Genomic DNA, 51,284 nt, shown 5'->3' on the forward strand with positions numbered 1-51,284 from the left:
CATTGCCCACGGAATAGAATTCGTTATGAATGGTGCTAACCACGTGATGAAAGGAATATCTACTTATCCATTCAATATCATGGGTAACGGATGGGAGACAAATACGCCACAACTCACCGATTTACCTCTCAAAGGTGACACTGTAATTGGCAATGACGTCTGGTTCGGCCAAAATGTCACCGTTATGCCAGGTGTAACTATCGGTGATGGAGCAATAATTGGTACTAATAGCCTAGTTGCCAAAGATGTAGAGCCTTATGCAATTGTTGGTGGTAATCCTATACAAGTAATCAAAAAGCGATTCTCAGATGACGTTATCGATCAGTTAGAAAAGCTCCAGTGGTGGGATCAGGATATCGAATGGATCACTGAACATATCCACGATTTAACAGTTGCAGAATTAGATCTCAAGTCAGTTAATCATCTGATAAATTCACTCCACTAAAAAAGCAGCAGATATCTGCTGCTTTTTCATTCTCATTTTATAAACTGCAATCTAACAGCATTTAACACCGCTATAACGGTGACACCAACATCGGCGAATACCGCTTGCCACATACCAACAAAACCAAGAGCTCCTAGTAATAGGAACAATACCTTAATACCGATTGCAAAACTAATATTCTCCATAACTATCTTCCTAGTTACTTGAGCAATCTTAATTGTCTTGGATACCTTTGATGGTTCATCACCCATGATGACGATATCAGCTGCTTCAACCGCGGCATCACAACCGAGACCACCCATGGCAAATCCAATATCAGCACTGGTCAATACCGGCGTATCGTTAATCCCATCACCTACAAAGGCAACCTTCTTATTACGTTTCTTAGACTTTTGAAGTAATTCAGTTACGATATTAACTTTGTCCGCAGGTAACAATTGAGTATAAACTTGGTCTAATCCCAACTTATGACCAATTGCCTCTCCAACCGTCTTATTATCACCCGTCAGCATTGCACTTTTAATACCACGCTGATGTAATAATTTGATAGCTTCTTGCGCATCAGACTTAGGTTCGTCAGAAATCACAATACTGCCGACAAATTTGCTATCTGCACTCACATAAACAACTGTACCAATATTATCATTCTTAATATAGTCAATATTATCCATAGCCTTTTCATTACCAACTATGATCCACTTACCATTGACCGTTGCACTCAATCCTCTACCGGCACGTTCATTTGCACTAGTAACACGGAATGAGTTCAAGTCACCGTTATAAGCTTTCAAAATCGACAACGCAATTGGATGAGTTGAGTTTTGCTCTGCAGCAGCTGCGTATCCCAATAAGTCCTGTTTACTGACATCATTAACTGGGGCTATATCAACAACTTCAAATTTTCCTTTGGTCAAAGTACCAGTTTTATCAAATGCTACCGTATCAACGTCGTTTAGAGCTTCAAGATAACTACTACCCTTAACTAGAACACCTTGTTTAGATGCAGCACCAATACCTCCAAAGAAGCTTAGTGGAACTGAAATCACCAATGCACATGGACATGAAATAACTAAAAACACTAATGCACGAGAGATCCATGTACCCCATGTGCCAGTGAATAATGGTGGAACAATTGCCAAAACTAGAGCCATTCCTACTACTATAGGTGTGTATATTTTTGCAAAACGAGTAATAAACTTTTCAGCTGGAGCTTTTTTATTGCTAGCATTTTGAACCATATCCAAAATCTTAGCTACAGTCGAATCGTTATATATTTTAGTTACCTTTATTTCTAACGTACCATTCTGATTAATCGACCCACTTAGCGCCATATCATTTTCTTTGATACTCTGAGGCATTGACTCACCTGTTAAAGCTGAAGTATCCACATTAGATTGACCCGAAACAACCATGCCATCCAACGGTATCTTCTCACCAGGTCTAACGACAATGATTTGACCTACTTGAACAACATTAGGGTCAACACGCTTTGTCTTGTCAGATAACTTTAAAGTGGCAAAGGCTGGCTTAACTTCCAATAATGCTGAAATAGACTTCTTAGAATTGTTAGTAGCAATATCTTCAAATAAATTACCAACTTCATAGAAGAACATAACTGCAACAGCTTCAGGATATTCTCCAAGCACTAGCGCCCCAATAGTGGCAATCGTCATTAAGAAGTTCTCATCAAAAATTTCGCCGTGAAAAATATTCTTAACCGCTTTGAAGACAATACTTCCACCAATAACAAAATAACCGATGAAATAGAACAGAATACTGAGTGGCTCACCAAATATTCCACTAAATCCAGTTACCATGGAAATAGCTGAAATAATTAATTTCCAAATTCGTATAATAGATTCTTGATCTAATTTATTTTTAAGCTTTTTTCGCTTATTTTTAACTTGGTATTCGGATTGGACATTGTATAATTTCATTAGAAACATCCTCCCTACAACAATGTAAGTGTTTACATGAATATATGAGCATTCATTCATATATCATGTATAATATAATATATCTAATATAGAATTTCAATGATTTCGGAGAAAAAGGTGATTTAATGTCAGAAGTAGATTTTCCTGAGCAAGAGCATCAAAATGCTCTGAACCATTTAAAAGAATCCATACCTGCTAATGAAGAATTAGAATCTATGGTCAACGTATTCAAGGCATTTGGAGATATGACTCGTGTCAAAATCATTCTGGCATTATCTAAGACGCCACTAAGTGTTGGTGAAATTGCCGACACCTTGGATATGAGTCAATCGTCAATCTCACATCAACTGAGTCTGTTGCGCCAATTGAACCTAGTATCCAGTGTCAGACATGGTCGCAACATTCACTATCGATTAAGTGATCAACATATTATTACCATCTTTAATCAAACCAAAGAACATATTATTGAAGATGAAAACGATCAATAACAGTCTCGAGACAGTCAATCCGTTTCGGGATTTTTTATTTCTGATAATCTGTTGACTTTAAATATTTCAGAACTATAATGGGTTTTGTAATCAGATAGTGAGTACTCACTATCTGAGAAACGGAAAGTTTTTAGATAGGAGTGATATATAATGTTTACAACAATATTTTGGATTTTAGCAATTTGGTTTGTAGTCAGCATTATTTGGATGTGGGCCAAAAGAGATGATCAACAACTTCAAAAGACTCTTGGATGGGTCAACGTTGTCGCTATTATCGCTGGATTCTGGACATTCTACGCCGCTACACGTGTTGGCAATATCGAAACATGGTTCAATGTTCTCAACTATGTCAACATCGTTGTTGCTGCAACTCAACTATACCTTGGCTACCGTAATGGCCACAGTGTAAAACATGCTTAACTATTAATTTTCATTTTGATATACCCCTGATGAAGCTGGAGCAAAAGCAATTTTGTTCCAGCTTTTTCGATGCTACTATCTTATAATTGAATTAATACTTAATATGAGGCTTAAATTATGAAAAGTTTAATCGAGGTTTACCAAGATTCGCCTGAAACTGCTGATATGACCGATAAACAATTGATGATCTTTCGTTCAGCAATCAAATTGTTCGCCAAAAAAGGCTATAAAGATACTAGTACCAAAGAAATAGCCCATGAAGCTGGTGTTTCTGAAGGAAGTCTATTCAAGCGCTTTAATAACAAAGAAGAACTATTGCTGGCTATTTTAAAGCCGATATCGCGTGTCATCTTGCCAGAAGTACTGACTGAATTATCTGAGGCAGATTGGGAGTCCAACTACTCTACCCTTCACGACTTTATCAGTATATTAGTAAGAAACCGACTTGAGTTCTTCATGGCAAATATCGACGTCATTAGAATATTTGTTGATGAATTCATTTACGATGAAGAAATCAGAAAAGACATGATTGCTGAAATACCTGCTGAATACTTGAAAAATATCAATGCTTCTTTTGATCGATTGAAAGAAAACGGACTACTGATTAATTGGAATAATGTGGAAGTATTCCGATTCATCTTTTCAGTTATTTTCGGTTATGTTGCACAGCATTACTTCTTATTTAATTCACCCAAATGGGACAAAGTAAAAGAAGTCAATCATTTGATTGACTTCATTGTTAAGGGTTTGAGTCCTTTTGAGGAATAGGAGAATTTAGAATATTTTGTTATTGATCTCATTCAATTTTTGGATGAGATTTTTTGTTCCCTGCGGTACGTAAAAATGTTGAAATAATTTCTGAAAAATTGTAAATATTTATTAGCATATTTCTGAAACTTTACGTGATTTTTACATTAATTATACGAGAAATTTACATTGGTTAGATATGATTATCTAGTTCAAAAATATTAAACACTTAGGAGAGATATTATGAAAATGAGTAAGTCCCTTATCATTACAAGTTTACTATTTAGTTCTATGATTTTAAGCCCAAGTACAATCGCGGGTATTACAGCTCAAGCTGCAGAAATTGCTGGACAAACAGACAAACCATCTGGTTCAAACAATGAAACATCAAATAATGGCGCAACTATTAATCCAACAAATAAGCCATCTGGTTCAAATACCGGTGCAACCAATACTGATGCTTCAACTAAAACATATCATATTAATTATATTAAACTCACAGCAAAAAAAGTTTCCGTAAAGGAACAGGGAACTTTTGGTGGGGAAACTTATGATAAAACTGTTCAAAAACTAGCATACAGAAACGATGGAATTATAAAGCAAGATGGTTTAACTATCGATTCAAAAAGAACTCCTGTAATCACTGACTTTAATGCACCACTAGGATATAATATTTTGGATAATCAATCTCTCAAGCCTGACTCCAACAACGTAATTAATTTAAATGTAGTTGAGCGAAAAAAAATTCATCTAACATTTAGAGAAGGTATTAATTCAGTTGAGGTTCCTACTAAATATCAAGAAATAGTAGTAAACGATGGAACAGATACTGTTGATCACACAAAAATCAAATTACCTGATGGTTATCAATTAAATAGTAATACAGATCCAAAAATTTCAAATGATTCTGCTACAGTATATGTATCTTCAAAAAGAAATGTTTTAATTGACTACATGAACGGAATCAAAAAAATCAGTATTTCTGGTACATTTGTTCCGCTCAACGCAAAAAAAATAAATGAATCAAATTATTCCCTACCATATGGTTACAAATTGGCTGATAATAATGACTTTTCTATTGCCAATAACCATGTAACAATCCAAATTATTCCAGTTTCCGAAGAAAATAATAATAGCTCAGCAAATACTAACAAACCATCAACAACTCCTGGTTCATCACATACATCAAATGGATCAAGCACTACAAATATGCACACAACAACTGTTAATTTTGTAGACGAGAATGGCACAATCGTTAGTTCATCAAAAACCACTGGTGCAACCGGCGAACAAAAAACTGTTAGTCTACCTGATGGTTATAAGTTAGCAGCAAACGAAACAAACGATATCACTATCGGTACAACTGACAACACTGTTACAGTTAAAGTTGTTAAAGGCTCAGCTGAAGGTGAAATCACATCACACAAAACTGTTGTAACATCTACAGATGTAGCAACTCTATACTCAAAAGAAGGTAAACAACTTAAAGGTCGTGCACTTTCTGCAAATTCAAACTGGGCAGTAGACAAGCAACTTGTACTTAACGGCACAACTTACTATCGTGTTGCTACTGACGAATGGGTGAAAGCTAATGATGTATATGAATTTGCTTCAGTTAACAAGTCTATTACAACTGCTTCTGACTCAGCCAAGACTTTATATACTTCAAACGGTAATGTAATCAAAAATCGTGGTCTTGCTGCCGGATCATCATGGCACACAGATAAAGTTGCCACAATTAATGGCAAACAAATGTATCGCGTTGCTACTAACGAATGGGTTCTTGCAAGTGACTTAGCTTAATTATTATTCCTTCTTATTCTATTCGCACTCCCACAAAAATAAAATCAAACACTCAACCAAAAAAGACAGCCGTCATGGCTGTCTTTTTGCTTGTCCTACAATTTCAATTTTAATGTAACCATATTATACGGATCAATTGAATCAACATCAGAAATTGGATTCTCCAGTGCATCTACCGTACTTGACTTATCAATCAATTCTTTTGATAAATTAATTCGCTCAGAAGTAGGATTCTGAATTCTTACAATATAAGAGTTCGTATCACTATATGCACGATAAATTGCTGAAACATCAAGATTATCATCAAGATCCAAAAGTGAAATGGTATCGTCCAATTTAGGATTATTCTCGGTTTCCCAAATTTTATTGTCCAAACGATGAATAAACATATTCAGCTTTTGAGTTTGATAAGAAATTGATGGTGTTAACCAACTACGTGTTTCTTTAATAGCTTTACTTTCAGAAAATGCTTCATTCTCAAATTTAAAGGCGAACTTAAATACATTCTCACCCAATTCTTGAGCTAAAGGCGTTGGCATCATGATATGACCTTGATTTGTTGTATCTCCTGAAGCACGTCCTGGACGCCAAGCAAGATTTGGCTTGCCCAATTGTCCAGTAGTTGCCATCAAAGTTATATACAATCCTGTTTCATTATATTGATACTCTTTCATCCCTTTTCCAAAGAATGTGAAGTGTGAATCCTTATCTCCAACTGAAACATTCTTGTCAAAATCATAAATATTAACAGGCTTTTCAACAAATTCATCATTCCAGTTATCCGCAATAGGTTTGTTATTAGTCTTTACAAATCCGTCCTGAATATGAGCAATTGCTTCATCACTATCAATATTAGAATTAAATCTTAATCTCAATCTATGAGATTCGATAACATTATCGAATTTTAATGTGGCATTCACCATATCATGATCATTGAATTCTAATTCTAGTTTGTAAGCAACCAACTTATTGTCTGGATTCAAAGATAATCTATCATCTAATCTGAGAGGAAGACTAGCAGACCCAATTACAACAAGTTTTTTAGCAACTCCGTTAACCTTTTCAACATATGAATTATTCAATGGTAAACTAATTTCTTTATCACCAGATAATGGAGAATAATCATATGTATCTCCGTCATTACCAGAATCTACTAATTCTAGAATATTAACCTTGGTATTGTTACCAACACCATAATTAATTTGTCCATCAACGAATTCTATAAATTTGTCTCCAAAACTAATCTTATTATTACCAACAACTGGTGTTTTAACGGCTTCTGGACAAAATTCTTCACTATCTTCAAAATGAATAACTTTATATCCTAATGCTGGCAACTCGACGTTACCCTTGAATGTCAATTGATAATATTCTGGTTCATCAGTATACTCTTGGCCTTTAGGTGTCATCATCAGAATATGATGACGGGTTGGAAAATGCTTGCTATCAGTAATGTAAGCATCGCTAAGTCCATCAAATTTAATCTTCTTAGAACTAGCAACAATACTAATAGTCTTAGGGCCAACATACTCATGTGCATCTGTATTGAAAATAAGAACGTCGTGATCGCTAAGATTTAAATAATCTGCAATCTTCTTCTCAATCATATTTTCAATTCCATCAGCCATCTCATTAGCTTCTTTGAAACGATGTTCAATATCAACAGCTACATTATCAGAAACACTTCCACCCAAAGTATCATGTGCCTGACACTCTAGAAGCTTCTTCCAGAGTTTGATCATCAAACCATTTCCGATATCAATATCACATTTCTTTGCAATAACAGTTAATGGTTCGATTCTTCTTAAAATTTTCTGCTCTAAATTAAAGTTATCAGTTTTGATATTATGACGAACTGATCCGATAGTACGATGTACTCTAGAATACGTTGGCAAGCGCAGTTCACCTTGATATGATGGCAAATCCTTTTGCTTTCTCAGTTTTCCAATGAACTCAGGATATGAACTAATGACAGTATTGTAATTGCTCAAGTCATTTAACTTCTTAACTGTTTCACCCATATTCTTAACAATATTCATTTGATCAATACCAGAAGGCATTAATAATTCTTGATTGTCGCCATGTTCAGTTGAGAATTTAGAAGCTGGATCAAAACGTTCTTTAACAAATTGCGGTAATCTACGCTTCGATTCGACGTCAATTTGAGCTGTAAAATAGCCAAATGGAAAGTTTGCGGCATAAACTTCTTTACCTGATAGACCCTTCCACTTGAAATAAACAGATTTCATTTGTCTATCAAAATTAGTTCCACGCCAGAATATAAAGTTATCAATTCCAACTTGATGAAGTAATGTAGGCAACTGAGCGTTGAATCCAAATGTGTCTGGAAGATAACCAACCATCATTGGCTTACCATATTTTTGCTTAGTATCATTAATTCCGATAACCAAATTCCTAATAATCGATTCAGCATCAGGAACTAAGGCATCTGTTTGAGTATACCAAGGACCAACAAACAATCTTCCTTCAGCAACCAACTTCTTAATACGATCTTCCGCTTCTGGATGAATTTCTACGTATTCATCCACAATGGAGGTTTGACCATCTAAACAAAAATTAGCATCTTTATTTTTTTCCAGTTCATCTAAGGCTTCAGTAAACAACTGGTCACTCAGTACTAACGCATCAGTTGTTGTAAAATACCATTCTCTGTCCCAATGCGTGTGATTTACTAAATTGTTAGTCATTTATTAACCTTCCTTAACTGTTTTATTTTTTCTTGTAAATCTCTTTAAGAAATTAACAAGTAATGCTTCAACAATAACCCCAATAATGATAGCTACTGTATAAAGGAACCAATTTGATGAAAATGGTATTGCCATTACTGTCGATAATGCTGTCTTTTGAATGGTACCAAAAGCTGCATTAACGGCACATCCTACAGAAGTACCAACAATAATACTTGGAATAACTCTTACCGGATCAGCAACGGCAAACGGTATAGTACCTTCAGTAATACCAACAATACCCATAATAGCTGCTGAACGACCACTTTCAATTTCAGCGTCTGAATATAACTTCTTACCACCAATCAATGTTGCTAAGAACATACCTAGTGGTGGGATACCAATAGCCATTAACATAGCTGTACTTGCAGCATAACCACCGGAAGTAAATGCAGCCATACCGAAAGCATAAGCAATCTTGTTAATAGGGCCACCCATATCTACGGCCATCATTCCACCTAGTAATGCAGCAAGAAGAACAGCGTTGGCACCTGACATTCCCTTCAACCATGCAGTCAATCCAACTGTCATAGTCTTAATAGGACTACCAACAATGTAAACAAAGATCAATCCAACTATCAGTGTTGCTAAAAATGGAATAATAATCAAAGATTTAACAGACATCAAGTTTGTTGGCATAGGAATCTTCTTTAACCATTGAACTAGATATCCAACTAATAGACCAGCAAGCATACCACCTAAGAATCCTGTTCCCATTTGTGATGCTACTAGTCCAACAATAAATGCTGGTGCAAGTCCGGGACGGTCAGCAATTGAAAACGAAATATATGCTGCGATAATTACCGGAATAAAACCTAAACCTGTTTGTCCAAGTAATCTTAAATTGCCCCAAATATTACTTGTTTGGTTCCAAACATTTTGCCCACCAAAGATAACAGCTATAGATGTTAATAAACCAGCTGCAGTAACAAGTGGAATCATGTATGAAACACCAGTTTGAAAATGATTGGCTAATTGTTTACCAAATTTTTTCCATTCCATGATTTTCTCACCCTCTAATTTTATTTAACTAATTCCATTGCCTTATCGATAGCCGCTTGACCATCTTTAACAACTTCAGAAGTTCCTACTTTCAAAATTTGTTTACCATCAAAACGATCTGATTCTTGTACCGTTGTATCAACAGCAAAGATAACTACATCTGCACCATCAATATCATCTTGTGACAAACGATTCTCTAATCCCATTGCCCCTTGAGTTTCTACTTTAATGTCATATCCTTCCTTTTTTGCATACTTTTTCAAATTTTCTGCAGCCATATATGTATGTGCAATTCCCGCGATACATGCTGTTACAGCAACAATTTTTTTAGCCATGTTAATAAACCCTCTTATTCTTTTATTAAATTCAGAATTTCTTCTGTTGTTTTTGCCTTTTTGATTGCGGAAACAAAATCGTCATCCATCAATCTTCCAGACAAATTTGCTAGCATTTTAAGATGCTCATTTCCTTGTGTAGCTGGTGATACTGCCATTAGGAAAATAATATTGACCTTACTGCCATCTAATGAATTCCACTCTAACGGTGTTTTGTTTTTTGCAAACATCATTGTAGTGTCAGTCACAGACTCACTTTTGCCATGTGGAATAGCAATGTTCTTGCCTATTCCAGTAGTAGTCATCGATTCACGTTTCAAAACATCCTCATAAAAACCTTCGGTGCTTGAAATATTTCCATTCTTTTTTAGTATCTCTGATAATTGTTCAATGGCTTCATCTTGAGTATGTGCATCTAGATCCATGACAATATTTTTTTCAGAAATAAAACTACTTAACTTCTCACTCAATAAAGTCACCTCCTAATAACTTCAAAATTTCATCTACGCTTGTACTATTAATAACTCGCTTCAATAATGGTTTATTTTCTAGGACATCATTGAAATATTTATATATCTGTTCGACCTCATCTTGGACTTCATGATTAATAGTTATAAAGAAAACTAAATTAACCTCATGACCGTCCCAATCGATGCCATCTTGATTCACATAAATAGAAATGCACGGTTTAATAACATATTTCACAGGCGCATGCGGCATAGCAATGTTATCCATGGAGGTACTTGCTAAATTCTCTCGATTAATGGCGGCATCTCCAATGTCATCCTTGCAATACTTCAGCGTAATTAATTTTCTACTTATTTTCTTAATGACATCGTCTCTTTGTTCTCTCCCCTTACTTACAAATACCAATTTGGAATTAAGTAAGCGTCCAAAACTATTAGAATCATGTCGATTGGATAATATATTTTTTGTAACACTCCTAATTCGATTAACTGAATTAGGATCTAGAAAAGGTGGAACTATAACAACAGGAATATTTGGTACATCGAAATTAATAGTACTAATTACTAAATCTTCACTTATAGGATTATGTTTTAAAGCCTGAATAGAGGTAACTCTAGTAATATGTATACTTTCTGGAAAAAACTTTTTAACTCTTTGTTCCAACAATCTTGCTGTACCAAGGCCTGTGCTACAAACAATCGCAACATTGACCATGCTTTTCTTTCGTTCCAAAAATGCTTCAATATGAAGTGCTATATAAGCGACCTCATCTTCATTCAAAGTTATGTTGAACTTCTGTTCAATTGCTGAACTAATATCAATTGATTCATTGTAAGCTCTTGGAAAATATCTTTTAATATCATCCGTGTATGGATTGTGTAAACTAAGTCCCAAATATAATCTTTTTAACGCCGATGACAGATGAACCGTCAATCCGTTAATTAAAATATCGTCATAATGTTTTAATACTTTTCTCAAGTAATCACTAATGGTTACTTCTTTAAATGGTGTCTTAGATTCAGAGATATTTCCTTGATCAAAAGTTTTCCCTTCAGCAGCCAAAATATGAATATTGATATATTGCTGTTCATATTCTGGAATTTTAACTTTGAACTTCTTTTCAAGTATTTCTATCAAACTGATTGTATTTTCTTCTAACTTTTCAGATTCTTCTCCCTTTTCTAGGGTCTCATCTTTGGTGATCCGTTCCATCGAGATGATCAAATGAATTGCAAGAGATTGGAATTCATAATCAGAAAACTTCAAGTTTCCTAGCTCTTCAAATTCATCCAGAGACTCTAGTACCTTCTTAAAAACTTCTTTACTGAAAAACGATTGCATTTCGGTTGGGAGTTGAAGCTTGCTATGTATCTCTCCTTTCTCATTTCGGGTATACATGGTATTACCCCAATACATCGTCAATAACTCGGACATTAATTTTCTCTTAGCAGATTCGGAAGCAACTATTTTAATGCCTTCATGAGTTGTTTCAATAAACGCATCATATCTGGCTAGTAATTGCTTAACTTCCTTGAAGTCACTCTCAAGAGTACTTCGACTAACAAAGGCTCTATCCGCTAAATCTTGAATTGTCTGAGCGTCATTGGACAACAACAACTTCGACAATATACTAACTACTCGCTCTTCTTTGGTTTTAGGCAAATCAGAGTAATACTCATTTTGAAACACATTGCTCAATTCTGAAGTATTACCTTCAAGGTAAATTCCCACATTTCTCTTTCTAACTAAATCAATGAGGTATTCACTTAATACCTCTTCTATCTCATCCAGATACTTGGTAATTGTCTTTCGAGATCGACCAATGCTTTTCTCTATATCAGAATAATGAATGACATCTGAATCAAGAAGTAATTTAACTACCTTTAATTCTTGTTGGTTCAATACATCAATTGGTTGACTAATTTCATTCACCCCCCTGATTACAAATTCAATTATAAGTTGAAAACGGTTTCTTAAATATTCAAAAAAGTACACTTATAATAGTGTACTCAAATATCAATTGGAAACTTATTTAAAATATAATGATAATTCCGTAACTAAAAATAGTATAAAATGTATTTTCAATTACAAATAGATCCCGTAGCTCATTTCTAATAAGACGCAAAAAAAAACAGCCATTACGGCTGTCTTTTTTACATACAAATCACGTTAATCATCACCCATTATAATATCAATTATCAACCTAATTTCATCTGAACCTATTTTGATATTATAGTGTTTCTCTAATGGTTCGATAGCATGATGAACTAATGTAAATAAATCTTCATTTCTAGACATAAATTCACTTAGATCCGGTTGTCCATCAAGCTTTTCATTTCTGATAATTCTTTCAACCATCCCTGCTTCATGAATAATCAGCAGGATACGCTTATTCGTAGCAAATGTCTTTCCCATCAATTTTTCCATATTTAATACTGTCTTATCAGTAAGACTAATTAATTGATTAGGATTCAAAATTGAAACACTAGAAATCATACGTTTAATTGTAAAATTGATCAAAAGTGAATCTTTCAATTCTGAATAATCCATCTGTTTGGCTTTATTGAGAATATTTATCAATTCGTCAATATGCTCTCCTGATAATAATCCATCTAATGATAGATACGGAATACCATTGATTCCAGGATTGGCAGTTCCAACTATTGCCAGAACATCATATAGTTCAAATGGAAGTTCACTTCTTTTATTCTTCGATAGCTTATTATAATCGTATGGAATAACCTGAATATCGACATTAAATTTCTTAAGGCTATTATTTATTATCTCTTGAATTTGTACCGCACTTCCCATGCCAGAGTGACAACATGTGATAATGGCTTTCTGCAGTTTTTCCTTAGGTAACAACAATTTACTTTCAAGTTGGTTTTCTTGCTTTACTTTTTTACCAATATCTTCCATTGTTGAGTTTCTTAAAATCATGTTACCAACGTTCAACGCCACAGGCGTAGAAACATGATCAATTATCAATATAGGTACATTTAGTTTTTCATTTATTTGGTTTCCCAACTGATTTAACGAACCCATATCAATTAACAATACTAATCCTTTATTCAAATCAACGGTATTTATATAATCGACCAATTTTGCTTCGATATCTTTAGTAGTTGTATCAATTGGCATATCTATCGCTTGGAAAACATTATTTTTTAACATTCTATTGGCAACATTAGCCAAACTACTTGCCGTCGAATATCCATGTGCCAGAATCACAGAATGAACATATGAACTAGATATTCTTTCACTATTCTTGGCCACATACAATGTAACCATTAATAAATCTTCATCGAGAATTTCTCGTTCCATTTTATCTGATAGCAATGTCAATATTCTATTCGAAACCTGAAATGATTGTTCAAATGTTGTTTTTACAATACTTATAATACTATTTTTATTTTTTTGCCAAATATCATTTTTTTGTAAAACAGATTGAAAATTCTTAGATCTTAATAAAGTTGCAATTGAAATAATTTGATTACCGTCACGCTGATAACCGTAACTTTCTTCCATAAATTTAAAAACAGACTTAATTTGATAGACCAACAACTCATACTCTGAATCTTTAGAAGTATTATATTCAGTTTGAAATAATATACTATCGAACAGCATATCGACATTTCTGCTAATTCTTTCAATGAGTTGATCCTTCTTCATTTTTTGATTCATATAATTCCAAATAAGATCAATCGTACCTTCATATATCTTTTTTAAAACATTAGTTATCTTATTTTCATGTTGTGGCAAGTCCTGCTTGTTGTAATCATAATTTACATACTCACTAGATTCACTCTTCAAATCCATTCCCTTGACTAAACTATTGTAATAATTAACAGGAATGTTAGACATGTTAATATTTATAATTTCACTATTATTTTTCAATTTAGCATATGCATTACCACTAGAGTATTTAATCAGATTCTTTAACTTTCCAATATTTCCTTCCATGTCTGCGGAAGCTAATGTGGATATTAATTGATTGGATACCCTTAATTCATGTTTTAAAACCTTGCTTTCATTCATGAAAAAATAATCAATTAAATTTACTCTTTCATTTTGTGGCCGATCACTGAATCCAGGAATATTTACGATTACTGGAATTCTTCTGATAAATGTTGGCAAGAATGTGGAGTCCAATGTTTCCGTGGTAGCAAAAATCAATCTAACATTAGCTGTTCTCTTAATACTGTCATCACCAATAGGGGAATACTTTCCAGTATCCATGAATGAAAATAGTTTCTCTTGTCCACTTTGAGTAAGGCGATGAACTTCATCTAGAAATAATATTCCACCATCAGCATTAGCAATTAATCCTTTTGTATCTTTTTCAGCACCAGTAAAAGCTCCTTTGGTATATCCGAATAACAAACTTGATAGTAATTCAGGATTATTAAAATATTGCGCACAATTCAAGGATTGCATTTTTGCCTTGGACGAAATCAATTTTTTCTCCTGGCAGTAATCATATATCTTATGAGCCAAAAATGTTTTTCCTGAACCACTCGGACCCATCAACATAATGGGTAATCCTTTACCAGGATATAATGTGGCGGTTTTTATTTCTTCAATTTGATTTATAAGACTTCCATCTGATCCAATAACTTTATCAAACACATCTATATTCGAATTATTTGACTTGAAATTCATATCTTTAAATATTTCATCAAAATTCATATAGTCATCTTTAACACTATTTATGTTCTCTCGTAAAACCTTTTTGGAAACATATTGCACTGGATGAGTTTGTATCTTAGCAAATTCACCAGAATCGTAGCCCTCATTTAAATATCTACTGGTAGTACTACGAGATAGTTTAAGAACATTCGCAATATTACCTGTCTCCAATAAGGTACCATCTCTACTTTTTATGGCATCCTGAGTTACCTTGTCTAAATATCTTTCAACTTGATTTTTTGACATTTGAACCCTCCTCATCATGTGTCTTTTTACAATAGGGATATTTAACTTTCACTAACTACGACAAAATACTACATTGCAATCAATGTAGTATTTGCCATCAGACTATAAGTTTTGAATTAGTATTCTAGTTTCCACATGTAACGACGTTTTGTTAATGGGTGTTTTCTTGCTTCAGCTAATTTTTCAGCATATACACGCATTACACCTGTAATAATCATTGGATTTAAGTAATCAATAACATTTTCAGATGCAATATCTGCTAAACCATAATCCTTAGCATCAATTGTTGTAACTTTGGCATCAAAACGTTGTAAGAATGTTAATGCTCTGGCATCCAAATGACGTGTAGGTCCATCATTCATAAACAATAGATATGGTACATTCTTTTCTGTCATTTCAAATGGGCCATGGAAATACTCACCGGAATTCAATGTTGGGGCTGCGATCCATTGCATTTCCATAAATAGGAAGCTAGCTGTTGAATATGCAACATCATAAGTTGCACCACTTGATAATACGTAGATTAAATTATCGTCTTTATATGCATCAGCAAATTGTTGAGCTGATGGTCCAACACTTTTAACAGCGTTATTGATCAATCCATCAATCTTAGATAATGCATCTTGCATTTCATCGTAATATTCATATCCTTCACTTGTTTGAAGAATTTCAACAGCTAATGCCAATACATTCTTTGTCTTTGCTGTTTTAGCAGCATAACTTTCGTGGAATCCATGAACTACTACGAACTCAGCAGCTTTTGTTAAAGGTGATCCTTCAGAGTTAGTGATCGAAATTACATGTGCTCCAGCTTTACTTGCTACTTCTGTTGCTTTAACTGATTCAGGTGTTGTACCACCTAATGATGCAACGATAGCGATTGTTGACTTACCTAATGATGCTGGTGTGTCATAGTTGAATTCATTAGCAGTTGATAGACTTACACGTAGCTTTTTAGCAGTCTTTTCCAAAAAGTATTTTGCGGGATATAAGTCAGCCATTGATGCACCACATCCTACAAACATTACATTTTCAATATTTGGTTCCTCTTTAAAAATCTTAGCTACAATTTCCTTTGGTGTTGCCATAATAAAATCCTCCAATTAATTTAATTAATATATTTGTTTGATTTTTTCTGATAACAATTAGATCCTCTAGCTTGAATCAAACATAAACTCTCCCATAATCAATCACCCTCATTATTTTTAAGCTTTTAGAATCCCGAGTACGCTGGCCAAAATACCACCGACGATACAAATTGCTAGAATCCATCCAGTTTTAACTTTCTTTTCAATTAACCAATACATAAACATTGTCATTATCACCGGAATCAATTTTGGAAGAATGTCATCTAATGTTGACTGAAGTTTGAATGTTCCTCCCATATGAATCGGTGTCGTTAATGTAATCATGCTTGCTACCATTGAACCAATTACAATAAGACCAACTATTCCGGCAATATACATAACTCTGTCCATTGCACCTTCGGAGTTCAATTTTGAAAGGAATTGATTACCCGCTGTGTAGCCCCATTTAGCACCATACCAAGTTACTAAATATGCAGGAATGAACGAAATCAGTAGTGCCAAAACTGGTCCAAGAATATTACCCTGTCTAGCAAAATTAATACCTAGACCGAATGCCAAAACTTTAATGGTTCCTTGAAAGAAGGAATCACCAATACCTGATAGCGGACCCATCAAACTGGATTTAACAGCACTGATTGATTCTGGATCAAAATTATCTGGATCCTTTGCATACTGCTCTTCCATTGATGAAGACAGCCCTAATACAAACGCAGAGGTTTGTGGCGTACAGTTATAAAACGATAAATGCCTCTTATATGCTTCCTTTTTCTTATCTATGTCTTTTGGATCCTTATAAATACGATCCAATGTTGGTGCAATTCCATATAGAAATCCCAAATTCATTTGACGTTCATAATTCCATGAACCTTGAATTGCCCAAGAACGCCAGAAGAATTGCCAATATTTTTTATTTAGTTTTTTCTTATCTGATTTAATTTCAGTATCCATAAATCTATACCTTCCTTCTCTGACGTTATAGTGAATCTAATGAATCATCATCTTGTTTTTGTTCTTTACCATTGTTATTTATTTGATCCAATATGATGGCTGCCAATACTGCAAAGAAGGCAATTCCTGTAACACTTATTCCACCATATGCTGTGATTAAAAACCCTATAAAGAAGAACGGCGCCATCTTTTTTGTCATCATTGTTGAAAGCAATAATGCAAATCCATATGCTGGTAAAACAGCACTTGCTACTGTTAATCCATTTGTTAACCAAGTAGGAATTACATTAACTACTTGTTTTACTAAATTAGTTCCGAAATAAATTGCTACGAATATTGGAATGAAATAGCCTAAAGCATATAGAACCATTCCCCATATAATATGAAGATTCGTCGCCTTTTTGAATTTACCCTCATCAATGAATTTTTCTGCCATGACATTGAATGAAGACATCCCCATACGAATAACGATTCCTAATAATTGACCTAACACAGCAATAGGTATCGCAATTGTCAATGCTGTTTCAGGTGAGGCACCAGATAGAATCGAAAATGCCGACGCAATGATTGAACCCATTGCCATATCTGGTGGTGCAGCAGCACCAACGTTAACCAATCCTAATGAAATAAGTTCTAGGGTTGCACCCACCATGAGTCCTTTAGTTACATCCCCCAGGGCCAATCCAACTAGCGTACTTGCAATAAGAGGTTGCTCAACGTTCAAACGTCCGAAAAATCTTGAATCAAGGATAACGATGATACCGATAATTCCTAAAATAAGAGCTTGCCAGAACATTTGGATCACTTCCTTATAGTTTGTTGTTTAATTCTTCTCTATTGGTCGTTGGAATCTGTTGCATATATAATTTAATTCCTAATGCACTCAAGTCCTTTGAATCTTGAATTTCCTGTTGATCCATCGAAATGGTATTACTGAACCTTTCTGAATATTCCTTTGCCGGAATACCACCGTAATTGATTTCCTTTAAGTCTTTATATGCTTTAGCAAATGCCAAAGTGGATGAAGTATTTCCAAAAATCAGCATGACCTTTTCAGGCAATTTTTTGATTTTATCAATATTTTCAATTGCCGTATCAACTGAAAAAATGTTCAATTTAACTCCCGTTGGTTTAGATAAACTCAATGACATTTTCTTAAATTCATCATTTGCGGATGTATCATCAATGACAATAATCCGCTCAATTCCTTCTGACTTAGTCCATGAAAAAATTACTTGTCCATGTAATAATCTGTGGTCGATCCTACAAAATTTGATCATCTGTATTCATCCTTTCTTTTAAAACAAGTTTGTTTACATCGATTAATGCTTTCTGACTATCGTTAATAATATTTTCAAGTTGATCATCAGAAATACTTTCATTCGACTGCTGCCAAATTTGTAACTGCATTGCTAAAGGAAGATTCATTCCCGTAATTACATATAGATTTGAATGATTCTTTAGCAATTGCATCATTTCGTTATTTACACTCCCTCCCAAAAGATCAGTCAAAATAATAATCTGTTCTTTTGAATTTTCGCTTACAAACTTTTTAACTTTCTCAATTGACGAAGTGTCATTATTTATATAAGCCGCAAAGGCCATTACTTCCTTATTGTCGCCAACAATCATGCTTAAAGTTTGTTTCATGCCCACTGCCATATTGCTATGACTTATCAATATTATCTTCATACAACCACTTCCTATTTATCCGTTCACCATACTATAAGCAAGGACCGTGCCAACTTGTCTAAAAGCCCAGTAGCATAGGATTATGACACATAACGCACACATTGCACACCTCATATCAAAAAAGTGATGCACACTTCCAATGCACATATGTATTATTTTAATATACAAAAAAAAGACAGCCATGCGGCTGTCTCAAAACATTTCATAACTATTAAAATTTAACTTTAATAGTCATTACTCCCATTGGATCAATAGACAAGTTTCTATCAACAGATTCTTCGATTGCATTAACTCTGACATAATCACCATTGAATATAGCGGAATCCAACGTCATAACTGTCGAACTAACATTTTCAAATCTAATAATATACGAGTCTTTGTCAGTATAAGATGGATAAATTGCACTTACCAATAAATCATCTGGTAAATCAATTACAGATTTATCTTTAATAGAAACTTTATCAAAACTTGGTCTTTGTATCTTATTATCTAATCTACTATCAAACAAATTCAAATCCTGTATTTGATAATTAGGACAAGCAAGTCCATTTGAGTTACCCGCTTGAGCTAACTTGTTAAAATCTAAACTGTTATGGAATTCTACTTTGAATTCAGATGATACATCACCTAATAATTCAGCGTCTGGAGTTTGCATCATAATATGTCCACGCTTAGTAGTATCTCCTGATGCTCTACCGGGCCTATATACCAAATTAGGCTTCCCAAGTTCATTAGTTGAAGATAACAGCGTCAACCAAACAACATCGTCAGTATGTTGATATTCTGTAAAGCTATTGGAACTCACAGAAACATTATATGAGTTATTACTTAGAGTTACGTTGTTATCAAGCGGATAAATATCCACAGGTTTTTCAACCCAATTGGATTCATCTTCAAAACAACTTTGTCTTTCAATATAACCAAATGGTACTGATGCAATATGCTTATTAGTGTGAATCCCTGTCTTAAATCCAATACGCACTCTGTGATCCAATACAGTATTTTTAAAATCAAAATTGCATCTCATTTTGGCATCATCAGATAACAGTAATATCGTCAACTTATAAGAAGTTTTTTTAGTTTTGCCAGAATATCGTTTCTGAATATCTGAGACTGGTAATTCCTCATTACCAGTTAAAATCATTCTAGAAAACTCGGAATGACGTTCTACAACGCAACTATTAAACTCTAGCATTGTTGTACGTCCATCTTTCAAAGGAGAATAATCATAAGTATCTCCATCGTTGGGTGTATCTTCAATTAAAACTGTGTTGGTTAAATTCGTGTCACCAAATTGCACATTCAATTTACCATCATCAAATGATAGCTTCAGTTTAGAATTACTAATTGAATTATCAGAACTCTTAATATTTTCTTCCAGAGATTCATCGTCGTATTGAAATACTTTGAAACCTAGTGATGGCAACTGGATTTTTACCAAAATATCTGAAGTATAATATCCCGCTTCTTGTCCATAATGATCTCCAGTTTCATCTTGCATCAAGACATTTTCCCTAGGTTGTGTATATTTCTGTGATAATACATCAGAATTGAAACCTATTAATTTGGGATTATTATGTGCTGTTATCAAATTCAAAATCTTGTAGCCATTAAATTTGTGGGCCTCGGTGTTAAACACCAATACTTCTTTATTTGATAATCCAATTTTCTTAGAAATCATATTCTCGATGATGTTAATAATATCATCACTAATTTCAATTCCTTCTTTTAGACGTTGAATTATATCTCTTTCAACGGGATCAGTGACACTTCCTGCCATACTGTCATGAGCTTGACTCTTTAGTAACTTTTCCCATGCTCTGATTAGTAATTGCTGGCTAACATCTACATCAGTGGCCTTTGCAATAACCATCATTGGTTCAACTTGCTTAATCAAAAGGTTCTCTAGCTTCTTGGCAGTATATTTTATATTCATTCGGCTAGAACTACACGTTCTGTGGACTCTAGCTAACACTGGGTCAATGAACTCACCGACATAGTCAGTTAAATCATTATTCCTTTCGACTGTATTAATAAAATCCTGATAAGTTGAAATTTCATAGTCATACTTACCCATTTTATTAATATTATCTACCTTATGTTCAAAGTTCTTAATAACGTCCAACTGATCATTTCCAGATGGAATCAAAATATTATTACTCTTTTCGATTTTAGAAATGAAATCAACAGCAGAATCCAACCGTTTATCTACATAATCATGTGTATCATCTAGGAACATCCCTGTCCCATATCCTTGCGGCATATTAATGGCGGTAACAGAATTCTTCTTACCTAACGATTTCCAATTGAAATATAATGATCCAACTTTTTTTGGATTGATACCACGCCAAAATACAAAGTTTGATAATCCTAATTCATTCAATACTACCGGCATTTGAGAATTAAATCCGAAAGTATCAGGTAAATAGCCTACTTTCATATATTTACCATACTTTTGAGAATTGAATATTCCCAACATTCCATTACGAATCAATGATTCACCCTGAATATGAAGTGCATCTGGTTGTGTATACCATGGTCCAATCAACAATTGATCATTTTTGACTAGCTTTTTGACCCTATCTTCCATTTCTGGACGTATTGAAATATAGTCATCCAGAATAGATATCTGACCATCTAGAGTGAAACTCATTTTGGGATAATTCTCCAACTCAACAATTGCATCAGTAAATAATTTATCACTCAAGGCAATTGAATCTTCTGATGAAAAATACCATTCTCTGTCCCAATGTGTGTGATTAACAATTGTTACGTGTTTCATTAGCTCTCCCATTCTTCTTCAGAGAAATCATTATCTTGACTATCATCAATTGATGTCTCGTCAGAATCTTCATTTACTTCAACATTTTTTCTAACTAGCAAAGTTGCTCCTGTGATAAATGCTGAACCTACAGCAATACCAAGAATATATACTGGCCAGTTATTAACAGCAAACCAACCATAGAATCCACTAATAGGTGCTTTATTAACAGCGCCTAAACCAACAGCAATCGCACTACCTAAGGCAGAACCAATAACGTTAATAGGAATAATCTTTAATGGTGATTCTAGTGCAAATGGAATGGCACCTTCACTAACACCGATAAGTCCCATAACAAATGATGCTTTACCAGCTTCATTCAATTCTGGACTGAATTTTTGTTTTTGAATCATTGTAGCTAATCCCAAACCAATAGGTGGGATAATAATAGCAACTTGTGCAGCAGTATTTGGATCGTAAACACCACTTGTTAATAGAGCCATGGCTGTTGTAACAGCGGCTTTGTTAACTGGTCCACCTAAGTCAAATCCGACCATTCCACCAACGATAGCAGCTAACAATACTCTGTTAACACCAGTCATTGACTTCAACCAACTTGCTAAACCTGCATTCAATGCAGCGAATGGTGCACCTATGACATACTGTATCAATATTAATGTGACTAACGAACCTAAAACTGGAACTAAGAACACTGGAACAACAGATTTCATTGCTTCTGGCAAATGGATATGATCAAACATGAATTTTGCTGAATAACCAGCAATCAAACCTGAAGCTAATGCACCCAAGAATCCGGCATTCATGTTAGCAACAAGAACACCAGCTACCATACCTGGTGCAATACCACCTTTATCTGCAATAGAATAGGCGATAAATCCAGAAATAATTGGGAACATTAACCCTAGTGCAAGACCACCCCAACCATCATCTGTATGTAAGAATTGAATAATTACGTTAGAACTGCTTGCCCATTTTTCATCCCAAATATTTGAGATTCCAAATGCTGAAGCACCGATTCTAGAAATTGCCATTAGAACAGCACCAGCAATAACAACTGGAATCATGTACGAAATACCGGTCATAATATGCTTTTCAAGATTTTTCCACATAGACTTGTTCATAATATTTCCCTCCTAAAACAATTTAGTTAGAACTATCAGCTAATGCCAAAGCATCATTGATAACTTTTTTGGCATCTTTAATTGGATCACTAACATTGATATCTAGAATCTTCTTACCATCAAACCTTTCGGCATCTCTTACTTTTGTATCAGTAGCAAAAATAACAGCTTCCCCAATTTGAACATCTTTTTCATTTAATCTGTTACCAATGCCAGTAGCACCCTGTGTTTCAACTTTAATTAATACATCCATTGATTTTGCAGCTTTTCTAAGTGCCTTTTCAGCCATATATGTATGTGCAATTCCTGTTGCACAAGCTGTAACTGCGATTAATTTTCTTTTCATTGTTCAACTATCTCCTTATTCTTAAAAATATTAATAATGTCATCTTTAGTAGTAGCTTTGTCTAAAGCTTCAATTACATCATCGTCCATTAAACTTTGAGCTAATAACGACAGTAACTTCAAATGTTCGTTTGATGCGGATTCAGCTGGAATAGATAACATAAAGATAATGGAAACATCCTTACCATCGAGTGCATTCCATTTTACCGGTTTGCTTAACTTAGCAAATGCAACAGATGATTCTTTTACTGATTTGGACTTACCATGTGGAATGGCAATTCCTCCACCAATACCAGTAGTTCCTGTTTTTTCACGTTCAAGTACTGAATCTACATAATCATCAACATTGTCGATCACTCCTGTTTTTAAAAACATTCCTGCCATATCTTTAATAACAGCTAATTGATCATCTTCTTTAATGTCAAAACTCATTTGGTCTTTATTCAATAATTCTAAAATCTTCATAATCTTCATCCTCTCAATAATTCAAAAATTTCATCCACATTGTCACTTTGTACAATCTTCTTAATTAATTTTTTATCGCTTAGAATATCCCAAAACCTGTCATAAATTTGATCCAACTCACTTTGTTTTAAATTATCTTTTAACGCTATAAAGAAGATCAAATTAACTTTTTGAGTACCCCACACGATTGCTTCATTAGTCTTTAATACTGCAATGTGTGAAGTGTTAACAAATTTAGGATTTGCATGCGGTGTTGCCAAATTATCAAAAGATGTAAATGACAACTGCTCTCTTTTAATAGCACTTAGTTCAGCATTAGGTTTCAGTATTTTTTGAGATTCAAGATGATTACAAAGTATTTTGATAGATTCTTGCCAATCATTCGTATCTCTTAACAAAATATTGTCTCTCGAAATCAGTTTTAAAAACGGCTGTTTCTCAATCAAATTACTTTTCAAATTTCCTTCAACGATTCCAATCTTATTTTTCAAATCTTCGGTTGAAGTAACAGGACTAACATATATGATTGGTTTGTCATTCTGTGGTAATTCAATTGTGCTAATAATCAACTCAATATTCTTCAAACTTGCCTTTAAGTACTTCTCATATGAATAAATCGATACAATTTTTAATTCCGGAAAATCATTTTTGATTCTAGCGGCTAATAACTGGGACGTACCAAGTCCGGTACTACAAACAATGATGATTCTAAAAGAATCCCTATCTGATCTATTTCTTTCTAGAAATGCTTCAAAATGTAGTGCCAAATATGCAGTTTCATCATCATTTATTTTCAATCCATAATGATTCTCATAACTCTCTTTCAAATGAACAGCCATCTCATATGCATTAGAGTATTTCTGCATTATCTCTTTGGTGTAAGGATTATTTATCGATATACCCAGTCTCCATCTATTCATGGCTGAATTTATATGCAACAAAAGTCCTTGATACAATTGCTTATCAAACACTCCTGTCTTTAAATAATCGAGTAGCAAATTATCATCGTTTAGCTTTGAAGGAACTTTATTAAATTTCTTTTCGCCGGCAGCCACGAGATGCAACTGCAAATAATAAATCTCCTCTTTTGGAAACTTGATATTTAGTGTCGATTCAAGAAGATTGATAAGTTCTTGTGACTCACTGGAATATGCCTTTGCCGATCCCCACTTGCCACTAGTTACAAACTTTCCTTTTCTTACACGTTCAATAGCAATTAACAAGTGAACTAATAAAGATTGATATTCATAGTCATTCAGTATCATTTCCTTATCACTAATGAACCTCCTCAAAATCTCATCCACCGTGGTGATTAATTCCTGAGAAATTGAAAAACTACTGTCAGTTAAAATACTTAACTTTTGATTTGAAAATGTTGAAAATCCTTTTTTGAAGAATTGCTTCTCAATCAATCTGGTTAGCAACTTTCTTCTGTGATTCTCATCAATATCGAATCGAATACCTTTTCCCAATTTTCTCTGTAAGTGAACACCTAAAGGTTTGATTTTTAATTCAACGTTATCGATATCTTCTGAAATAGTTTGACGGTTCACATAATACTTATCTGCCAAATCTTGAAGCGTTAGATAACTATCAGAATTCAATAATTGACTGAACACCAACTCTCTTCTTGTTTCATCATCTAGATACTGATTGTTATTCTTAAGTTCAATATTAGTCAGAACTTTTAACAAATCAGAATCTTTACCCTCCAGATAAACCCCAATTCGAGGTTTCTTAATCAACTGAACATCAAATTTCTTAAAAAATGGCTTTAAATTAGATAAATCAGAATAAATTGTCTTAGTCGAAACTTTCAGTCGATTGGATAATTCATGTGCATTTAAAGGAGGAAGATCAGATTTTTTTTCGTTTCCAACTAGTATTAAAACTAATTGAATCTGTCTTTTGTTCAAATTCATATCCTAACCTCCAAATAGAATATAGCATCTAAGTAAGCGCTATCAAATATGTTTAACTTCCACATTAATGTGGAACTTCCTGTTTAGTAAATAATTTTGATTACTCAATCATATCAAAAGCAACAACCTTATCTATGTTAAACTAGTACTAACAGCAATAAACAAAAACAAACAGGGCGATAAACAATATGAAATATACATACAAAATGAAAGCATCACAAGAAGCTGTCTATCAAGCACTTATGCGTGAGCAACTTCATTATTTTCAACAATTCATCCCTGGTCTAAAGAAACTCAGACCCAGAGTTGAAATTAGTAAGACTTTGCAAACTAAGCAAAGTAAGAAACCTGTCCAAACTACGATCAAGGTATCTGAAATCAGACAACCTGATCTATATGTTCAAGAAGCTGACAGTGCCAACGGCTACATCGTTCAAACTTTCAACGTTGTAAAAACTGGTGACACTTCAGAACTTGTATATTCTGAAGACATGTACACGACTAAGGGTGGTGCCAAGCGGGGTTATGGTCTATTCACTCCTCTTTACAAACACTCATTCAATTCTGCATGTAAGAAACGTGGCGCATATTTAGATAAGGTTGCGCTTGACCGTTTCACCGCTGATGAAAAATCAAATACTGATAAAAATATTAAAACTAAGATATAGCATTTGAAATCAATATCACATACCACAGAGTACATTTTTGGTGTATGGTAAATCACTTACAAATCCTAGATATTACGAAGCATTACTTATAACCTGATAAAGTCTAATAAGTAATGCTTTTATAAACCTTTAAATAATAGATCTCATATGCCCAACTTTTAGAGGAGGATTTAATGACAGTCGTGCTTATTTGGCTACCGATTATAATATCTGCATTCGCATTAACAATTAGTTACTTAGCATATCGTTCAACAAAATCTAAAATAAAAGTGCGGATCCCAGACACAGCAACGATATTTCCAAGTGGAGCTGCCTACTTATATATTGATGAAAATTCTATTTTCCCTATTGGACCTGGAGTCCATACAACTATTGAATTCATTAATTATGGCGACAAAGATATAAGTTACTTTGATCTAGATATTTTAAATAAAGCCGGTGAATATTCTTGAATAGTTACTAGATCATCAATATCTCAACTAATTGACAAACCTACTAAAAATATAAACATGATTACTCAAGACGGAATCGAACCACAAAAAATCCCATCAGATTCTTTCGAAATAATTCCCGCCCACACATATAAGAAAATTGATATTTTAATACTTAATGTGCCTTCAAGTGCAACTGATATTCCTATAATCTTTCAATTATCTAAAACTCCCAATATTATATTTCGATTAAAGACCTTTATAAATTCACCTACTGGTAAGAAAATAAAAGTATCTGGAACTAATAACCTTGAAAGCTATCCTGAATTTGTTGAATTTCCTATATTCAAAGAGAATCTCGACAAAATTGATAAGAAAATGCGCTCAAAAATCGACAAAGTACACAATAATCTCAGAAACCACGGTACTCCCTTTGATAAAATCAAATACAACAAATACTAAAGATTAGGCTTACCATTTGTTTTTCTTTACACCAATTCAAATACTTGATAGAATTAATATAGAAATAAGAAATAGTCGGTATGGAGACGTTAAACCCATGTCCAGTTCAAAGGGGAGACTTTATATATAAAGCCTCCCACTTTTTTTATTTAGGAATGAAAAATACATGACAACCAATAATGTTAGTTTTGAGGATAAAGTTCCTAATATAATTATTCAATCTGCTAGAAAATATAATAATGTTTTCCAAGACTGGGAATATCTAATTTACTCTAGTAATACTGTTTTACGGCCGTACTATATTGTGTCTGGTAAAAATCGAAATTTCTTTCACTTAACAGGATTAAAATCCAATCTATTTCCAAATCAATTTTATAAAAAAGCCTTACAAGGTACATTGAATAAATCTGATTTCAATATTCCAAACAAAGGAAATGTTAGAAGAAAATTAAAATCATTGGAAATATTTCCAGACATGTTTCTACCCAAATGGAACAGTAAAAACTTGATAATAACTGAAGAATATGAAAAAAATAATATTCATTGTCAATTGGCCACAACGGACGGCAAAGCCATTCTGGGCTTTACTGATGATAATAATTTTCTTGTACCAAGAACAATTTTAAAAGGAAATATTACTAATCAACGATTGTGCACTGTTGATGCCATCTTTGCTAGGCATAAGAACTCCATGCTATTTACCGACTTTATTTGGGGAAATCTTCAAGATTGTAATACAAATGACGACTTAGATATTCTTGTTGGTATCAACAAGATGATTATAAGGGTATAAAAAAATGTTCAATCAACTTTAAAAGTTGATTGAACATTTTTATTTTCTAAAAATTAATTTGTACTTGTAGCAGTATCTGAATCAGAATCGTCATTCTTCTTCAAATTCTCCATAACAAAGTCCAAAGCCTTCTTAGAATCACGAGTCAAAGCAATGTATTGTTGACCCTTTGTAGCAACTAATTGAATGCCTAAACGATCTGTATCGGCCTTCAAATCATCATAATATGTTCTAACTTGTGGAGCCAAAACAACTAAGTCAAAGTTTGGAAGAATATCGTGATGTGAACCATAAGCTCCGGCACTAGCCATAATAGGAACATTATATTGTTTAGCACCGTCTGTTAAAGCGTTAGCTAATTGTTCACTTGTACCACCACCGGCACAAAGGACAAGAACTCTAACTTGATGATCTAATTTCATAAAGTCTGATGAATCTGAATCTGTTGAAGCTGGTGTATCTGTAGCTTTTGTATCATTTGACTTTGTATCTGTTGTAGCTGCTTCTGGAGCGGCAACGGCTGCACCTGCTGTAGCACCGGCAAGTTCAACACCGTCTGTAGCTGTAGCGTCATCTTCTGCATCAACTGCTGCTTCTTGTTTAACCAATGAAGCATCATAAGCTCTACAGAATGGTAGGTAAATCAATGTATCTAGTGTCAATAGAAGTACCATCAATAGTAATGAGATTGGTTGGAAGTTAGTATCGAAGAATGCACCGATAGGACCAGGCAATGCCCATGACAAGATATATAAGAATCCATGCATACCCAAAACATCAATAAAGAATTTACCAATTAAGACGTTCACAACTGGAGCTAGAACGAATGGGATGAAGAAGTATGGGTTCAAGATAATAGGAGCACCGAACAATAGAGGTTCGTTAACGGCAAACATTACAGGAATAAATGATGCTTTACCAATAGCCTTCAATTGTTTAGATTTCATTAAGAACATGAAGATAAATGGAACAACGAATGTAGCACCAGTACCACCAAGTTCACCAATATAATTACCGAAGTTTTCTGTTAGTGAGTGGAATGGGAAGTGGCCAGCTTTTAGTAATGCCAAGTTAGCTGTTGTGTTACCGTAAAGTGCAGCTGTGATAGCTGGCTTTACAACTGAAGGTCCGTGAATACCCATGAACCAGAACAAAGGAATAAGGAACCAGATAATTGCCATACCAACATAACTCTCAGCACCTTTGAACAATGGTGCGATCAATGTAGCAATGATCTCTGAGAATGGAACGTTCAACCATGCACGTGCGGCAACATCAATGAGACCCATGGCAATGATTGAGAATGAGAATGGGAAGATATCACGGAAGGCTTGTGAAATGGCACCAGGTACTTCCTTAGGCATCTTAATAGTAATATCTTTTTCAACACAGTACTTGTAAATAGCAACTGACAAGAATGCTGATACGAAGGCTGAAAGAATACCTTTTGTACCAAAGTAGTCGCCAATGAAGGCACCGGATTTAGTTTGACCAATAGCCAATAGCATGAATCCAGCCATTGAAGCCATTTGTGTAGAAGTAGCATTAATGAAACGGCTACCCTTAATACGTTGGTTCATAGAACCTGTTAAGGCTCTAGCGGTCGTACCTGCAACATAGAATCCAACGAATCCCATGGTGTAATTGTAGATCTTATTGAACCAGTCATTCAAACCAACAGGTAGAGTGACATGGAACAATGGTGGAATAGACGTTAACATGATGAAAACAGATGAGAACAAGATAATTGGCATTGCTGCTAAGAATCCGTCCTTGATAGCCATCAAATAAATATTCTTTGAAATCTTATCAAAGAACTTTTGATGCTTTTCCAACTTATCAATGATAAATTGCATGACATACACCCCTTTTGTATTTTTAGCTCGTGGGTCATCAGAATAATAATTTCGTAAAAACAAGCTGATATATGAAACCCCGTGATGATCCACCGCGCCTAACGACTACATCAGAAGTTCTGGTGCATTCGCTAGACGTGGTAGCGGTTACATTAAACGAGTTACAAAAGCCAGATTTCTGCGCCTACTACGGATAACACATTCGTCTCTTCGAGTCGATTCCGTTATCCTAGGTAGTGCTCAAAATCTCCCGGCTTTTCCCACTCTTTCCAGCTCATAAAAAAATGACCGCGAACGGAGGATACAGTAAGGCATATAGTTGTGCCCTACCGATATCCAACGCCGCGGTCATGCCTAATTTAATAGTAACAATCCACGTCTATTGAATTTTTTATTTCATTGTATCTGCAAGTGCCTTGTACCACAAAGCACTCTTCTTAACATAACGTTTCTGTGTAGCAAAATCGATGAAGAACAAACCATAACGTTTGTTGTATCCGTTAGCCCATGAGAATTGATCTTGTAGTGACCAGATGAAGTAACCATTAACGTTAACTCCTTCATCACGTGCACGAAGAACAGCTTCCATGTGTTGGTCAACGAAGTCGATACGTTTGTCATCCTCGATGATTGTGTCGTCCTTAACATCTTCTGGCAATTCTTCCTTCAATCCCAAGCCATTCTCAGTAATGAAGATTTCTTTGCTTTCTGGATATTCTGAACTTACACGTTTCAAGATGTCATATAGACCTTCTGGATAAATGTTCCAATCCCAATCAGTTGTTGGAATGTTAGGATTCTTAACAGCTTGACCGACACCCTTGAACTTGAATGATGATGTACCCTTTTCACCTGTACCATTGAAGTGGTTAGTACTCTCACCGTTATATGCAGCAACGAATGATGGTTGGTAATAGTTCAAGCCAAAGTAATCATTACGTGTTGAGGCTTTCTTCAAGATATCCATGTCGCCATCTTGAATATCAAGCTTGGCATCATTAGCATCAAGAATTTCGTTGATAAGTTTCATAGTCTTATCAGTATATTCACCCTTGAATGTACCATCTAGTAAGAAGGCATTCATGAAGGCATCTTGAAGATCTGCGGCATGTTGATTCTCAGCATTAGCTGGGTAAGGATAAACTGGTTGAAGAACATGAATCAAACCAATCTTACCGTCGTATCCGCCATCCTTGAACAAGTTAACTACACGAGCATGTGCCAACAATTCGTTGTGTTCTGCTTGAATAGCACTTGTAACATCAAATCTGTGACTTGGTGGGAAGTTACCTTGGATATATTGTGAATAAGCAAGTGAAATCAATTCGTTAACTGTGAACCAGTGCTTAACTTCGGTGAATTCTTCGAAGCAGAACTTAGCGTAATCAACGAAGTAATCGATATTCTTACGATTCAACCAGTCACCATCATCAAAGAGTGTCTTTGGTGAATCGAAGTGATGTAGTGAAACATAAGGTGTGATACCATCATCGATACATTGCTTGAACAATCTATGGTAGTAATCAACTCCAGCTTGAACTGGTTCTCCATAACCATTAGGGAAGATACGTGTCCAAGAGATCGATACACGAATTGCATTCAATCCATACTTCTTAGATAGAGCAAGATCTTCTGGATAACGATTGTAGAAGTCACTGGCTGGATCTGGTGAGAAGCGGCCTTGAGCTTTCAAATAGTCGTCCCACATTGTCTTACCTTTACCGTCTACCTTAGTAGAACCTTCAACTTGATAGGCTGCAGTAGCTCCACCCCATACGAAGTTCTTTGGTAATTTCTTAACTCTGTTTAATTCAATATCCAAACCGTTACCTCCTCAAATTGTTTTTTCAATCAATGGGTTTTTATCCCAATTTTTTCTCAATTTTATTAATACGATCGTATTCATCAATGAAGAATTCTACTTCATCTTTCAACATCATTGTTGTCATCAATGTATCTTGACCGTGAACCATGATGAATGTAACATCCATGTCTTCACCGCCGGCTTCCTTACTTAGAAGCTTTGTTTGTTCGTTATGTGCATCGTTGATAGATTCTGTAGCTGATTCAACGAGTTTCTTAGCCTCGTCGATTTCTCCATCACGTGCTTTCTTTAGTGCTGAAATCAAATCTGTCTTAGCATCTCCTGCGTAAGCCACGATTGCAAAACCTGTCATTGAAATTTCTTCTTTAGTTGCCATTTGAATTTCCTCCTAGATGTTAATTAGTATGAGACGATGTCGTCTCCGATTCTTGAATTAATCTTTGAATATGGATAATGAAGTAAACCAACTCATTGTCGTTCAAAGTGATATGAAGGTTTGATTGTAATTTGTCAGTTATTTCATTCGCAATCTCAAATGACTTTGGGTAAAGCTTTTGAAAATCTGATTCTATATCTTGACTCAATAACCTTTTATCTTGTTCATTCGTCTGTAACCTCTCAACCAGATACTGCAGATGAATCATCAATCTGTCGAAGTAATTCTGGTTGGTTATGTTACGGGTAATTCCATATTCCTTAAAAACGTTTTGGACCACTTCATTTACTCTAGTACTGAGATCTTCTTCTCTAGGATGATCTTCTTGTTCAGTACCACGAGCATTGATGAAGTGTAGTGCTAATGCTTTAGCAGCATCGTTTGGAAAACGTACATTCAAATCGTGATTGATCATTTGTAATCCTTTATCCGCAATCTCATATTCAATCGGATAACGATCACGTATGTCAGGAACGGTACTCTTCTCGTACTTGCCTGACATTAGATGCTTGTAAGTTTGTGAAATGTGATCTGTAAGTGTTACATAAATATAATCAAGCAATGGGTAATGATAATCCTTCTTAGCCATTTCGATGATAGCGAAACTTGTCATCGTTATGTCAATTGGAACATCCTTAAGCAAAGAACCGAAGCGATGCTTTGCCTCATCAGTGTCCAAGTAAAAGATTCTCTCAACCGCTGATGGTGAAATTTCGTCTCCTCGGCGCTTCTGGAACCCAACGCCACGGCCTTGGATAATGGCTTGTTTCTTCTTGTCAACATCCACAAGCACTGTGTTGTTATTGTAGACTCGATTTACCACCAACAATATAATGCCCCCTCTCGGATGAAAAATGACCATAAACTCCCAGTACGTTCTGGAGTTTATGGTCATGCCTAATTTAATAGTAACAATCCATTTGTTTGCTTTAACTTACAAGAATTAGTGTACACTCTGTAAGCGCTTTTTGCAAACGATTTCAGTAAATATTTTAGTAAACTTTGTTTACTTGTGTTTGGATTGGTTGTGGTGATTATTTTAATGTTTAATTGTATCGATCAACTCATATGCAATAAAAAACTCTTTGTAGAAATATACAAAGAAATTAAATTTTATCAAGACCATCTATAAGACGCTTATTAAAATTATGTGCAGATTTCCTAATTTCAGCATTCATGAATATATCTACATTTTCTATTCCTAAAAATTCTTTATTTGATCTGTGAACATAATTAACAAAATTAGTTGTTTTCGATTTTCCATGTGTTTGCGGGTATATTGCCACATAGTTCTTAACAAACTTTTTTCTACCCGGAAATTGAGTATAGCCCTTCTTGATTTGTTTATTTAGTCCCTTATCAATCTCTTTATATGCTTTCCTATAAAATTTAGTAATGCTTCGTTTTCGTATGGATATTGTTTTACCATCAAAAACAAATCCGAGATAATCTAGTCTGGAATTCTCTCCAGAACTAAAATCAGTTAACTTATTATCACTGTATTTTAATATTTCTGTTTTCTTATCATTTAATTTCAGTCCAAGATTTTGGGCAGTATCAGTTATTGTTTTCCTTATATTGCTAACCGTTCCATTGGTCTTTCCATCTAATGGTATAGCAAGTATAAAATCATCTGAGTAACGTCTATACATCCCATTTAATGGAAATATATAACTTTGGATTTCTTTATCAAATTCAATCATTGAAACATTAGCTAACACTGCACTTATTGGTGTTCCCTGAGGTATGCCCATATTATCTGGACTTCCTTCTATCCCATGACGAATATGTTTTCTTTTAAAGTCTCTAAATTCTTCAGGATTAAAAAACGGTTCTGATTTTGATGAATTAATCTCACAGAATTTATCTTTACCAAGTGTTAATTCTATATCATCTTTTTCTATAAAATCACATCTATATAGGGATCTCATTACTTGCATCCAATCTTTAGGTAACCATTTAACATGTAATACCTTCTTCAAATTACTTAATAATTCCGAATGATTGATATTATCAAAAAAGCTGCTGAAATCGCCTCTAATAATAAGACAATCGTCATTACTTGCAATATAAGAAAATACTTCTCGAGAATATGAAATATTATTTTGATGTATTTTGTTTGTTCTATAGGCGATTGAGCAATCATCAATTCCAGTATTAATAGCAAATTCGTTATACCTATTCGACAATATATCAGCGTAATATTTATAAATGTAACCATCAATATGAGAAGCATAATATATTTCTCTACTCTTTGGCTTCAAAATTCCCTTATGATTTTTTTCTTTAAACCATTTAGATGTATCTTTTACATAATGGATTAACGGAAAAAAGCCATGCTCAGAAACCCATTTTGGACTCTCAACACGACTTTTAACTTTACTATATGAAATTACTGGATCAAAATGTGCATACATTTTTGTTTTAAAAAATTGGCTTTTAACCATTTGCTCTCCTACGAGCAAGATTTTATCTAATAACGTGATGGTCCTTCACTTATACTGATAAAACCTTGCACAATATTAAATACAATTCCACTACCACTGGTAATGGAAGGAACCAACAATAGCTACTAATGATGTATACTAGTAGAAAGGATCAGTTAATCATGAATATTACTTTAATCGTGGTAACCGACTTATTCAAGTCGATAGCAGAAGATTATGATAGCCAACAAGCGTTGATTAATATGCTGGTTGAAATTCTTGACAAACTGCCACTAACTTCCTCAATTCACATTACGATTGAGCATTATAATTATAGCATATAATAACTATATTAATTTATATATTAACCATAAAAAGCGTCTGAATTGCGTCTGAATTGCGTCTGAATTTTCTGTTAATTTAGTAAACAAACGTTGATTTAACAGCAAAAAAGCGTCTGATTATAAATCAGACGCTTTTTATTTAGAAACAGCATATCTGGTTCTAACTGAATCACCAATTTTATATATCAAATTGTAATCTTGAAGTCGTTTCAAGGTATCAATTACTTGATTTCTAGACAAACTACCTCTTTTTTCAATTTCATCCCTTTTGAGTGGATTACCAGACGATAATAATATATTTAAGACCGATTGATCATTATCATTTATTTCCAACTTATCCTTACTATAAATTTTCTCCTTTTGATAGTTCAAATTAGGTAATATTACCTTAAATAAATTATCTGAAGTTACAAATTCAGGCTTTAAATTGTACCTATCATATGAAGAATTAATTCTTTTAATACCCGTACCGTAATTTTCAATGATATCCATTTTATTAAGAATATGAATCAAGTGAGGATTACGAGCAGCAGTTTGACCACGTTCGATATCATCTAGGGTAAGTCCATCAGGAATTCCACCAGGTGATAGGATTTCAATTCTATCATCATAAACTTCCACCCTGACCTCGGAATGTAGTAAATAGTCACGATGAACGAAACCATTAACAATTGCTTCCCTAACGGCTTCAATCGGGTAATCATCCTGTTCTATTCTCTCGATTTGGTGTCCAATAACTATTCTTTTTCTATTAATCAAATCCATATATGCAAATAATTGCTTAATTTGATCAGCAATAGACCCATAAAATTCCTTTTTATCACGAAATCTCATAACGTTGAGACCATCAAATACCGCTGCTTTAGAGGTCTGCTCATTTTGATCGCTTAATAGCAATGCAGAGTTATTAAATAGATCATTTTGTCCATGAGATTTCATCTGCAAAGCGTTTATATCGAAATCAATGTTTAAATCTTCAAAAATGACCTTAATATAATTAAAGCTCAAATCCTGAATCTCAGAAACTTCAGAGTCAAACCGCCCACTTATTATATATTGCTGTTGCATTCTCATCACCCTTTCGTTACTAGCTCTTACTGCTGAACTACCCTCTCTAATATATACACCTGATGAATCAAATCCTTTTGATGCAATTGCGAAAGGTCTATTGTTTTTCCCTGATTTTACCATTATTCTAAATGGTTTTTCATTTGGAAATACTTGTATAAGTCCATACGGAATTGGATAAAAAGCATTGATTGCCCAATTGCTTAATATTTCTTCCCACGAATGTTTAACCTTATCTTCTATCTCAAGCAATTCTTTAGTACCATCATCTACACCCAAATAGATAACTCCTCCTGAATTACTATTCAAAAAACTAACAATTTCACGTTTTAAATGCTTATTAAATTCCCTTTTGTACTCTACATTGCTATCCTCATTTTGCATATGAGCTCCCATTCAATATGTATTTACATCATGGGTAAAGTATACCTGAATTGGTCTATATCTCTACGTGATACGCACTAAATTTGACGGCAATTCATAATCCCTATAGAATGTACTCATAGGAAGGACGGTTCGACCGTTCGTGGTATGAGCGCTAGTCGTGATTATCATTATTGATTCATCAAAAAAGGTCAACTTCATTTGAAGTTGACCCTTTTGAATATTTCAGATTATCTATTTTTCATTCTCATAAATACGAACTTTGCTCTTAATAATACTTTCGCATAAGTCAGCATATTCAATACCAGCAGCCTTAGCTTCACGTGGCATCAATGACAATGGTGTCATACCTGGCAATGTATTAGCTTCCATGACATACAATTCACTGTCACGAAGTAAGAAGTCAACACGTCCATAATTGCTCATACCTAAGGCTTCAAAAGTATCCTTAGTCATTGCTTGCATACGTTCATGTGTTTCATCATCAAGATCTGGAGGAGTAATGAAATGTGTAACATTATTCTCAACGAACTTGTGTTGGAAGTCATACCAACCTGTATCAACTGTGATTTCAACAGCTGGTAAGGCGTGATTATCAACCATAGCAACTGAGAATTCTCTACCCTTGATATATTCTTCGATCAATACTTCTTTATCAAATCTCAAAGCATCAGCGATATTTTCTTTGAGTTCTGATTCGTTTCTAATAATATGTGTACCAACACTTGAACCACCGTTTGATGGTTTAACAACCATTGGGAAGCCGAATGGAATATCTTCAGCTGTAATATCACTAGTTGTGGTTGTTGTGTAGTCTGCTGTTTGGATATGGTTTTGAACGAAGACCTCTTTAGAGAACTTCTTATCCATAGCAATTCCTGAAGCTAATGAGCCGCTTCCTGTATATCTGATATCGAAAACGTCAAAGACAGCTTGCATCTTACCATTCTCACCATCTTCACCGTGAAGTCCCATGTAGACAATATCGGCGTGTTGACAAATCTTCAATACGTTCTTTCCGAGCAATCCAATAGTATCGTCAGTACGTAAGGCGTTGATCTTTTCGTCTGTCAAAACTTCATCATCAATGATCAAGTTCTTTTCATCTTCTGGTTCTGTAGTGAATAAATCATCGATTTTATCTTCTTCTACATCTACTCCAAGAAATGAATCGACATATGCGACTTCATAACCCTTACTTCTTAATGCGTTTGTAATCTTCACACCTGAAGACAAAGAAACGTTTCTTTCGGTACTTCTACCACCTGAGAGGACAACAATTTTCATTGTTCGTTTCACCTATTCTTTCTTTTTTTGTAAATCAAAGCGATTTCCTAGAACCTATAGAATACCACAAACACTATTTCTTGACTATTTTAAGCGTTTACACAACGTCATTTTTTCAAAATTCTCGAATTATTCATAATTCTTTGGTTTAATAGGGTCAAGGAGGATTTGACCGTGAAAAAGTTAAATATTGTTTTACTTAGTTTAGTATCTTTAATCACCTTGGGTATCTTCACTACTCAAAGCGTGAAAGCTGACAGTTTGAGTGACCAACCAGTAATGACTCTTGGTACATCCCTAACTGCTAGTCAAAAACAAGGTACGATCGATGCCCTATCATCACAGATCAATGGTAGTAACAATAACTACACTACCATTACCGTAACTGGTGATACCTTAGTCAAGTATCTAAACCCAAGTGGAAGTTCTTTTACAAGTAACTCTGGTGTATGGTCATCAGCCTTGATCCAAAAGACTTCATCAGGATCTGGTATTAACGTTAAAATCGTTGATTATAATGGAAGCAACAATATCACCACCATTACTGCTGACCAGTATAGAAACGCTGCCGTTACAGCTGGTATCAGTGATGCCAACATCTATGTAACATCAGCTACACCGATCGATGGTTCCGGTGCCCTTGCAGGTATTTATGCCGCATATTCAAGCAGTGGCGATACACTGAACCAGAGCCAAGTTAACGCAGCCCAAAATGAAATGGGCGTATTGAGCGGTATTACTGATGCCAATAAAGGTACCGACGGATACTCAGATAAACAATTGAACAACGCCGTTGCTGGTATGAAGTCTGACATTGCTCAAAAAGGTACCAATATCACCGTTAACCAAATCACAACTATCGTTAACAACAACCTACAAAAAAATGACCTACAAAATATCATTACAGATAATCAAAAACAAAAAATCATTAACTTAATGGTAGAAATCAGAGATTCAGGAGCTTTAAAGAATTCAAACTTCAAAGAACAAGCTAACAAATTAAGCAACGATATCATGAGCAAAGCCAAGAATATCTTCAACAACTTAGATACACAAGAGAATCGTAACTTCCTACAAAGAATTTGGGACAGTATCGTTTCATTCTTTACAAATTTATTTAATTAGTCAGAGAGTGGAAAAGAACGGGAACACCCGAGCATTACCTAGGATAGTAATTTTGCCACGAAGTGGTTAAGTTACTATTCGTAGTAAGCGGAGCGGTGTTGTTCTTTGCAACTCGTTTCAGAGAGTGGAAAAGGCCGGGAAATTTTGAGCACTCCCTAGAATAATAAAGGTGCCACGAAGTGGTGCATTTGTTATTCGTAGCAGGCGCAGAAATTTGGCCTTTGTAACTCGTTTTAGAGAGTGAATAAGAACGTAAAAATATAAGACTGAAACATCATGGAGAACAAATTCCATGGCGCTTCAGCCTTTTTTTGTCGTTTACTATACAAATTGTCATATTATACGAGGCAATCTATATAAACTTGAACAATATTCACAAAATATCATTCTATAATAGGTATTAACAAATATTATATTCAACAAAAAAACAAAATATTAATAGGGGGATCTAGTTATGAAATTTTCTTCGAAAAAGACACAAACCGCTCCTGAAAGTAAAAAGTTTTACAAAGTTGGAAAATATTGGGTTTATGCCAACATTACAGCCTTGGGATTGGGATTATCTCTAGCATCCACAACAAAGCCCGTGCGTGCTGCCACTGATGACGGAGCACCGACTACTGAAGTTACGTCAAAAGAGGCAATTCAAGAAGATACAATTCCCGATGCCAATGCTGTCACTGACCAATCAAGTTCTGAATTAAATCAAACATATACCGATACTCAGACACAGATAGATACTAGTAACGAATACGCTGATAAAGCTAATGCACGTTTAGCCGAAATACAAAGCATGTTAAATGATCCAAATTTAAAGAATGATCCACAATGGAAAGCCAAGTTGCAGTTCACGCTCAGTCAATATCAAAACGATGCTTCATATTTTCAAGACTCCGCCGTCGGAACCAAGAATATAGTTGATAAATATCAAGCAGCTATTAATGCAGCCATTGCGAAAGAACCAAATGCTGTTAGTTCAGTAACTCAAGACGGAGAAGTCAAAGGTACCACTATTGATGATTACAATTCTCTAGTTGCTAACTATCAAAAACAAGTTGACAAAGAATTAGCCACTGTTAACGCTAACCTTGATTCCTACAATCAATCTACAGCTGTTAATAGTGCACAAAGCAGTTTACAAACTGCAGCTGGCGCTTTGAATACTGGTATTTCAAAGAATTTGGCTGTTGATGAGTTGACTGCCCTTAAGTCAACCTACGATGCTGCACTAACAAAATACAATCAGGCGGTGTCTGACTACAACACGGCTGCTAATACTTCTTTGTCGCCTGTTGATGTATCTAAGAACCCTACAGATGACAATTTTGACAAATTAGTAAATTATAAGAACGCAAAAACAGCGTATGACACCGCCGATAAGGCTCATACGGATTTAGAGGCACAAGCAAAAATAGTTAACGATAACCTGAGCAACTGGCAAACTGCTGTAAATAATTACAACGACAAAATCAGCCAAATTCAAAGTTCAGTTAACATAAGCTCTGTAAGTACAGCTGACATCGACGCTAAAAAAGATGCTATTAATGCCGCAGCAACCGCATATCAGACTGCACAAGATGCATATACCGTTGCTCAAAACAGTGCTGATGTAGCACAAATCTTAGCAACTGGTGATATCACAGGAAAAGCTTTCGAAACACTTTCAGCAGCGACTGAAGAATGGAAAAATGCGTATCAAACATATATTCAAGATGTTAAAGACGCTGCATCACGAGACCTAATAACATCCAACGACCTATCTAACTTAAAATCCGCAATAACTGATTCACAGGATACTATCAACCCTTCCATAGATGCCCTAGCAATAAGTCAAACTGACTATCAAACTGCATTGACTGAATATCAGAACAAATTAAAGTTATACGACAGCAATTTATCTGCTGGCGACTCTACCTCAATTGATTATTCTCAAGTTAAATCTGATATAGACGAACAATTCAAAACTGTTGGTGATAGTTCAGAAGTCATTAATTCTCAAAAGAAGCTTCAACAAAGAATCAATCAAATCAACAATCTAATTGGAGCCATGAATAACAGTCAAGAAATATGGACAACCATCTCCGGCATTGCCGCAAAAACTGGTCAATGGAATATTTTAAACAATAACTTGCAAACAATCGGCGATAACTTCTTGCATGCCGCTTACGCATATGAGGATGCTATAGAGGGAACTCACACAGCCATTACAAATACCGAAATGACGACCCCTGCTGGCGCCAAATATCTCGAACGCAATGTAAACCAAGAACCAAAAGGAGAAAATAACTTCAGCTATTCTGATTTGGTTGATACTTACACAAAAAAAGTCAATGATTATAATCTATCCACTCCAGAAGCTGCGATAACTATCGGTGATTTTACAGATTCGTCCACAGTCTCTAAAAATTTTAATGAATTCCAATCTGATCTTGAAACCTTCAGAACTGGATTCAACGATTTAGCTAATTTACTTGCTGAAAATTCTCCAAATGAAGAATTAAATAAAATAGCAACTGATAGTTTGGCTGATCCAAAAAAGTTATCCACCAACGACACTTCTGTCAGAAATAATGAAGATGAAGGAGGAGGCACTCTTTATGGCTATCTATTCTATGGAGATAGTTTAAGTACATTTATAGATCAAGCACTTATGAGCAACAAAATACCTGGAACCACAGTCTCATCCCCCTTTTACATAGACTCATCTTTGATTGAAGCTGATCCGAATGGTAACTCTTACTATCGCCCAGATGCAGAAGAATGGTCAGTATTTTTAGATAAGTTAACAGTTAACTTAGTCCAGAAACGCTCTATTGACGGAAAAGATTACCAGCTTACCGGTTTATTTGTCACAAGGGAGTTTGACAAAAATGGCTTAAACTTCAAACCTGTTGTATCATTTCTAACTGACTATTATGTATTCACTAGTCCTAACCCACTATCTGAATTTAACAGTATTACAAAAGGTATCTCAGGTAATTCAAATGACAACAATACCTACCGGTTCTACTACACTGCAATTCCTGACTTAGCTGAAACAGTGACTGATCCTGATACTGGTGAAACCACTCAAGTGTCTAAAGTAGCTATGCCAAAAGCCGAGACAATCAAGTCTCTGACCGCTGACTCTTTAACTTTAGAATCCGCCGTTAATAACGTTGAAAACATATCCGCACCAATCCTACCGGTTGAAACTACCTTAGGCTTATATCAAAGTGGAATAAGTACTGTTGATAATAGCTTTAATACACTAGATATTCCAAATGCACCAAAATTAAATATCAATCAAGCCGTTAATACCGATGTAACTATTACAACGCCAGATGGTGATAAGAAATTCAATATTACTGAAATGGTCGATGGCAAAGTTACAATTGATGTTCCACAGATAACCGGATATACAACTAGTTCAGACAAAGTAACCTACACTATGAATTCTGATGGATCTGCAACACCTGACACCTCTGTTATTTATACTGCCAACAGTGAAAAAGCTACTGTAAACTTTGTTGACGGGACAGCTACTGGCTCTCCTGTATTATCCACTGTAGAACGAAACGGCGATTTTAAAACTACTGATAACTATAATCCACAAGCCACAATTGACGACTACATAAAACAGGGTTACGTACTTGATACCAGTGACTTTCCTGAGAACGGAATAGTCTATGACTTAGACGAAGACAAAACTTACACCATAACTTTGGTACATGGTACTAAAACCGTCGACATTGATAATCCTGGAACCATTGGTGATCCAATCGATGCAACCAATCCGGACGGTCCAAAGTATCCCGCTGGAACTGACTTTGATTCATTGACCAAAATCATCACTCGTACAATCGAATATGTTGATGGAACTGGGAACGAGACTTCTGATCCTGTACAACAAACTGTTACCTACAACCACACTGTAACCTTCGATCAAGTAACGGGTGAAATAACTAATAGTGGTGAATGGACTACCGATAAAAATACATTTGATACCGTGGAATCACCTACGGTCACTGGATACACACCAGATGAAGCAAGCACAACTGAATCTTCAACGACCGCTGATTCTAGTAATTCAAATGTTACCGTTACATACACTGCCAACAAAGAAACCGCTAATGTAACATATATTGACGGAACAACTGGTAAAAAAATCAAAACTGACACTTTGAGTGGTGATTTCAACACCTCTGACGGATACAATCCTCAATCTACAATTGATAGTTATTTAAATAACGGCTATCAACTGGAAAGTTCTGACTTCCCTGAAGGTGGAATTATTTATGATACAGACGGCACCACAAAAGAATACACGATAACATTAACTCATAAAATCATTACTATAAACGAAAATACGTCTGATATACCTTCTGGTGTTGATTTGGAACCATTGAATAAAACCGTAACTCGTACTATAACCTACGGTTACGAGAATGGATACACGGCTCAACCCTCAGTTGTTCAAACTGCCACCTTTAACAGAACAGCCAAAGTGGATCTAGTTGATAAAACTGTGGATTATGACAAATGGAACAGTGAAGATTCAACACTTACCGAAGTTCCCACCGCGGAAATCACTGGATATGAGCCAGATTTTGATAGCATATCAAAAATTGACGTCACTAATGAATTCGGCGATACAACCGAAAATGTAACTTACATCGGTAAAACTTTGGACAAAGTTACTGTAACCATCCCTACTCCAGAAGGAGACAAAACTGTTGAGCTAACTAATGTCAAAGTCGGTAATAGCGTAGAAATTCCTGTTCCAAATATTCCTGGATTTACAGCTGAGCAGGTCTTTGGCGTAGTAACTCCTGAGGAAACTGTAACAACGGGTGAAATAACATACACGCCTAAACAACAATCAGCCACCGTTATCTATACTGATGAAAACACTGGCGACGAATTAGGAAGAGCAAACTTAACAGGAGCTTTTGATTCCACTGATGCATACACAACAGCCGATATCATCCAATCGTTAAAGGATAAACATTATGTTTTCGTATCAGATGAATACACACCAACAAATGGCGAAGTATTTAACAAGGATGGAGTAACTCAAGAATTCCGTGTTGTCTTGAAGCACGATACTAAATCCGAACCAGAGGAGAAAAGCGTAACTCGTACGATTAATTACTTATACGAGAATAAAGTTGAAGCAAAATCCCCAGTCACTCAGACTGCATTGTTAAGTCGCACAAAGACCACTGATTTGGTTACCGGAAACATAACTTTTGACGGATGGCAGCCTATAGATATCACATCATTCGATGCCGTTAAGACTGATGAAATCAAAGGCTACACTCCCGATTCAAATGAAATTTCATCCACTGAAATAACCGGCGACTCTGATGATGCAACCGAAATCGTCACTTATACCGGTAAAGTTTTGGACAAGGTCACTGTAACCATACCTACTTCAAATGGAGATAAAGTTGTCGAAATAACTGGTAAAAAGGTTGGTACTGAAATAGAAGTTGACGTTCCATCTATTACCGGATATACACCTAAGAAGACTACGGTTACCGGTGTAATAACACCTGAAGGCAATGTAACGACTGAAAAAGTAGAGTACTCAGCTAAACCACAACAAGCCCAAATAACTTATCAAGACGAAACTACTGGAACCGACCTTGAGAGTACTGAAATACCTGGATATTTCAACACACCATCCGACTATTCAACCAGTACATTGATAGATAAATACGAAAAACTTGGTTATAAAGTAACGCTAGACAACTTTCCAACTGACGGTATAATTTTTACCGAATACGGTATTGTTCCTGAATTCACAGTTACACTAAAACACAGAACTGAAGATGTAACTGATAAAAGGGCTGTCACTCAAACAATTCACTATCAGAATAATAATGGTGAAAAATTGCGTGACGATACCATTAATACCATAAACTTTGAACGGACTGGAACTAAGGACCTAGTGACTGGCGAAACAGAATACAAAGACTGGATAAGTGACAACGAAAGATTTGACGAAATCACCGCTCCAGTAATTGATGGCCATACTGCTACAAATGGCACTATCCAAGCAATTCCAGTAAGTTCAGAAAGTCCTGATAATGAACAAACCGTTATCTACACAAAGAACCAAACACCGGTTACACCAGATAACCCTGATGAACCAGATAATCCCACAACTCCAGATACTGATACTAACTCAGAGGATAAGGACGACCAAGGTTCTGGCGATAAAGATACCGGTAATATTACAACTGACAAGGATAATAATGGATCCAATGAAAACATCGATAATACAAATACCGATAATCCAGAAGATCCCGCAAATAATCAGAAAGATGAGAATGATAATTCAACCGAAAATACTACAGATATTTCTAATCCAGGAACATAAACTAACGATACAATCACTACAAAAGAGACGGTAAGCACAAACAATTCCCAAAATAATCCAAGCAAACTAACAAGCACATCAAGTAATCAAAAACAAACCACAGAAACAATTCCTCAATTAGGCGAAGATGACGACAAAAACATCTTCCAACTAATAGGACTAAGCTTGATGACACTACTAGGATTATTCGGGATCAAAATCAACAGACGTAAAAAGAACAACTAAACACAAAAAAGGAGCTATAGGACAAATATTAATATTTGTCCTATAGCTCCTTTTGAACTTTTTAAACATCCAATCTACTACCTAAAAAAGCAATCAAATAAAAAGCTGTAGAAATTAGCTGGAGGTTGAAAACCAAAACACTACATCTTATCCATGGTCTCATTCAACAGCTCATCAACACGATTATTACCAACGTTTGTAGCATGCCCCTTAGTCCACTCAAAAGCCTTATCGGTAACAGTTGGCAATAACTTATCCAACTCACGCCAAAGCTCAACATTAATAGGAACCTGCCCATCAGCCTTCTTAAATCCACGGCGCTTCCAACCATTAAGCCAGTTCTTAGTTATCGCATTCAAGACATATTGTGAGTCCAAAACAAAAATTATCTTCCTATTATTAAGTTTCAAATCATTCAATCGTTTGAAACTCTCGATTAAGGCCATGATTTCCATGCGATTATTAGTAGCACCAAGTTCACCAGCAGTACCTTCGTACACCTCTCCACCGGCATTGATGTGATATGCCCAAGCAGCACGATCATCACTTCTAACATGCCCACCTTTAACATTACCGTGATTACGAGAACCACCATCTGTATAAACTACTACATCAAAATCCTTCAGATCACTCGTCTTATTAGCCGATCCTTTTTTAGCCGTTGGAGCATAAGAATCTTTACCCTTCAAAAATTCCTGAGCTTCAGCCTCTGTTGTGAAACTTTTATAGCGGGCATTAGTGAATCCATCAACTTGAGCCTTGCACTCAGCCCATGAACGATAAATCCCAGGATTCTTGCCGCGTCGTACTGCATAATATTTTTGCACTGTCTTACCTCGTCCGGTTATAATTTTATCCTTTTCATTATATAATAGGTTAGTGTTGGGGTGAATCTATGAAAAATAAACAATGGCCGATACTTTATATTCACGGCTTTCGTGGCGGGGACTACACGACCGAGAAAATGATTGAATCAGCACTGAAATTCAATCATAAAGAAGCGGACAAATATATCAAGGCAACAATTAGCTGGTGTGGAAAAATAACTTATGAGGGAACTTGGACCGACGACAGTCATCCAATAATTCAAGTCGTCTTCCAAAACAAATATGTCGGTAGCAATCAGATTTCCTATTGGTTATCCAAATTGTTATTCGACCTACGAACAAAACACGAATTCGATACTTACGATGCCGTGGGACATTCCTTAGGTGCTGTAGCTTTGCTTTTGGTTAATCTAAAAGAAAAGTTGCATCCCTACATGCCAAGACTAAAAAAACTAGTCACTATCGCTGGTCCATTCAATGGAATTATTGGACTGGGCGATCTTCCGAACTTAAATAGAATTGAGTCTGACGGACGCCCTGCCTTCATGAGTCCTACCTACTTCAGAATATTTATGGGTCGCAACGCCATTTCAAATGACCTGCGAGTTTTAAATATTTACGGCAACGTGGATGACTATTCCAATAGTGATAAATATATTTCGGTAACTTCGGTCAAATCTATTTCATATATTTTAAAACCCCGTGTCAAAGAATACATTGATTATCCAGTTAATGGTTCCAAAGCTGAACACTCGCTGATGCATGACGATTCGGTAATCTTGAAGCGTGTAAACAACTTTATTTATTCTAATCCATTAACATAATATTTATTTTATGGTTTATTTAATTGTTTATTTATGTTAACTTGTTTTGTTAGTAACCGAACAGTTGAGGAGGGCAACAATTATTAAAACTTGGGAATTATTTAAATTAGATATTCAACGCACATTGAAATCACCACCAGCAACTCTACTAATGCTGGCCTTGGTTATTTTGCCATGTCTATATTGCTGGTTTAACGTATGGGCACTATGGGATCCATATTCTAATGCTAATGAATTGAAAGTGGCCGTTTACTCTGATGATCAATCAGTTAAATTAAACGATCAAAAAATCGAAATTGGTGAGAATTTAATCGCCAATCTTAAGAAAAACGATGGACTAGGATGGACTTTTGTTGACTCTAAGGAACAACTTGATAAGGGAGTTAAGGATGGTAGTTACTATGCAGGTATCTACATCCCTAAGAACTTCTCCAAAGATATCATCAGTTTTGCTTCTGGGAAAATCAAAAAGCCTACTCTAGTCTATTCTGTTAACCAAAAAATCAATGCTGTCGCGCCGAAATTAACGAGTTCGGGAGCGACGACCTTACAGAATACAATCTCTGAAGAATTTATTGGAACATTAAGTAAAACCATTACCGGAGTCTTAAACAAATCCGGTGTTGAACTAGAGAACAACCTGCCAATGTTGCGCCGTCTCTCTAGTCTATTAGTATTGACTGATGACAACCGGGGCGAACTCCAGGACATCATGGACAAAGTCCAAAAAGCTAATACGATCGTTCCTAATTTGAACAACAAACTTGCTGAAGCTAATGAAATGTACGGTTATATTCCGGAATTAAACGCTGATGCACAGAAATTAGTAACATTGAACAACTTCCTACCATTAGCTGATGCCGGTGGTACAGCCGTTAAACAACTTCAAACTAAAATACCCGAAATTCAAAACGCCGGTACTCAGATCAATACCGTAGATAATGATTTTGGTAAGATCTCTAACTTGATGGGTACCAGCATCGGACAAGTTAATAATGGTATCAAAGTCATCACACAAGTTGAAAACGTCATGCCAGAAGTTACTCAATTCGGTAAAGATGCACAATCAGCTATCAATGACGCCAATACTAACTTGATTCCAAAAATCCAAAATGCACTACCTGTTATCAAATCAACCGTTGATACTGGATTATCAATGGTTTATAACCTTGCTAAACAAATCAGTACTTCCGCAACTAACGTCAATACTTTGATCGATAGAATTAAAGCTGACCCTGAGAATCAAGCTCTTAAAGCACAGCTGAAGACTGTGATCCAAAACATGGCAGACGACAGTGCCCAACTTGCATCAGTCAGCCGTCAACTTGCTTCAACCTTGACTGATCTACAAAATCTCTACAATCAACTAGCTACACAACTAGGTAAAGATCAATCTACAATCATGAATACTCCAATCAAACATCTAAATGACCTAGCCGCTTTGAACGATAATCTATCTAACAAGGCAACTGAGATCATTAATGACTTCGATAACTTGAGTACTGACGACTTACAAGCTAAGTTAGCTACACTATCAACACAAGCTAATACGATTGCCGATAAGGTCGCAACTATCAAGGGATCAGGAATCCTTGACGCAGTATCAAACACTATCAATAACGTCAAATCACTATTAACTAATGCTGGTTCGATTCTAAACGATGTTAATACTAGCGTTATCCCTGCTATTCCTGAACTATTGAATAACACAAAAGGTATCCTTCAAACTGCCTTAGTATATCTAGAAAAGTACCAGAAACAATTACCTGCTATCGGTACTGAAATTCACGATGCTAATGTGCTCTTGAACGGCAATATGAGCAATATCGTCACTGGCATCAACGTCGCTAATGACTTCTACAACAAGGATTATCCTAACTTGAAGAAGAAACTCGCTACAGCAACTTTCTTCGTACAATATCAATTGCCAGAAATCGAAAACCAGTTGAGTACTACATTGAACTTGATCAACACCAAGACTCCTGAATTGGAGAATGCACTTGCGGCTGCCAATGACTTTGCTGTCAATGACTGGCCACAATTGGAAAAAGACGTTCATCATTCTGCTAAGTTACTTAAGGCTGGCGAAAAAGAAGTCGACCTATCAGCTATCATCAAATTAATGAAAGCTGACGCCAATACAGAATCTGACTTCTTCTCTAATCCAGTCAACTTGAAACAAAAGAACTTATATAACGTTCCAAACTACGGTTCTGCCAGTGCCCCATTCTACCTAGCACTATGTATTTGGGTTGGTGCCTTACTGCTATCAAGTGTCTTCACAGTTCATTTCAAACTGAATGACAAAGAGAAGTACCGTTACAGCTTCAAGCAAAGATTCAACGGTCGCTACTTGACCTTCTTCTCATTGAACTTACTTCAAGCAATCGCCGCTTCACTTGGTAATATCTTCATCTTGCATGCTTATGTTCAAAACAAAGTTGCATTAGTATTATTCTCAATGATTATTAGTTTCGTATTCATATCGATCCTATATTCACTGGTTCAGATGTTTGGAACAATCGGTAAGGGACTCGGTATCATCATTCTAGTTCTATCCATATCTGGTGCCGGTGGTAACTTCCCAGTTGTCTTATCAGACGGATTCTTTAGAGTTATTAATCCTTACCTACCATTTACCTATGCGGTTAACCTTTTCCGTGAGGCAGTTGGTGGTATATATTGGCCAAACGCAACTAAGGATATCGTCATCTTATTGGCATTTGGTATCGCCTTTTACTTAATTGGACTTCTATTAACTGAGAAGTTGAAGCCACTGATCAATAAACTTCACAAGAGTGCTAAGAAGAGTATGATAATCGAATAATGACAAAATTAAAATCTTACAGACCATTTATAACAGAGAATTTCATGTGGGAATTTCCCACACATTTCAAATTAAAAGAAGCCAGTGAATTCCTAGGTAAAAGTATCGCTGAAACAACTGATTTTATCAGCCATACAGCTAAGAGTGTCATGAGAAATCAGAGTATTTACTGGTTCCTACAAGACAAACGTACCAAAAAACTGGTAGGACTAGTTGCTATCGAGAATGTCGATATAGACAATAATTCTGGAAAACTCCTAGTTAAAACGACTGGACTAAATGACATTGATAAAGACGAGATTAGTGATAGACTTATCACTTTCGTCAAAGATCAAATCAAACTCGATACTTTGAAATTCGAAGGCTTAGACCACATAATTCAAGAAAAATTCACAAAGAATGGTTATAATATAGGCAATAAAGAATTAAAGAGGAGTTAACAATAAATGTACGGATATTACGGATATGGATTCGGCCCCACTTACATCTTAGTAATTATTGGTATTGCGATAAGTTTGTGGGCATCATGGTATGTCAAACATAACTTTGATAAGTACGACCAATTTGATAGTCGTCGTGGTACCACTGGTGCTGAGGCAGCACGCTATATTCTTGATCAATCTGGGCTTCAAGATATCCAGATCAATCGTGTCAGTGGTAATTTAACTGACAACTATAACCCAGGTGATAAGACTTTGAATCTATCTGATTCTACTTACAGTTCTACTTCAGTTGCAGCAATCGGGGTTGCCGCCCACGAATGTGGACACGCTATCCAGGATCAACAAAGTTATGCACCAATGCGTGCCCGTGCAGCGTTGGTTCCAGCTGTTAACATCGGCTCAAAGTTTTCTATCCCACTGATCTTTCTAGGTATCATCTTGGGTGCTAATCATCTTTTTATTACGATTGGTATCTGGTTATTCGCTCTAGTAGTATTGTTCCAAGTAGTTACTTTACCAGTTGAGTTCAATGCTTCAGGACGTGCCATCAAGATACTTAGTTCAGGTGACCTGCTTGAAAGTGATGAAGTACCAATGGTACGTAAAGTCCTTGGTGCCGCTGCTTTAACATATGTGGCTGCTGCACTTTCATCAGCACTTCAATTATTACGTTTGATTTTATTGTTTGGAAACAATCGAGATTAATGTACAAAAATAGCCATTCAGAACTTTTCTGAATGGCTATTTATTTTGGAACGTAAAAAAGCCTTCCGAATCGCGATTCGGTCAGCTTTTGTAATAAAATACGGTGTACATTATCGTTACCATAGGCTCGATAAGGTAAGGGCATTTAATGATTTTCATCACACCTTATTTCTCTAATTTAAAGTTTAATATATGAGAGATTGCAAGTTTAATCCGAACACTTTGTTAAATATCCACGAAATGAATCAATGGCAGTATTCCAGCCTAAAAC

At 35.3% G+C, this 51,284-nt stretch carries 40 protein-coding genes (1 of these 40 only partly in view); 15 read left to right on the forward strand and 25 right to left on the reverse strand.

The window, feature by feature from the left end:
- Positions 1 to 445: the 3' portion of a Vat family streptogramin A O-acetyltransferase gene (locus tag EKM66_RS05550; RefSeq protein WP_125762441.1), read on the forward strand. 209 nt of this gene lie to the left of the window's left edge; the window shows 445 of its 654 coding nt (coding positions 210–654); its start codon lies off the left edge, out of view; its stop codon occupies positions 443 to 445.
- Positions 446 to 477: 32 nt separating this feature from the next.
- Here EKM66_RS05550 and EKM66_RS05555 read toward each other — a convergent pair whose 3' ends face one another.
- Positions 478 to 2,382, reverse strand: a complete 1,905-nt coding sequence (locus tag EKM66_RS05555) for a heavy metal translocating P-type ATPase (protein ID WP_125762443.1) — start codon at positions 2,380 to 2,382, stop codon at positions 478 to 480.
- A gap of 125 nt (positions 2,383 to 2,507) precedes the next feature.
- On the opposite strand from EKM66_RS05555, the gene EKM66_RS05560 reads away from it, so the two are divergent.
- The 4 genes from EKM66_RS05560 to EKM66_RS05575 all read left to right on the forward strand — a co-directional run bounded on the left by EKM66_RS05560 (position 2,508) and on the right by EKM66_RS05575 (position 5,840).
- Positions 2,508 to 2,870: an ArsR/SmtB family transcription factor gene (locus EKM66_RS05560; RefSeq protein WP_125762445.1), complete on the forward strand. Its 363-nt coding sequence runs from the start codon at positions 2,508 to 2,510 to the stop codon at positions 2,868 to 2,870.
- A 150-nt stretch (positions 2,871 to 3,020) separates the two neighbouring features.
- Positions 3,021 to 3,290, forward strand: a complete 270-nt coding sequence (locus EKM66_RS05565) for a hypothetical protein (RefSeq protein WP_125762447.1) — start codon at positions 3,021 to 3,023, stop codon at positions 3,288 to 3,290.
- A gap of 117 nt (positions 3,291 to 3,407) precedes the next feature.
- The gene (locus EKM66_RS05570) at positions 3,408 to 4,058 is read left to right on the forward strand and encodes a TetR/AcrR family transcriptional regulator (protein ID WP_125762449.1); all 651 of its coding nucleotides are present in this window, start codon (positions 3,408 to 3,410) and stop codon (positions 4,056 to 4,058) included.
- Positions 4,059 to 4,280: 222 nt separating this feature from the next.
- The gene (locus EKM66_RS05575; RefSeq protein ID WP_125762451.1) at positions 4,281 to 5,840 is read left to right on the forward strand and encodes an SLAP domain-containing protein; all 1,560 of its coding nucleotides are present in this window, start codon (positions 4,281 to 4,283) and stop codon (positions 5,838 to 5,840) included.
- A 95-nt stretch (positions 5,841 to 5,935) separates the two neighbouring features.
- Here EKM66_RS05575 and EKM66_RS05580 read toward each other — a convergent pair whose 3' ends face one another.
- The 16 genes from EKM66_RS05580 to EKM66_RS05655 form a co-directional block, all read right to left on the reverse strand.
- Entirely contained in the window at positions 5,936 to 8,548 is a 2,613-nt protein-coding gene (locus tag EKM66_RS05580) for an alpha-mannosidase (protein WP_125762453.1), read from the reverse strand.
- 3 nt (positions 8,549 to 8,551) lie between these two features.
- Positions 8,552 to 9,589 (reverse strand): PTS fructose transporter subunit IIC, encoded by a 1,038-nt coding sequence (locus EKM66_RS05585; protein ID WP_125762455.1) that lies wholly within the window; start codon positions 9,587 to 9,589, stop codon positions 8,552 to 8,554.
- Positions 9,590 to 9,609: 20 nt separating this feature from the next.
- Entirely contained in the window at positions 9,610 to 9,924 is a 315-nt protein-coding gene (locus EKM66_RS05590) for a PTS fructose transporter subunit IIB (RefSeq protein ID WP_125762457.1), read from the reverse strand.
- Between the two features lie 14 nt (positions 9,925 to 9,938).
- Positions 9,939 to 10,403 carry a PTS sugar transporter subunit IIA gene (locus EKM66_RS05595; protein WP_225426562.1) on the reverse strand — a complete coding sequence of 155 codons (465 nt, stop codon included), beginning with the start codon at positions 10,401 to 10,403 and terminating at the stop codon, positions 9,939 to 9,941.
- On the reverse strand, positions 10,387 to 12,324 hold the full coding sequence (locus EKM66_RS05600; RefSeq protein WP_164505054.1) for a BglG family transcription antiterminator: 1,938 nt from the start codon (positions 12,322 to 12,324) through the stop codon (positions 10,387 to 10,389). Before EKM66_RS05600 ends, EKM66_RS05595 begins: the two co-directional genes overlap by 17 nt.
- A 237-nt stretch (positions 12,325 to 12,561) precedes the next feature.
- Entirely contained in the window at positions 12,562 to 15,327 is a 2,766-nt protein-coding gene (locus EKM66_RS05605; protein WP_164505055.1) for a sigma 54-interacting transcriptional regulator, read from the reverse strand.
- Between the two features lie 116 nt (positions 15,328 to 15,443).
- Complete coding sequence (locus EKM66_RS05610) at positions 15,444 to 16,415, reverse strand: SIS domain-containing protein (RefSeq protein ID WP_125762466.1); 972 nt, start codon at positions 16,413 to 16,415, stop codon at positions 15,444 to 15,446.
- A 117-nt stretch (positions 16,416 to 16,532) separates the two neighbouring features.
- Positions 16,533 to 17,363, reverse strand: coding sequence for a PTS system mannose/fructose/sorbose family transporter subunit IID (locus tag EKM66_RS05615; protein WP_125762468.1), 831 nt, complete (start codon positions 17,361 to 17,363; stop codon positions 16,533 to 16,535).
- A 25-nt stretch (positions 17,364 to 17,388) separates the two neighbouring features.
- The gene (locus EKM66_RS05620; protein ID WP_125762470.1) at positions 17,389 to 18,159 is read right to left on the reverse strand and encodes a PTS mannose/fructose/sorbose/N-acetylgalactosamine transporter subunit IIC; all 771 of its coding nucleotides are present in this window, start codon (positions 18,157 to 18,159) and stop codon (positions 17,389 to 17,391) included.
- A 13-nt stretch (positions 18,160 to 18,172) separates the two neighbouring features.
- Positions 18,173 to 18,643, reverse strand: coding sequence for a PTS sugar transporter subunit IIB (locus EKM66_RS05625; protein ID WP_125762472.1), 471 nt, complete (start codon positions 18,641 to 18,643; stop codon positions 18,173 to 18,175).
- The gene (locus EKM66_RS05630) at positions 18,627 to 19,055 is read right to left on the reverse strand and encodes a PTS sugar transporter subunit IIA (RefSeq protein ID WP_125762474.1); all 429 of its coding nucleotides are present in this window, start codon (positions 19,053 to 19,055) and stop codon (positions 18,627 to 18,629) included. Before EKM66_RS05630 ends, EKM66_RS05625 begins: the two co-directional genes overlap by 17 nt.
- 211 nt (positions 19,056 to 19,266) lie before the next feature.
- Positions 19,267 to 21,837, reverse strand: coding sequence for a glycoside hydrolase family 38 N-terminal domain-containing protein (locus tag EKM66_RS05635; RefSeq protein WP_164505056.1), 2,571 nt, complete (start codon positions 21,835 to 21,837; stop codon positions 19,267 to 19,269).
- On the reverse strand, positions 21,837 to 22,958 hold the full coding sequence (locus tag EKM66_RS05640) for a PTS fructose transporter subunit IIC (protein WP_191988033.1): 1,122 nt from the start codon (positions 22,956 to 22,958) through the stop codon (positions 21,837 to 21,839). The genes EKM66_RS05635 and EKM66_RS05640 overlap by 1 nt, the downstream gene beginning before the upstream one ends.
- 22 nt (positions 22,959 to 22,980) lie before the next feature.
- The gene (locus tag EKM66_RS05645) at positions 22,981 to 23,304 is read right to left on the reverse strand and encodes a PTS fructose transporter subunit IIB (RefSeq protein ID WP_125762478.1); all 324 of its coding nucleotides are present in this window, start codon (positions 23,302 to 23,304) and stop codon (positions 22,981 to 22,983) included.
- Positions 23,301 to 23,768: a PTS sugar transporter subunit IIA gene (locus tag EKM66_RS05650; protein ID WP_164505057.1), complete on the reverse strand. Its 468-nt coding sequence runs from the start codon at positions 23,766 to 23,768 to the stop codon at positions 23,301 to 23,303. Before EKM66_RS05650 ends, EKM66_RS05645 begins: the two co-directional genes overlap by 4 nt.
- Positions 23,769 to 23,773: 5 nt before the next feature.
- Entirely contained in the window at positions 23,774 to 25,690 is a 1,917-nt protein-coding gene (locus EKM66_RS05655; protein WP_125762482.1) for a BglG family transcription antiterminator, read from the reverse strand.
- A gap of 188 nt (positions 25,691 to 25,878) precedes the next feature.
- Between EKM66_RS05655 and EKM66_RS05660 the strand changes: the two genes are divergently transcribed.
- From EKM66_RS05660 to EKM66_RS05675, 4 genes are all read left to right on the forward strand, one after another.
- On the forward strand, positions 25,879 to 26,358 hold the full coding sequence (locus tag EKM66_RS05660; protein ID WP_125762484.1) for a DUF3284 domain-containing protein: 480 nt from the start codon (positions 25,879 to 25,881) through the stop codon (positions 26,356 to 26,358).
- A gap of 173 nt (positions 26,359 to 26,531) precedes the next feature.
- Positions 26,532 to 26,810 (forward strand): hypothetical protein, encoded by a 279-nt coding sequence (locus EKM66_RS05665; protein WP_125762486.1) that lies wholly within the window; start codon positions 26,532 to 26,534, stop codon positions 26,808 to 26,810.
- 57 nt (positions 26,811 to 26,867) lie between these two features.
- Positions 26,868 to 27,251 carry a hypothetical protein gene (locus EKM66_RS05670; protein WP_125762488.1) on the forward strand — a complete coding sequence of 128 codons (384 nt, stop codon included), beginning with the start codon at positions 26,868 to 26,870 and terminating at the stop codon, positions 27,249 to 27,251.
- A gap of 166 nt (positions 27,252 to 27,417) precedes the next feature.
- The gene (locus tag EKM66_RS05675) at positions 27,418 to 28,044 is read left to right on the forward strand and encodes a PBECR4 domain-containing protein (protein WP_125762489.1); all 627 of its coding nucleotides are present in this window, start codon (positions 27,418 to 27,420) and stop codon (positions 28,042 to 28,044) included.
- Between the two features lie 53 nt (positions 28,045 to 28,097).
- Here EKM66_RS05675 and EKM66_RS05680 read toward each other — a convergent pair whose 3' ends face one another.
- From EKM66_RS05680 to EKM66_RS05710, 7 genes are all read right to left on the reverse strand, one after another.
- Positions 28,098 to 29,900 (reverse strand): PTS lactose transporter subunit IIBC, encoded by a 1,803-nt coding sequence (locus tag EKM66_RS05680; RefSeq protein WP_125762492.1) that lies wholly within the window; start codon positions 29,898 to 29,900, stop codon positions 28,098 to 28,100.
- Positions 29,901 to 30,291: 391 nt separating this feature from the next.
- Positions 30,292 to 31,722, reverse strand: coding sequence for a 6-phospho-beta-galactosidase (gene lacG / locus EKM66_RS05685; RefSeq protein WP_125762494.1), 1,431 nt, complete (start codon positions 31,720 to 31,722; stop codon positions 30,292 to 30,294).
- A 40-nt stretch (positions 31,723 to 31,762) separates the two neighbouring features.
- Positions 31,763 to 32,101, reverse strand: coding sequence for a PTS lactose/cellobiose transporter subunit IIA (locus EKM66_RS05690; protein ID WP_125762496.1), 339 nt, complete (start codon positions 32,099 to 32,101; stop codon positions 31,763 to 31,765).
- Between the two features lie 19 nt (positions 32,102 to 32,120).
- Positions 32,121 to 32,984, reverse strand: coding sequence for a PRD domain-containing protein (locus EKM66_RS05695; RefSeq protein ID WP_225426564.1), 864 nt, complete (start codon positions 32,982 to 32,984; stop codon positions 32,121 to 32,123).
- 283 nt (positions 32,985 to 33,267) lie between these two features.
- A complete protein-coding gene (locus EKM66_RS05700; RefSeq protein WP_125762498.1) occupies positions 33,268 to 34,608 on the reverse strand; it encodes a reverse transcriptase/maturase family protein in 1,341 nt (446 codons plus the stop codon).
- A 458-nt stretch (positions 34,609 to 35,066) separates the two neighbouring features.
- The gene (locus tag EKM66_RS05705; RefSeq protein ID WP_164505058.1) at positions 35,067 to 36,383 is read right to left on the reverse strand and encodes an ATP-binding protein; all 1,317 of its coding nucleotides are present in this window, start codon (positions 36,381 to 36,383) and stop codon (positions 35,067 to 35,069) included.
- A gap of 234 nt (positions 36,384 to 36,617) precedes the next feature.
- On the reverse strand, positions 36,618 to 37,670 hold the full coding sequence (locus tag EKM66_RS05710; RefSeq protein WP_125762501.1) for a D-alanine--D-alanine ligase family protein: 1,053 nt from the start codon (positions 37,668 to 37,670) through the stop codon (positions 36,618 to 36,620).
- 174 nt (positions 37,671 to 37,844) lie between these two features.
- Between EKM66_RS05710 and EKM66_RS05715 the strand changes: the two genes are divergently transcribed.
- Together EKM66_RS05715 and EKM66_RS05720 are read left to right on the forward strand one after the other, a co-directional pair.
- A complete protein-coding gene (locus tag EKM66_RS05715; RefSeq protein ID WP_125762505.1) occupies positions 37,845 to 38,795 on the forward strand; it encodes a DUF1002 domain-containing protein in 951 nt (316 codons plus the stop codon).
- Between the two features lie 454 nt (positions 38,796 to 39,249).
- Complete coding sequence (locus EKM66_RS05720) at positions 39,250 to 45,162, forward strand: mucin-binding protein (protein WP_125762508.1); 5,913 nt, start codon at positions 39,250 to 39,252, stop codon at positions 45,160 to 45,162.
- 365 nt (positions 45,163 to 45,527) lie between these two features.
- Here EKM66_RS05720 and EKM66_RS05725 read toward each other — a convergent pair whose 3' ends face one another.
- The gene (locus EKM66_RS05725; RefSeq protein ID WP_125762509.1) at positions 45,528 to 46,214 is read right to left on the reverse strand and encodes a ribonuclease H family protein; all 687 of its coding nucleotides are present in this window, start codon (positions 46,212 to 46,214) and stop codon (positions 45,528 to 45,530) included.
- 68 nt (positions 46,215 to 46,282) lie between these two features.
- Here EKM66_RS05725 and EKM66_RS05730 point away from each other — a divergent pair, with 68 nt between their 5' ends.
- From EKM66_RS05730 to EKM66_RS05745, 4 genes are read left to right on the forward strand one after another with little or no spacing between them, the layout of a single operon-like run.
- The gene (locus tag EKM66_RS05730) at positions 46,283 to 47,038 is read left to right on the forward strand and encodes an alpha/beta hydrolase (RefSeq protein ID WP_125762511.1); all 756 of its coding nucleotides are present in this window, start codon (positions 46,283 to 46,285) and stop codon (positions 47,036 to 47,038) included.
- A 46-nt stretch (positions 47,039 to 47,084) separates the two neighbouring features.
- Positions 47,085 to 49,865, forward strand: a complete 2,781-nt coding sequence (locus EKM66_RS05735) for a YhgE/Pip domain-containing protein (RefSeq protein WP_191988034.1) — start codon at positions 47,085 to 47,087, stop codon at positions 49,863 to 49,865.
- The gene (locus EKM66_RS05740; RefSeq protein ID WP_125762513.1) at positions 49,865 to 50,305 is read left to right on the forward strand and encodes a hypothetical protein; all 441 of its coding nucleotides are present in this window, start codon (positions 49,865 to 49,867) and stop codon (positions 50,303 to 50,305) included. Before EKM66_RS05735 ends, EKM66_RS05740 begins: the two co-directional genes overlap by 1 nt.
- A gap of 6 nt (positions 50,306 to 50,311) precedes the next feature.
- Entirely contained in the window at positions 50,312 to 51,013 is a 702-nt protein-coding gene (locus EKM66_RS05745; RefSeq protein WP_125762515.1) for a zinc metallopeptidase, read from the forward strand.
- The last annotated feature ends 271 nt before the right edge of the window (positions 51,014 to 51,284 follow it).

The organism is Companilactobacillus hulinensis (assembly GCF_003946555.1).
Classification (GTDB): domain Bacteria; phylum Bacillota; class Bacilli; order Lactobacillales; family Lactobacillaceae; genus Companilactobacillus; species Companilactobacillus hulinensis.

Coding starts and splice junctions, on each gene's coding strand:
- EKM66_RS05555 (WP_125762443.1), bottom strand. CDS start 2,382: ATGAAATTATACAATGTCCAATCCGAATACCAAGTTAAAAATAAGCGA.
- EKM66_RS05560 (WP_125762445.1), top strand. CDS start 2,508: ATGTCAGAAGTAGATTTTCCTGAGCAAGAGCATCAAAATGCTCTGAAC.
- EKM66_RS05565 (WP_125762447.1), top strand. CDS start 3,021: ATGTTTACAACAATATTTTGGATTTTAGCAATTTGGTTTGTAGTCAGC.
- EKM66_RS05570 (WP_125762449.1), top strand. CDS start 3,408: ATGAAAAGTTTAATCGAGGTTTACCAAGATTCGCCTGAAACTGCTGAT.
- EKM66_RS05575 (WP_125762451.1), top strand. CDS start 4,281: ATGAAAATGAGTAAGTCCCTTATCATTACAAGTTTACTATTTAGTTCT.
- EKM66_RS05580 (WP_125762453.1), bottom strand. CDS start 8,548: ATGACTAACAATTTAGTAAATCACACGCATTGGGACAGAGAATGGTAT.
- EKM66_RS05585 (WP_125762455.1), bottom strand. CDS start 9,589: ATGGAATGGAAAAAATTTGGTAAACAATTAGCCAATCATTTTCAAACT.
- EKM66_RS05590 (WP_125762457.1), bottom strand. CDS start 9,924: ATGGCTAAAAAAATTGTTGCTGTAACAGCATGTATCGCGGGAATTGCA.
- EKM66_RS05605 (WP_164505055.1), bottom strand. CDS start 15,327: ATGTCAAAAAATCAAGTTGAAAGATATTTAGACAAGGTAACTCAGGAT.
- EKM66_RS05610 (WP_125762466.1), bottom strand. CDS start 16,415: ATGGCAACACCAAAGGAAATTGTAGCTAAGATTTTTAAAGAGGAACCA.
- EKM66_RS05615 (WP_125762468.1), bottom strand. CDS start 17,363: ATGGATACTGAAATTAAATCAGATAAGAAAAAACTAAATAAAAAATAT.
- EKM66_RS05620 (WP_125762470.1), bottom strand. CDS start 18,159: ATGTTCTGGCAAGCTCTTATTTTAGGAATTATCGGTATCATCGTTATC.
- EKM66_RS05625 (WP_125762472.1), bottom strand. CDS start 18,643: ATGATCAAATTTTGTAGGATCGACCACAGATTATTACATGGACAAGTA.
- EKM66_RS05630 (WP_125762474.1), bottom strand. CDS start 19,055: ATGAAGATAATATTGATAAGTCATAGCAATATGGCAGTGGGCATGAAA.
- EKM66_RS05635 (WP_164505056.1), bottom strand. CDS start 21,837: ATGAAACACGTAACAATTGTTAATCACACACATTGGGACAGAGAATGG.
- EKM66_RS05640 (WP_191988033.1), bottom strand. CDS start 22,958: ATGAACAAGTCTATGTGGAAAAATCTTGAAAAGCATATTATGACCGGT.
- EKM66_RS05645 (WP_125762478.1), bottom strand. CDS start 23,304: ATGAAAAGAAAATTAATCGCAGTTACAGCTTGTGCAACAGGAATTGCA.
- EKM66_RS05650 (WP_164505057.1), bottom strand. CDS start 23,768: ATGAAGATTTTAGAATTATTGAATAAAGACCAAATGAGTTTTGACATT.
- EKM66_RS05655 (WP_125762482.1), bottom strand. CDS start 25,690: ATGAATTTGAACAAAAGACAGATTCAATTAGTTTTAATACTAGTTGGA.
- EKM66_RS05660 (WP_125762484.1), top strand. CDS start 25,879: ATGAAATATACATACAAAATGAAAGCATCACAAGAAGCTGTCTATCAA.
- EKM66_RS05665 (WP_125762486.1), top strand. CDS start 26,532: ATGACAGTCGTGCTTATTTGGCTACCGATTATAATATCTGCATTCGCA.
- EKM66_RS05670 (WP_125762488.1), top strand. CDS start 26,868: ATGATTACTCAAGACGGAATCGAACCACAAAAAATCCCATCAGATTCT.
- EKM66_RS05675 (WP_125762489.1), top strand. CDS start 27,418: ATGACAACCAATAATGTTAGTTTTGAGGATAAAGTTCCTAATATAATT.
- EKM66_RS05680 (WP_125762492.1), bottom strand. CDS start 29,900: ATGCAATTTATCATTGATAAGTTGGAAAAGCATCAAAAGTTCTTTGAT.
- EKM66_RS05690 (WP_125762496.1), bottom strand. CDS start 32,101: ATGGCAACTAAAGAAGAAATTTCAATGACAGGTTTTGCAATCGTGGCT.
- EKM66_RS05700 (WP_125762498.1), bottom strand. CDS start 34,608: ATGGTTAAAAGCCAATTTTTTAAAACAAAAATGTATGCACATTTTGAT.
- EKM66_RS05705 (WP_164505058.1), bottom strand. CDS start 36,383: ATGCAAAATGAGGATAGCAATGTAGAGTACAAAAGGGAATTTAATAAG.
- EKM66_RS05710 (WP_125762501.1), bottom strand. CDS start 37,670: ATGAAAATTGTTGTCCTCTCAGGTGGTAGAAGTACCGAAAGAAACGTT.
- EKM66_RS05720 (WP_125762508.1), top strand. CDS start 39,250: ATGAAATTTTCTTCGAAAAAGACACAAACCGCTCCTGAAAGTAAAAAG.
- EKM66_RS05730 (WP_125762511.1), top strand. CDS start 46,283: ATGAAAAATAAACAATGGCCGATACTTTATATTCACGGCTTTCGTGGC.
- EKM66_RS05740 (WP_125762513.1), top strand. CDS start 49,865: ATGACAAAATTAAAATCTTACAGACCATTTATAACAGAGAATTTCATG.
- EKM66_RS05745 (WP_125762515.1), top strand. CDS start 50,312: ATGTACGGATATTACGGATATGGATTCGGCCCCACTTACATCTTAGTA.